The sequence below is a fragment of the Pseudomonas sp. B392_1p genome (assembly GCF_052245235.1).
Lineage (GTDB): Bacteria > Pseudomonadota > Gammaproteobacteria > Pseudomonadales > Pseudomonadaceae > Serpens > Serpens gallinarum.
The window spans coordinates 1-56,489 of the sequence record NZ_JBQPXM010000018.1; the positions used below are offsets into that span (position 1 = coordinate 1).

The 56,489-nt window shown below is 63.3% G+C and carries 53 protein-coding genes, 1 tRNA gene, 1 pseudogene and 2 riboswitches (1 of these 57 running past the window's edge); of the genes and pseudogenes, 29 read left to right on the top strand and 26 right to left on the bottom strand.

Going from position 1 to position 56,489, the window contains the following annotated elements; genetic code table 11:
* Positions 1-280: 280 nt before the first annotated feature.
* A complete protein-coding gene (locus tag ACTV8E_RS19535) occupies positions 281-1,471 on the bottom strand; it encodes a Bcr/CflA family multidrug efflux MFS transporter (RefSeq protein WP_443200554.1) in 1,191 nt (396 codons plus the stop codon).
* A gap of 157 nt (positions 1,472-1,628) precedes the next feature.
* Between ACTV8E_RS19535 and ACTV8E_RS19540 the strand changes: the two genes are divergently transcribed.
* Genes ACTV8E_RS19540 through cueR form a run of 3 tightly spaced genes read left to right on the top strand, consistent with a single transcriptional unit; the run spans position 1,629 to position 5,099 of the window.
* A complete protein-coding gene (locus ACTV8E_RS19540; protein ID WP_251834754.1) occupies positions 1,629-2,255 on the top strand; it encodes a TetR family transcriptional regulator in 627 nt (208 codons plus the stop codon).
* Between the two features lie 53 nt (positions 2,256-2,308).
* Positions 2,309-4,687, top strand: coding sequence for a heavy metal translocating P-type ATPase (locus tag ACTV8E_RS19545; protein ID WP_443200555.1), 2,379 nt, complete (start codon positions 2,309-2,311; stop codon positions 4,685-4,687).
* Between the two features lie 4 nt (positions 4,688-4,691).
* A complete protein-coding gene (gene cueR, locus ACTV8E_RS19550; protein WP_273536496.1) occupies positions 4,692-5,099 on the top strand; it encodes a Cu(I)-responsive transcriptional regulator in 408 nt (135 codons plus the stop codon).
* A 256-nt stretch (positions 5,100-5,355) separates the two neighbouring features.
* Here the strand turns inward: cueR and bfr are convergent, their stop codons facing one another.
* The 3 genes from bfr to ACTV8E_RS19565 form a co-directional block, all read right to left on the bottom strand.
* Entirely contained in the window at positions 5,356-5,820 is a 465-nt protein-coding gene (gene bfr / locus ACTV8E_RS19555) for a bacterioferritin (protein ID WP_443200556.1), read from the bottom strand.
* Positions 5,821-5,932: 112 nt separating this feature from the next.
* A complete protein-coding gene (locus tag ACTV8E_RS19560) occupies positions 5,933-6,820 on the bottom strand; it encodes a PA4780 family RIO1-like protein kinase (RefSeq protein ID WP_251834750.1) in 888 nt (295 codons plus the stop codon).
* Between the two features lie 619 nt (positions 6,821-7,439).
* Complete coding sequence (locus ACTV8E_RS19565) at positions 7,440-8,720, bottom strand: acetyl-CoA C-acetyltransferase (protein WP_443200557.1); 1,281 nt, start codon at positions 8,718-8,720, stop codon at positions 7,440-7,442.
* Between the two features lie 162 nt (positions 8,721-8,882).
* On the opposite strand from ACTV8E_RS19565, the gene ACTV8E_RS19570 reads away from it, so the two are divergent.
* Positions 8,883-10,232 (top strand): 3-oxoacyl-ACP reductase, encoded by a 1,350-nt coding sequence (locus tag ACTV8E_RS19570; RefSeq protein WP_443200558.1) that lies wholly within the window; start codon positions 8,883-8,885, stop codon positions 10,230-10,232.
* A gap of 102 nt (positions 10,233-10,334) precedes the next feature.
* Here ACTV8E_RS19570 and ACTV8E_RS19575 read toward each other — a convergent pair whose 3' ends face one another.
* Positions 10,335-11,360, bottom strand: a complete 1,026-nt coding sequence (locus ACTV8E_RS19575) for an AraC family transcriptional regulator (RefSeq protein WP_443200594.1) — start codon at positions 11,358-11,360, stop codon at positions 10,335-10,337.
* 192 nt (positions 11,361-11,552) lie between these two features.
* On the opposite strand from ACTV8E_RS19575, the gene ACTV8E_RS19580 reads away from it, so the two are divergent.
* From ACTV8E_RS19580 to ACTV8E_RS19610, 7 genes are all read left to right on the top strand, one after another.
* A complete protein-coding gene (locus ACTV8E_RS19580; protein ID WP_443200559.1) occupies positions 11,553-12,404 on the top strand; it encodes a MaoC family dehydratase in 852 nt (283 codons plus the stop codon).
* An 81-nt stretch (positions 12,405-12,485) separates the two neighbouring features.
* The gene (locus ACTV8E_RS19585) at positions 12,486-12,791 is read left to right on the top strand and encodes a MazG-like family protein (RefSeq protein WP_443200560.1); all 306 of its coding nucleotides are present in this window, start codon (positions 12,486-12,488) and stop codon (positions 12,789-12,791) included.
* A complete protein-coding gene (locus ACTV8E_RS19590) occupies positions 12,788-13,546 on the top strand; it encodes a methyltransferase domain-containing protein (RefSeq protein WP_443200561.1) in 759 nt (252 codons plus the stop codon). The genes ACTV8E_RS19585 and ACTV8E_RS19590 overlap by 4 nt, the downstream gene beginning before the upstream one ends.
* Positions 13,547-13,578: 32 nt before the next feature.
* Complete coding sequence (locus ACTV8E_RS19595; protein ID WP_443200562.1) at positions 13,579-14,223, top strand: DUF4136 domain-containing protein; 645 nt, start codon at positions 13,579-13,581, stop codon at positions 14,221-14,223.
* A gap of 32 nt (positions 14,224-14,255) precedes the next feature.
* Entirely contained in the window at positions 14,256-14,813 is a 558-nt protein-coding gene (locus ACTV8E_RS19600) for a DUF4136 domain-containing protein (RefSeq protein ID WP_251834743.1), read from the top strand.
* A 10-nt stretch (positions 14,814-14,823) separates the two neighbouring features.
* Complete coding sequence (locus ACTV8E_RS19605; RefSeq protein WP_251834742.1) at positions 14,824-15,195, top strand: DsrE family protein; 372 nt, start codon at positions 14,824-14,826, stop codon at positions 15,193-15,195.
* Positions 15,192-15,656, top strand: coding sequence for a glycine cleavage system protein H (locus tag ACTV8E_RS19610; RefSeq protein ID WP_443200563.1), 465 nt, complete (start codon positions 15,192-15,194; stop codon positions 15,654-15,656). Before ACTV8E_RS19605 ends, ACTV8E_RS19610 begins: the two co-directional genes overlap by 4 nt.
* Positions 15,657-15,681: 25 nt before the next feature.
* Here the strand turns inward: ACTV8E_RS19610 and ACTV8E_RS19615 are convergent.
* The 7 genes from ACTV8E_RS19615 to fdnG form a co-directional block, all read right to left on the bottom strand.
* Positions 15,682-15,777 (bottom strand) — tRNA-Sec (locus ACTV8E_RS19615).
* A 41-nt stretch (positions 15,778-15,818) separates the two neighbouring features.
* Entirely contained in the window at positions 15,819-17,735 is a 1,917-nt protein-coding gene (selB, locus tag ACTV8E_RS19620) for a selenocysteine-specific translation elongation factor (RefSeq protein WP_443200564.1), read from the bottom strand.
* Positions 17,732-19,138 carry an L-seryl-tRNA(Sec) selenium transferase gene (selA, locus tag ACTV8E_RS19625; protein WP_443200565.1) on the bottom strand — a complete coding sequence of 469 codons (1,407 nt, stop codon included), beginning with the start codon at positions 19,136-19,138 and terminating at the stop codon, positions 17,732-17,734. Before selA ends, selB begins: the two co-directional genes overlap by 4 nt.
* Positions 19,135-20,052 carry a formate dehydrogenase accessory protein FdhE gene (gene fdhE / locus ACTV8E_RS19630; protein WP_443200566.1) on the bottom strand — a complete coding sequence of 306 codons (918 nt, stop codon included), beginning with the start codon at positions 20,050-20,052 and terminating at the stop codon, positions 19,135-19,137. The genes selA and fdhE overlap by 4 nt, the downstream gene beginning before the upstream one ends.
* Before the next feature lie 102 nt (positions 20,053-20,154).
* Positions 20,155-20,820: a formate dehydrogenase subunit gamma gene (locus ACTV8E_RS19635; protein ID WP_251834737.1), complete on the bottom strand. Its 666-nt coding sequence runs from the start codon at positions 20,818-20,820 to the stop codon at positions 20,155-20,157.
* A gap of 56 nt (positions 20,821-20,876) precedes the next feature.
* On the bottom strand, positions 20,877-21,824 hold the full coding sequence (gene fdxH, locus ACTV8E_RS19640) for a formate dehydrogenase subunit beta (RefSeq protein ID WP_443200567.1): 948 nt from the start codon (positions 21,822-21,824) through the stop codon (positions 20,877-20,879).
* Between the two features lies 1 nt (position 21,825).
* Positions 21,826-24,900 (bottom strand): formate dehydrogenase-N subunit alpha, encoded by a 3,075-nt coding sequence (gene fdnG, locus ACTV8E_RS19645; protein ID WP_273536473.1) that lies wholly within the window; start codon positions 24,898-24,900, stop codon positions 21,826-21,828.
* A 189-nt stretch (positions 24,901-25,089) separates the two neighbouring features.
* Between fdnG and ACTV8E_RS19650 the strand changes: the two genes are divergently transcribed.
* From ACTV8E_RS19650 to ACTV8E_RS19685, 8 genes are all read left to right on the top strand, one after another.
* The gene (locus tag ACTV8E_RS19650) at positions 25,090-25,563 is read left to right on the top strand and encodes a DMT family transporter (protein WP_443200568.1); all 474 of its coding nucleotides are present in this window, start codon (positions 25,090-25,092) and stop codon (positions 25,561-25,563) included.
* A gap of 59 nt (positions 25,564-25,622) precedes the next feature.
* Positions 25,623-25,916 carry a hypothetical protein gene (locus ACTV8E_RS19655; RefSeq protein WP_273536470.1) on the top strand — a complete coding sequence of 98 codons (294 nt, stop codon included), beginning with the start codon at positions 25,623-25,625 and terminating at the stop codon, positions 25,914-25,916.
* A gap of 94 nt (positions 25,917-26,010) precedes the next feature.
* Positions 26,011-27,906 (top strand): 1-deoxy-D-xylulose-5-phosphate synthase, encoded by a 1,896-nt coding sequence (dxs, locus tag ACTV8E_RS19660; RefSeq protein WP_443200569.1) that lies wholly within the window; start codon positions 26,011-26,013, stop codon positions 27,904-27,906.
* 85 nt (positions 27,907-27,991) lie between these two features.
* Positions 27,992-28,209: riboswitch (cobalamin riboswitch) on the top strand.
* 100 nt (positions 28,210-28,309) lie between these two features.
* Positions 28,310-30,223, top strand: a complete 1,914-nt coding sequence (locus ACTV8E_RS19665) for a TonB-dependent receptor plug domain-containing protein (RefSeq protein WP_251834731.1) — start codon at positions 28,310-28,312, stop codon at positions 30,221-30,223.
* A 93-nt stretch (positions 30,224-30,316) separates the two neighbouring features.
* A complete protein-coding gene (locus ACTV8E_RS19670; protein ID WP_251834730.1) occupies positions 30,317-31,096 on the top strand; it encodes an ABC transporter substrate-binding protein in 780 nt (259 codons plus the stop codon).
* Positions 31,084-32,070, top strand: coding sequence for a FecCD family ABC transporter permease (locus ACTV8E_RS19675; RefSeq protein ID WP_251834729.1), 987 nt, complete (start codon positions 31,084-31,086; stop codon positions 32,068-32,070). Before ACTV8E_RS19670 ends, ACTV8E_RS19675 begins: the two co-directional genes overlap by 13 nt.
* Entirely contained in the window at positions 32,061-32,789 is a 729-nt protein-coding gene (locus tag ACTV8E_RS19680; protein WP_251834728.1) for an ABC transporter ATP-binding protein, read from the top strand. The genes ACTV8E_RS19675 and ACTV8E_RS19680 overlap by 10 nt, the downstream gene beginning before the upstream one ends.
* Positions 32,790-32,794: 5 nt before the next feature.
* The gene (locus ACTV8E_RS19685) at positions 32,795-33,331 is read left to right on the top strand and encodes an ATP:cob(I)alamin adenosyltransferase (RefSeq protein ID WP_273536465.1); all 537 of its coding nucleotides are present in this window, start codon (positions 32,795-32,797) and stop codon (positions 33,329-33,331) included.
* Here ACTV8E_RS19685 and ACTV8E_RS19690 read toward each other — a convergent pair.
* The 9 genes from ACTV8E_RS19690 to ACTV8E_RS19730 all read right to left on the bottom strand — a co-directional run bounded on the left by ACTV8E_RS19690 (position 33,313) and on the right by ACTV8E_RS19730 (position 39,642).
* Positions 33,313-33,720, bottom strand: a complete 408-nt coding sequence (locus ACTV8E_RS19690) for a hypothetical protein (protein ID WP_443200570.1) — start codon at positions 33,718-33,720, stop codon at positions 33,313-33,315. The two genes, ACTV8E_RS19685 and ACTV8E_RS19690, sit on opposite strands and share 19 nt — an antisense overlap.
* On the bottom strand, positions 33,717-34,334 hold the full coding sequence (ribA, locus tag ACTV8E_RS19695; protein ID WP_251834725.1) for a GTP cyclohydrolase II: 618 nt from the start codon (positions 34,332-34,334) through the stop codon (positions 33,717-33,719). Before ribA ends, ACTV8E_RS19690 begins: the two co-directional genes overlap by 4 nt.
* Positions 34,335-34,440: 106 nt before the next feature.
* Positions 34,441-35,085: a retropepsin-like aspartic protease family protein gene (locus tag ACTV8E_RS19700; RefSeq protein ID WP_443200571.1), complete on the bottom strand. Its 645-nt coding sequence runs from the start codon at positions 35,083-35,085 to the stop codon at positions 34,441-34,443.
* Between the two features lie 284 nt (positions 35,086-35,369).
* On the bottom strand, positions 35,370-35,888 hold the full coding sequence (locus tag ACTV8E_RS19705) for a phosphatidylglycerophosphatase A family protein (RefSeq protein WP_443200572.1): 519 nt from the start codon (positions 35,886-35,888) through the stop codon (positions 35,370-35,372).
* Entirely contained in the window at positions 35,881-36,849 is a 969-nt protein-coding gene (gene thiL / locus ACTV8E_RS19710) for a thiamine-phosphate kinase (protein WP_443200573.1), read from the bottom strand. Before thiL ends, ACTV8E_RS19705 begins: the two co-directional genes overlap by 8 nt.
* Before the next feature lie 12 nt (positions 36,850-36,861).
* Complete coding sequence (gene nusB / locus ACTV8E_RS19715) at positions 36,862-37,350, bottom strand: transcription antitermination factor NusB (protein ID WP_443200574.1); 489 nt, start codon at positions 37,348-37,350, stop codon at positions 36,862-36,864.
* Entirely contained in the window at positions 37,347-37,823 is a 477-nt protein-coding gene (ribH, locus tag ACTV8E_RS19720; protein WP_443200575.1) for a 6,7-dimethyl-8-ribityllumazine synthase, read from the bottom strand. The genes nusB and ribH overlap by 4 nt, the downstream gene beginning before the upstream one ends.
* A 60-nt stretch (positions 37,824-37,883) precedes the next feature.
* Positions 37,884-38,969: a bifunctional 3,4-dihydroxy-2-butanone-4-phosphate synthase/GTP cyclohydrolase II gene (gene ribBA, locus ACTV8E_RS19725; protein WP_443200576.1), complete on the bottom strand. Its 1,086-nt coding sequence runs from the start codon at positions 38,967-38,969 to the stop codon at positions 37,884-37,886.
* Between the two features lie 13 nt (positions 38,970-38,982).
* Positions 38,983-39,642 (bottom strand): riboflavin synthase, encoded by a 660-nt coding sequence (locus ACTV8E_RS19730; protein WP_443200577.1) that lies wholly within the window; start codon positions 39,640-39,642, stop codon positions 38,983-38,985.
* Positions 39,643-39,759: 117 nt separating this feature from the next.
* A riboswitch (FMN riboswitch) is annotated at positions 39,760-39,910 on the bottom strand.
* A gap of 338 nt (positions 39,911-40,248) precedes the next feature.
* Between ACTV8E_RS19730 and mdcA the strand changes: the two genes are divergently transcribed.
* The 9 genes and pseudogenes from mdcA (at position 40,249) to ACTV8E_RS19775 (ending at position 48,524) form a co-directional block, all read left to right on the top strand.
* Positions 40,249-41,925, top strand: a complete 1,677-nt coding sequence (mdcA, locus tag ACTV8E_RS19735; protein ID WP_443200578.1) for a malonate decarboxylase subunit alpha — start codon at positions 40,249-40,251, stop codon at positions 41,923-41,925.
* Positions 41,925-42,797 carry a triphosphoribosyl-dephospho-CoA synthase gene (locus ACTV8E_RS19740; RefSeq protein WP_443200579.1) on the top strand — a complete coding sequence of 291 codons (873 nt, stop codon included), beginning with the start codon at positions 41,925-41,927 and terminating at the stop codon, positions 42,795-42,797. Before mdcA ends, ACTV8E_RS19740 begins: the two co-directional genes overlap by 1 nt.
* A gap of 2 nt (positions 42,798-42,799) precedes the next feature.
* On the top strand, positions 42,800-43,099 hold the full coding sequence (locus ACTV8E_RS19745; RefSeq protein WP_443200580.1) for a malonate decarboxylase subunit delta: 300 nt from the start codon (positions 42,800-42,802) through the stop codon (positions 43,097-43,099).
* Positions 43,092-43,943, top strand: a complete 852-nt coding sequence (locus tag ACTV8E_RS19750) for a biotin-independent malonate decarboxylase subunit beta (RefSeq protein WP_443200581.1) — start codon at positions 43,092-43,094, stop codon at positions 43,941-43,943. The genes ACTV8E_RS19745 and ACTV8E_RS19750 overlap by 8 nt, the downstream gene beginning before the upstream one ends.
* A complete protein-coding gene (mdcE, locus tag ACTV8E_RS19755; RefSeq protein ID WP_443200582.1) occupies positions 43,940-44,725 on the top strand; it encodes a biotin-independent malonate decarboxylase subunit gamma in 786 nt (261 codons plus the stop codon). The genes ACTV8E_RS19750 and mdcE overlap by 4 nt, the downstream gene beginning before the upstream one ends.
* Positions 44,726-44,824: 99 nt before the next feature.
* Complete coding sequence (locus tag ACTV8E_RS19760; protein ID WP_443200583.1) at positions 44,825-45,445, top strand: malonate decarboxylase holo-ACP synthase; 621 nt, start codon at positions 44,825-44,827, stop codon at positions 45,443-45,445.
* Positions 45,442-46,377: a malonate decarboxylase subunit epsilon gene (gene mdcH / locus ACTV8E_RS19765; RefSeq protein ID WP_443200584.1), complete on the top strand. Its 936-nt coding sequence runs from the start codon at positions 45,442-45,444 to the stop codon at positions 46,375-46,377. The genes ACTV8E_RS19760 and mdcH overlap by 4 nt, the downstream gene beginning before the upstream one ends.
* A gap of 317 nt (positions 46,378-46,694) precedes the next feature.
* A pseudogene (locus ACTV8E_RS19770) lies at positions 46,695-47,669 on the top strand (methyl-accepting chemotaxis protein); the annotation flags it as partial.
* Between the two features lie 12 nt (positions 47,670-47,681).
* A complete protein-coding gene (locus ACTV8E_RS19775; RefSeq protein ID WP_443200595.1) occupies positions 47,682-48,524 on the top strand; it encodes a methyl-accepting chemotaxis protein in 843 nt (280 codons plus the stop codon).
* A gap of 789 nt (positions 48,525-49,313) precedes the next feature.
* Here ACTV8E_RS19775 and ACTV8E_RS19780 read toward each other — a convergent pair.
* From ACTV8E_RS19780 to ACTV8E_RS19800, 5 genes are all read right to left on the bottom strand, one after another.
* On the bottom strand, positions 49,314-50,630 hold the full coding sequence (locus tag ACTV8E_RS19780; protein ID WP_443200585.1) for a TRAP transporter large permease: 1,317 nt from the start codon (positions 50,628-50,630) through the stop codon (positions 49,314-49,316).
* Positions 50,627-51,193 carry a TRAP transporter small permease subunit gene (locus ACTV8E_RS19785; RefSeq protein ID WP_443200586.1) on the bottom strand — a complete coding sequence of 189 codons (567 nt, stop codon included), beginning with the start codon at positions 51,191-51,193 and terminating at the stop codon, positions 50,627-50,629. Before ACTV8E_RS19785 ends, ACTV8E_RS19780 begins: the two co-directional genes overlap by 4 nt.
* 91 nt (positions 51,194-51,284) lie before the next feature.
* A complete protein-coding gene (gene dctP / locus ACTV8E_RS19790; protein WP_443200587.1) occupies positions 51,285-52,277 on the bottom strand; it encodes a TRAP transporter substrate-binding protein DctP in 993 nt (330 codons plus the stop codon).
* A gap of 431 nt (positions 52,278-52,708) precedes the next feature.
* On the bottom strand, positions 52,709-53,674 hold the full coding sequence (locus tag ACTV8E_RS19795; RefSeq protein ID WP_443200588.1) for a LysR family transcriptional regulator: 966 nt from the start codon (positions 53,672-53,674) through the stop codon (positions 52,709-52,711).
* A 92-nt stretch (positions 53,675-53,766) separates the two neighbouring features.
* Positions 53,767-54,648: a 23S rRNA (adenine(2030)-N(6))-methyltransferase RlmJ gene (locus ACTV8E_RS19800; RefSeq protein ID WP_443200589.1), complete on the bottom strand. Its 882-nt coding sequence runs from the start codon at positions 54,646-54,648 to the stop codon at positions 53,767-53,769.
* 109 nt (positions 54,649-54,757) lie between these two features.
* Here ACTV8E_RS19800 and ACTV8E_RS19805 point away from each other — a divergent pair, with 109 nt between their 5' ends.
* Positions 54,758-56,489, top strand: the 5' portion of a protein-coding gene (locus ACTV8E_RS19805) for a methyl-accepting chemotaxis protein (protein ID WP_443200590.1). 254 nt of this gene lie beyond the right edge of the window; the window shows 1,732 of its 1,986 coding nt (coding positions 1-1,732); its start codon is at positions 54,758-54,760; the stop codon falls past the right edge of the window.

The following is a 56,489-nucleotide window of genomic DNA, read 5'->3' on the forward strand; positions in this document are numbered from 1 at the left end:
ATGGGGTGCTCCTTGCGGGTGGTGATGAATCGCTGTGTCGATTCGGAACCCGGAGCCAGGCGAATTCAGTGCCAGATTTAAATTTGCCTTAAATATCAGCGAGATATGCCAATCACCCAGCACCTCTCAAAACATTCAGGCCCGTTCTCTCGCAAGAAGCTGCGCACTGCAGGCAATCGCTTGCGCATCACCCTAAATGACAGCCCACCGAGGCAGCCCGCCCTAGACCGCTCGGGTTACCCCGAACGGCCAGGCAACAAGTGGCGCAACCGCCCGGCCGCTAGGGCAGCGTGCTCAGCGCCTGCCGCTCCAACTGGCCGCTGTACCAGGCCAGCAGCGCCGCCAGCGAGGCGCAGCCGGCAATCACCATTGCCATGGGCAGCACGCTGCCGTCGTGCAACACGCCAACCAGGGCCGAGGCCAGTCCCGCTACTGCAAATTGCAGACTGCCCATCAGGGCCGAAGCGCTGCCCGCCTGGTGCCCCTGACGAGCCATGGCGCAGGCCGCCGCATTCGGCGCAATACACCCGAGGCAGGCCATGCTGAGAAACAACGGAATCATCAGCAGCCACAGCGGCACCGCGTCCAAATTGGCCAGCGCGAGCAGTGACAAGGCGCACAGCAGATACAGCCCGCTCAAGCGGCGCAACCAGAACCCCGGTCCGCGAAAACGCATCAGCCAGGCATTGATCTGGGCAGCGATGATAAAACCCGCCGCGTTGGTGCCGAACAGCCAGCCATAGTGCTCGGCCGGAATGCCGTACAACTCGATGAATACAAAGGGCGAACCGGCGATATAGGCGAACATGCCGGCCATGGCCAGGCCCCCGGAGAGCCCGAAGGCGAGGAATTCATGATCCCCGAACAACCCTACGTAGCGCTTCAAGGTACCGCCCAGGGGCGCGCGGGGCAGTTGGGTCGGAAGGGTTTCCGGCAACCACAGGGCAATCCCCAGCCCCGCTAGGATACTGAACAGGGTGAGGCTGATGAAAATCGACCGCCAGCTGAACAACTCGAGCAACAGCCCACCGAGCATGGGGGCGAGAATCGGGGCCAGGCCCATGACCAACATCAGCTGGGAAAATACTTTGGCGGCATCCACCGGCTCGCACAGGTCACGCACCACCGCGCGTGAGACCACCATTCCCGCGCACCCACCGAGCGCCTGCACAAAGCGCGCAGCAATCAGCCATTCCAGGCTAGGCGCCAGGGCGCAGGCCGCAGACGCCAGGGTAAACAGGCTGACGCCGAACAACAGCGGCCCGCGGCGGCCAAAGCGGTCGGCCAATGGTCCGTAGATCAATTGCCCCAGAGCCAGGCCGATGAAGTACACGGCTAGTGACTGCTGGACATGCTCGACATCCGTCGCAAAATCACGGGCCAGCGCGGGGAAACTCGGCAAATAAAAATCAATGGCCAGCGGCCCGAACGCGGACAACGCGCCGAGCACCAAGAGCAAGCGTAAAGGCATGTGGGGGCGGATCTCCGAGCGAACCGGCAGCGAAGCGCTGTCAAAAAAGAGAACAAGCGGGCTGGCGACTTTCTTACATACATTGACGTTTGTAAATAGGGGGTCGACAATGCTTGCTCTATGACATCCCCTGGCCAGGTTTTCTCCAAATATATCTATGCGCCGCACCAAAGAAGATGCCGAAAAAACCCGCACCTCCATTCTTGCCGCAGCTGAAGTGCTGTTTATGGAGAAAGGGGTTGCTCATACCAGCCTGGAGCACATTGCCCGCGCCGCGGGAGTGACGCGGGGCGCGGTGTATTGGCACTTTGAAAACAAGGCGCACCTGTTTAACGACATGCTCAACCAGGTGCGTTTGCCGCCTGAGCAATTGGCGGAAAAGCTCAGCTCCGATCCGGAACTCTCCCTGCAGTCACTGTGCAACCTGTGCATTGCCGGGCTGAAGTTGCTGACCCAAAGCGAGCAAAAACGCCGCCTGCTGACCATTCTCATGCATCGCTGCGAATTCACCGAAGAGCTGCGCGAAGCGGAAGATCGCAACAACCTGTTCATCCAGCAGTTCATCGACATTTGCGAACGCCTGCTGACTGACTGCCAAACCCGCGGGCAATTGCACCCAGGTATCAGTGCCTTCCAAGCCTCGCGCGCCGTACATGGCATGCTGATCGGGCTGATCAGCGATTGGCTGCGCGCCCCCCACTTGTTCGACCCCGAGCGCGATGCCGCCCCCATGTTCGAGGCGCTGTTTCGCGGGCTGATTCGCGACCCACTGCCTAAAGCTTGACCTTGCCACGAGGTCAAGCTTGAGCATAGGGTGACCTTTCAGGAGGACACCTTATGTCGGCCACTGTCGATTTCCCCATCAACGGCATGACCTGTGCCAGCTGCGTCGGCCGCGTCGAACGCGCCTTGGAAAAAGTCCCCGGCGTGCAACACGTCCAGGTCAATTTGGCCAGCGAGCGCGCCCATGTCGAGGCTGAAGGTGTGGCTCTCGATCAGTTGATCGATGCCGTGGACCGCGCCGGCTACAGCGTACCCAGCCAACATGTCGAGCTGGCCATCGAAGGCATGACCTGCTCCAGCTGTGTCGGCCGCGTCGAACGCGCCCTGCTCAAGGCACCCGGTGTGCGCCGTGCCAGCGTCAACCTGGCCAGCGAGCGTGCCCACGTCGAATTGCTTGGTCAGCCCGATCCCGCTGCGCTGATTCAGGCGGTGAACAAGGCCGGCTACTGGGCCAACCTCATCGGCGAGCGCCAGCCGGCCACACACACTGCCGAACAGCGCTTGCGCCGCGAGCGCTGGACAGTAATCGCCGCCCTGGTCCTGGCCGCCCCGCTGGTGATCCCCATGTTCGGCGACCTGTTCGGCCAGCACTGGATGCTGCCGGCCTGGGCGCAGTTCCTGCTCGCCACCCCAGTGCAATTCATCCTCGGCGCACGCTTCTACAAGGCGGCCTACAAGGCGGTGCGCGCCGGTACCGGCAACATGGATCTGCTGGTTGCCCTGGGCACCAGCGCCGGCTACGGCCTGAGCCTCTATCAATGGTGGGCGACCCCGGCCGGACAGATGCCCCACCTGTACTTCGAAGCCTCGGCGGTGGTTATCGCCCTGGTGCTGCTGGGCAAATACCTGGAAAGCCGCGCCAAGCGCCAGACCAGCGCGGCGATTCGTGCGCTCGAGGCCCTGCGTCCGGAACGCGCCCTGCGCCTGGTGGAGGGCCGCGAGGAAAATGTCGCCATTGCGGCTCTGCGCCTGGGTGACATCGTGGTGGTCAAGCCCGGCGAACGCTTCCCGGTGGATGGCGAAGTAATTGACGGCGAAAGCCAGGCCGACGAGGCGCTGATTTCCGGCGAAAGCCTGCCCGTGGCCAAGCAGCCCGGCAGCCCGGTGACCGGTGGGGCCATCAACGGCGAAGGCCGGCTGATCGTGCGTACCACCGCCCTGGGCGGGGAAAGCGTGCTGGCGCGCATTATCCGCCTGGTGGAAGACGCCCAGGCGGCCAAGGCGCCCATTCAGAAACTGGTCGACCGGGTCAGTGAAGTGTTCGTCCCGGCGGTGCTGGTCATCGCCCTGTTCACCCTTGGCGGCTGGCTGCTGGCCGGCGCTGCGCTGGAAACCGCGCTGATCAACGCCGTGGCCGTGCTGGTCATTGCCTGCCCTTGCGCCCTGGGCCTGGCCACGCCTGCCGCGATCATGGCCGGCACCGGCGTGGCGGCGCGCCACGGCATTCTGATCAAGGACGCCGAAGCCCTGGAAGTCGCCCACGCCGTTACCTCAGTGGCCTTCGACAAGACCGGCACCCTGACCTCCGGCAAACCGCGCATCGTCCATCTGCATGCTGTCGATGGCGATGAAGCCTCGCTGTTGCGCCTGGCCGGCGCTCTGCAACGCGGCAGTGAACACCCGCTGGCCCGCGCCGTGCTGGATGACTGCGCCGAACGCCAATTGGTGGTACCCGAGGTCCAAAACAGCCAGGCCCTCAGCGGCCGCGGCATTGCCGGCGCATTGGAGGGCCGTCAATTGGCCCTGGGCAATCATCGTCTACTGGTGGAAAGCGGCCTGCAGCCAGGGGATTTAGCGCAGCGTGCAGCCGACTGGGAAGCCGAAGGGCGCACCCTGTCCTGGCTGATCGAAACCGCACCGAGCGCTCGCGTGATCGGCCTGTTCGCCTTTGGCGACACGCTCAAGGACGGCGCAGCCGAAGCTGTCGCCGCCTTGCATGAGCGCGGCATCCGCACTCATCTGATCAGCGGCGACAATCGCGGCAGCGCCAACGCCGTAGCCCAGCGCCTGGGCATCGACGATGTGCATGCCGAAGTGCTGCCGGCCGACAAGGCCGCCGAAGTGGGCCGGCTAAAAGAGGATGGTGGGGTCGTGGCGATGGTTGGCGACGGCATCAACGATGCGCCCGCACTGGCCGCCGCGGATGTCGGCATCGCCATGGGCGGCGGTACCGACGTGGCGATGCACGCCGCTGGCATTACTCTGATGCGCGGTGATCCACGCTTGGTGCCCGCCGCGCTGGAAATCAGCCGGCGCACCTATGCGAAGATCCGCCAGAACCTGTTCTGGGCGTTCATCTACAACCTGATCGGCATTCCGCTGGCTGCGCTGGGCTTCCTCAGTCCAGTGGTTGCTGGCGCGGCCATGGCGCTGTCCAGCGTCAGCGTGGTGAGCAACGCGCTGCTGCTGAAAACCTGGAAACCGAAGGAGTAGACCCATGAACATCGGTCAGGCAGCCAAACAGAGCGGTCTTTCCGCCAAGATGATCCGTTACTACGAATCCATCGGCCTGTTGATGCCGGCCGGGCGTGGCGACAATGGTTACCGCCGCTACAACGCCACTGACCTGCACCGCCTGGCCTTTATCAAGCGCGCCCGTGACCTGGGTTTTTCTCTGGAGGAAGTCGGCAAGCTGCTGACCCTCTGGCAGGACCGCCAGCGCGCCAGCGCCGACGTCAAGGCGCTGGCCAGTGCCCATGTCGCCGAGCTGAACCGCAAGATCGAGGAATTGACCAGCCTGCGCGACACCCTGCAAGAGCTGGTTGAGCATTGCCAAGGCGACGATCGACCGGATTGTCCGATTCTCAAGAGCCTGGAAACCGGAGGTTGCTGCAGCGGGCATTGACGGCAGCATAGTTCGCGTGGGATGGCATGGTTCGGTGCAGGCTCATGGTGGACGAGAAAGCGTCTTCCACGGGTTAATGCTTGCCCTTGGAGCCAGCGTACTGGCGAAGCTTCTAACTTCGGGTGATCGCGAGCAAGCTCGCTCCTGCATAAGCAGGTAGGGTGGATGTCGTTTTTTACATCCACCATGACCCCGCAGGGTGGGGATCAGAATAGCGCGATCCACCCCGCGAAAAATGCAGCGTAACCCATCGCCGTCAGAGCTGCGCCTGCAGGTAGTTCTGCAGGCCGATACGTCCGATCAAGCCGAGCTGCTGCTCCAGCCAGTACGCGTGGTCTTCTTCCGTGTCCTTGAGCTGGGCCTTGAGCATGTCGCGGCTGACATAGTCGCCGTGCTGTTCGCACAGCTCGATGCCTTTGGCCAGCGCCGCACGCACCTTGTATTCCAAAGCGAGATCGCTGCGCAGCATTTCTTCCACCGTCGCGCCAGGATTGATCGCATCGGGGACCATGTCCGGCGTGCTTTCCAGGAACAGGATACGTTTCAGCAACGCGTCGGCGTGCTGGGTTTCCTCTTCCATTTCATGATTGATGCGCTCGTAAAGCTTGCTGTAGCCGAAATCGTCGTACATCCGGGAATGCAGGAAATACTGATCCCGGGCCGCCAATTCGCCCTTTAGCAGGCTTTTCAGATAGTCGACGACCTGTGCGTGCCCCTGCATCTCAAACTCCTCGAACCGATACGAACTAACAAGCGACAAGCTTCGGCGCCACGACAGCGGCGGTCAAGTTTTCCCGCTGATTCAGGCGATTCGCCGCACCCGTGACGGATGTTTATTGCATCCAGGGCGGCGGCGGTTCCATATCGCGCGGTGCATCCTCGGCATTGAGCATCGCCTCACGGCGCGCCTGCTCGGCCAGAGTCGCCTTGATCTCGCGCATGACCGACTCGACATCAGCCTCTTCTTCCGGCTCTTCGAACTCGCCGGTGAGCACCGTGTCCGGCGTCAGCTCGCCGACCTCGTAGAGTGCCCACATTTCCTTGGCGTACTTGGTGTAGCGCAGCTCGGGCGCGAACTGACCAAAGTATTCAGCCATGTTGCGCACGTCACGCTCGAGCATGGCGAAGGCATGATTGTTGCCGGCGGCGTCCACGGCTTGGGGCAGATCGATGATCACCGGACCGTAGGGATCGAGCAGCACGTTGAACTCCGACAGGTCGCCGTGCACCAGGCCTTCGCAGAGCATCTTGACGATCTCGCCGATCATGAAGGCATGGAATTCGCGAGCGTCTTCGGGCAACAGATCGACGTCGTTGAGCCGCGGCGCGGCATCGCCGGCGCCGTCGGACACCAGTTCCATCAACAGCACGCCGTCTAGGAAGTCATAGGGTTTCGGAACGCGCACGCCGGCGCCGGCCAGCCTGAACAACGCGGCCACTTCAGCGTTTTGCCAGGATTCCTCCTGCTCCTTGCGACCGTATTTAGAGCCCTTGGCCATCGCGCGCATCGCTCGGCTGCTGCGTACCTTGCGGCCTTCCTGGTATTCGGCGGCCTGGCGGAAGCTACGCTGGTTAGCCTCCTTGTACACCTTGGCACAGCGCAACTCGGAGCCACAGCGCACCACATACACGGCGGCTTCTTTGCCGCTCATCAGCGGGCGTACTACCTCGTCGATCAGGCCATCCTCTTGCAGAGGGAGCAATCGTTTTGGGGTTTTCATCGGCGTTTCTGCACTTCCTTGCCAGGCAGTCAATCGGCGGCACGCAGAGTACGGCAAAGCAACGTTGGCCGCCATGCATGCGCATGGCATTCATCGCTCTGTTTACAAGACAGGCTCACCGAGAGCGTTATCAAGGCGCTGCGCTTACCCCCAGAATGGGTGGATGAACCTGTGCATAACCTGTAGAGCGAGAGTTCCAGGCCAGGCCTGACAAGCCTTAGGAAGTGGCGTTCATTTTTCAGTCAGTGGCAAATGGATCGTGCACAGATAATGTGCACGAGGCTGTGGACAATCTGTTCAACCCTGCCTGGACGCCAGCATTGACGCGCTCTGACGCCGTACGCTCAGTATTTGAGCAGCCCGGGCTATCAGGCCGACAGCGAATGTGCAGATTTATACAGCGGAGCGCTTGCCCACAGTAACCGGGGATGACCCTGTGGAAAAGCTGTTCAGACCACTCCCCGAGCGTGGCAGTCGCTGGCCTTGCCGCCGTCGAACAATTCTTGACCGGTTCTGGAAACTTAGCCACAGACGCTGGGCAACACCCTGTCCAAAGGCTGTGGGTAAGCGCAGCCAAACCACACAATCCGTGGCTTGGCGCGCAGCGTTCAGTTTTTGTTCAACGCTCCAGAATGGCCACCACGCCCTGCCCACCCGCCGCGCAGATGGAGATCAGCCCGCGCTTGCCCTCACCCGCCACGCTGAGCAGCTTGGCCAGGTTGGCAACAATACGACCGCCCGTAGCGGCAAAGGGGTGCCCAGCCGCCAGTGAGCTGCCCTTGACGTTGAGCTTGCTCCGATCAATGGCGCCCAGCGGCGCGTCCAGCCCCAGGCGCGCTTTACAGTAGTCCGCATCCTCCCAGGCCTTGAGCGTGCACAGCACCTGGGCGGCAAAGGCTTCATGGATTTCGTAGTAATCGAAGTCCTGCAGAGTAAGGCCGTTGCGCTCCAGCAAGCGGGGCACGGCATACACCGGCGCCATCAACAGTCCTTCCTGGCCATGCACGAAATCCACCGCCGCCGCTTCGCCATCCTTGAAATACGCCAGAATCGGCAAACCACGCGCCCTCGCCCAGTTCTCGCTGGCCAACAGCACCACAGACGCACCGTCGGTCAACGGGGTCGAGTTGGCGGCCGTCAGCGTGCCCCGGGCACTACGCTCGAACACCGGTTTTAGGGTGGCGAGCTTGTTGAGGTCGATATCGGGGCGCAGGTTCTGATCGCGACTGAGGCTGAGGAACGGACTGAGTAGATCGCTCTGCCAGCCCTCGGCATAGGCTGCGGCCAGTTTTTGATGGCTCTCGTAAGCCAACTGATCCTGTTCATCGCGAGGAATCTGCCACTGCTGGGCCATACGCTCGCAATGCTCACCCATGGACAGCCCGGTACGCGGTTCGCCATTGCGGGGAATGCTCGGGGCCAGATGACCAGGACGCACCTTGAGCAGGGCCCTGATCTTGTCGCCGGTGGATTTGGCCCGGTTGGCCGCCAGCAGAATCTTGCGCAAGCCTTCGTTGACGCCGATTGGCGCGTCGGATGTGGTATCCACGCCGCCCGCGATGCCACTCTCGATCTGCCCGAGGGCGATCTTGTTGGCCACCAGCAGCGCTGCTTCCAGGCCGGTGCCACAGGCCTGCTGCAGGTCATAGGCTGGGGTTTGCGCCGAGAGGCGCGAACCGAGTACGCATTCTCGTGTCAGGTTGAAGTCCCGTGAATGCTTGAGCACCGCACCGGCCACCACTTCACCAAGGCGCTCGCCGTGCAGGTTGAACCGCTCGATCAGGCCTTCCAGGGCCGCGGTGAGCATGTCCTGATTGCTGGTGGTGGCGTAGGCGGTATTGGAACGAGCGAACGGAATACGGTTGCCGCCGACGATGGCGACCCGGCGAAGCTGGGCCATACAGACTCCTGTGCGATAAACGTGCAATGAACATTGGCTACAGGCTAGCCTGCGCTACATCCCTGGCATTGGCCGCCTCGCCGTTTCCACGTTAATACCGGTCAATGCAAGGTGCCGCTCAGCGCGTAGAGTGTTTCGCCATTCGTCCTCAGGGAGACCATCATGTCTGACCGCTATATCGACTTTGCCAACTCCTCGCTCGGCCGCCAGGTGGTGCGCCGCGTCGGCCTGCCCGCGCCGCTGCGCCTGCAACGCTGGATAAGCGGGCAGTCACGCCCTGTAGACGGCGCCTTGCTGGTCGGCGGCGGACCGCTGCTGGCCCAGGCATTGCCGGCGCTGCAGCGTCTGGGCAATGAACTGTATGCCAGTGGCGAAGGCGTGGCTCTGCCAGCCTGGAATGCCGCGCTGACGTCCAAACTCAAGGCCCTGGTATTCGATGCCAGCGACCTGCAGCGTCCCGAGCAACTGATCGCGCTGCGCAATTTCTTCCAGCCTGCCCTCGGCCACCTAGACAGCTGCCCGCACATTGTCGTGCTCGGTCGCGCGCCCGAATCGCTCAGCGATCCGTTCGCCGCCAGCATCCAGCGCAGCCTGGAAGGATTTACCCGCTCGCTAGGCAAGGAAGTGCGCCGTGGCGGCACCGTGCAGTTGCTGTATGTCGGTGAAGGCGCCGAAGCGCAACTGGAAGGCGCGCTGCGCTTTTTCCTATCGCCCAAGAGCGCCTATGTATCGGGCCAGGTGCTGCGCCTCAGCCGAACCGCTGCCGAGGTCAAGGACTGGACACGTCCACTGGCCGGCAAGAAAGCTCTGGTCACGGGGGCGTCACGGGGCATCGGTGCCGCCATTGCCGAAACCCTCGCACGCGACGGCGCCGAAGTGACCCTGCTCGACGTACCCGCTGCCACTACCGCACTTGAAGCCGTGGCCGCGCGCCTGGGCGGGCATAGCCTGGCCCTGGACATCTGCGCCGAGGATGCCCCGCAACAGTTGGTGCAGGCGCTGTCCGGCGGCGTGGATATCGTCGTGCACAACGCCGGCATTACCCGTGACAAGACCTTGGCGAAGATGAGCGAGGCGCTGTGGAATTCGGTAATCGACGTCAACTTGCTGGCCCCGCAGCGCCTCACCCAGGCGCTGCTCGACGCCGGCACGCTGCGCAATGACGGCCGCGTGGTGCTGATCGCCTCGATCAGCGGCATCGCCGGTAACCTGGGGCAGACCAACTATGCGGTGAGCAAAGCCGGGCTGATCGGTTTGGCCCAGGCGTGGGCGCCGGTTCTGGGCGAGCGCGGCATTACCCTCAACGCCGTGGCGCCGGGCTTTATCGAAACGCAGATGACCGCTGCCATTCCGTTCACCATCCGCGAAGCCGGTCGGCGCATGAACTCCATGAGCCAGGGCGGTCTGCCTCAGGACGTCGCCGAAGCCGTGGCCTGGTTCGCCCAGCCGAGCAGTGGTGGGGTCAGTGGCCAAGTCTTGCGGGTGTGCGGGCAAAGTCTGCTGGGGGCGTGACTGTTGCAATCAGCGGCCTGCAATTGCAAGGCGATTCTTAGCATTGAATTCGCCCTGTTGCCGCCCGCTCGGGAAAGCAGGTGAGCGAAGCCTTGTACCGTGTCAGTCGACACTGACCGTGGGCGCCTTGGCCCTGTTTTGCCGACCCTTGCGACGAAACTCCACCGGCGTCTCGCCGATCCAGCGCTTGAAGGCACGATAGAAAGTGCTCGGCTCGGAGAATCCGGTGCGCTCGACGATCACCTCGATGCGTTCGTCGGTATTGAGCAGTAGTTCCTTGGCCAGGCGGCAGCGGTAGTCAGTGACCAGGTCATTGAAACGCACCCCCGCCATGGCCAGGCGTTCACGCAGTCGCCGCGAAGGCATGCTCAGGCGCAAGGCGACCTGCTCCAGGGTGGCGCCACCGTCCACTAGCAACACGGCGATCAGCTCACGCACCTGGCGTACCAGATCGAGGCGCTCCACTTCATGCAATTGCCGACGCGCCAGCGACTCATGCATGCGCAACAGCTCCGGCGCCGCATGGCGCGAGGGTTTTTCCAGAACGCCGGCGCTGAACACCAAGGCATAGCGTGGCGCATTCAGGCGCACCGGACAGCCGTAGACATCGTGGTAGCGCTCGGGCGTCGCGCCTTCGGCATGCATCAACTGGACTTCAAGAGGGGTGAATTCACCGTCGGTGAGCGCACTGAACAGACGAATCGCCGCGCCCATGAGCATTTCCGGAAAATGCCGCACGGCCCCAGCATCCATGCCCAGCACCAATGTGGCGCGCTCGCCGTCGAGCTCCAGGCTGCCGGCTAGCAGGTCGGATAACAGTCGCGTATAGCGCAAGGCATGGCGCAGGCCTTCACCGAAGGTGGCGCTGGACAGGAACAGGTATTCAAGCAGCAAGCCATGGAAGGCGGGTAAATACCCGGCCAGGTGCAGGCCGACATCCTGCTCTTCGCAAGCCTCGGCGCAGGCCTGCCAGAATTGCAGTTGCGCCGTATGGGGGAAACGGCTCGCCGGTAACGCGCCTTGCGGCAGGCCGACTCGCGTCAGAACCCGTTCGGGATCAACGCCACTGGCGCGCAACGCCTCGATTACCGGGCGCATCAGCGCCACATCGTCGGTCAGATCTTGCATCATTATTTTTAGTTTTTCTTGTTGAGCGTGGCGCAGTCATCTTAGTCAGCTTTAGGGGCGATACTCAAGAACGCCAGGCATTGAGGCAGGCAGAGCGATTGGCTGCTTTGTCATGGCCTCTCGTCGCGCGGCCAATGTACCCCGGCGCCGGGACGATAAATCTGTAGGTAATCGGAACAAGGGAGATAACCGATGCTGATCCAAGATCTGCCCCATCTGCCAGCCTTGCCCAGCCTGTTCGCCCGTGCCGTGCTGCGCCGTGGCACCCGAGGCGCGACGCTGCCCTTGCGGGGGCTGAGCTGTACGCTGATGGTCGACCCGCATAACCTGGCGCGCTATCGGCAGTTGTGCGGCTTCGCGGACGATGGACTGCTGCCCTCCACCTATCCGCATATCCTCGCTTTCGCCTTGCAAATGAAACTGCTCACGGCCGATGACTTCCCCTTTCCGCTGCTGGGCCTGGTGCATCTGGAAAATCGCATCAAGGTGCTGCGCCCGCTCGGCGGCCTCGGACCCTACCGGGTGAGCGTAACGTTGGACGCCCTCGCCCCCCATGACAAAGGCACCACCTTCGGCCTGATCACCCGCCTCGAAGACCAGCTCGGCCTGCTCTGGGAAGGCGACAGCCGCATGCTTTATCGCGGCCTGCACATCGACGGCCCGGCCGTGGAACGCACCGAACACGCATCGTTTCCGCTGGAAGAAATCGCCCGCTGGCGCGCGCCAGCGAATATTGGCCGCCAGTACGCGCGGGTCGCCGGCGATTACAACCCGATCCACATGAGCGCCATCAGCGCCAAGCTGTTCGGTTTTCCCCGTGCCATCGCCCACGGCCTGTGGAACAAGGGTCGCGCCCTGGCTGCCCTTGGTGATCGCTTGCCCAGGGCCGGTTATGACGTAGAAGCGCGCTTTCAGAAGCCGGTCCTGCTGCCCAGCGACGTGCGCCTGCTGGCCAGCCCGCCGGCCGACCATGGCCAGTTCAGCTTGCGTAGCACCCAGGACCTGCCGCATATGGCCGGCCAATGGAGTCTGTGGAAGTCATAGACCGCAGACTGACTGACAATGAGTTCGCCCCGGCGCGCCGAGATCCGGGATAATCCGCAGGTTCAGCCCTGCGGAGCCACCATGAACCTCGAAGCCCTCACCCAACGCCTGCACGCTATTCGCGATGCCAACGACTGGCGGCAGTTCCACAGCCCGAAAAACCTGACCATGGCCGCCAGCGTGGAGATGGCCGAGCTGGTGGAAATTTTCCAGTGGCTGAGCGAAGCGCAGTCCCGCCAATTGCCGGCCGACCAACTGGAACACGCCGGCCAGGAAATCGGCGACGTCGTGCTTTACCTGTTGCTGCTGTGTGCCGAGCTTGGACTGGACATGAACGCCGTGGTCAGCGCCAAGCTGGCCGACACCGAACGGCGCTACGCACGATGAACGACCGGCATTTCGATGAGCTAGCGGTGCGTTTCGCCGAAAAAATCTACGGTGGCGCCAAGGGCGCAATCCGCCTGGCCGTGCTGCAGGCGGACCTCAGCGAAATTCTGCCGCAACGCCCGCAACGCCCGCTACGCGTGCTGGATATCGGCGCCGGCCTGGGCCACATGTCGCTGTGGCTGGCTCAACAAGGCCACATCGTAACGCTCGCCGAGCCTGCCGCACCGATGCTTGAGGGTGCGCGCCAGCGCTTCGCCGAGGCCGGACAAACAGCCACCTTCATCCAGTCGCCTTGGCAGGAACTGGCCGAGCAGTTGCATGAGCCCTATGACCTGGTGCTCTGCCACGCCGTGCTGGAATGGCTGGCCGAACCGGCTGCCATCCTGCCGGTGCTGCACCGCCTGACGGCCACCCACGGCTGGCTGTCCCTGGCCTTCTACAACCAGGACGCCTTGATCTACCGCAACCTGCTCAAGGGACACTTTCGCAAACTGCGCAAACAAGAGTTTGCTGGGGAAAAACAAAGCCTGACGCCGCAACGCCCGCTTGATCCTCGCGAACTGGCGGCGCAACTCGCCGCTACCTGGACAGTTGAACACACCAGTGGCGTGCGGGTGTTTCACGACTACATGCCGATGGAATTCCAGACCAAGGCCGAGGGGGCCGCGCTGGTCGAAATGGAACTGGCCTATCGTCGCCACCCGGCCTTCGCCGGCCTGGGTCGCTATCTACACTGGATATGTCGGCCCCACTAACAAGCGTAAATACCCTCTGGCAGGAGCGTCACATGATCCGCCCCGCCCTTCTCACCCTCAGCTTCGTGCTGGCCGCTTGCCAGGGGAACAATCCCTACACGGCCAGCTCGGCTCCGCTGCCTCCGGCGCCGAATCTGGCCGCCACCGGCGTCGATGTCAGCGCCTACCCCGCCGCGCCCCGCGATTATGGCCGTTACCGCTCCTGGGCCTGGCAGCCAGGCCTACTTCCGGCGGGCACGACAGAGGCCAGCCCGGAGCAAGTCCAGTCAGCGATTGCCGCAGGGCTTGATCAGGTCGGCCTGCGTCCGGCACGGGACAACCGGACCGCCGATCTACTGGTCAGCGCCGACCTGCGAGTCGAGCGCCGTCTGCAACGACGCTATGACGACTACGGCTATGGCGGTTATGGTTATGGTTATGGTTACCATCCAGGGCTGTACCCCTACGGTTATCACTCGCCTCACCATTCTGGCTATGGCCTGGCCATGAGCGTACCGCTGGTGCGCACCTTCGAAACCGAAGTTCTGGTGGTGGATATTCAATTGCACGATGGACGCGACGGCCAGCCCGTCTGGAGCGGCAGCGCCGAAGCGGTACGCGGCAGTGATCGCCACACGCGCAGCGACAGCCTGCACGATGCCGTACGCCAGGCACTGGCAGGTTATCCGCCATACTGATCAGGCACCTCTCTCGTTTCGGAGAAGCCATCATGCCGTACCGACTCTTGCTGTTACCGCTGCTGCTGGTGCTCGCAGCCTGCCAGACGACCCGTCTGGAACGGGATTTTGACGCTAGCCGCGATTTCGCCGCCTACCGCAGCTGGAGCTGGCAGGAGCCGGCCGTGCAATACGTCCCGGCCGACCCGCGCTTGCACAGCGACCTGACCACCCAGCGCGTACGAGAAGCCGTAGCTGAGGAGCTCGACCAACGCGGCCTGCGCCCGGCCCAAAGCAACCCGGACCTCAAGGTGCAGGTCTGGATGCTGGTTGAGCAGCGCCAGGACCAAGTGACCACTGTCTACGGCGGTGGCGGTTACTGGGGCAACCCGTGGGGTTTCTGGGGCGCGCCGGGTTACGCCGAGACCAGCTCGTACAACTACCGTGTTGGCACCCTGCAAATCGACCTGTTCGACGGCCGTGACGGCAAGCTGGTATGGCGCGGCAGTGCCGAGCAGGTATTGCCGAGCCGTTCGCGAACCCCAACCGAGCGCCGTCTGGACATCTACGAAACGGTGACCAAGGTCCTCAGTCAGTACCCGCCCTATTGAGGTAATACGCATGGAAGCCCAATCGCAACAAGTGCTCATCCTGGTAGCCAGTGGCCCCAGTACGCCGGCGCGTTGCGCCGCACCGTTTCATATCGCCACGCTGCTGGCCTGCATGGACGCGCAAGTGACGTTGTTTCTAACCGGTGAAGCCGTGCGCCTGGCGCAACAGAATATTGCCAACACACTGCGGGCAACCGAGGACGGCGAGCCGCTGCTGCATTTCATCCGTCAAGCCAAGGACGCCGGAGCACGGCTGTTGATGTGCCGCCAGCCCGGCGTACCCCTGGATGAGTCCGCACTGATCGCCGAACTCGACGAAATTTCCAGCGGCGGCGAACTGGCGCAACTGATCCTGGAAGCCGAACGGGTGCTCACGCTATGAATCTGCATGGACTGGAGTTTCCCGATGCGCTGTTCTATGCCCCCGCCCATGGCCTGTGGCTGCGCGAGGAAACCGATGGCACAGTCACGCTGGGCCTGAATGCCTACGGCTGCGCCCTGTATGGCGAAATATTCGCCTTTACCCCCAAACGCATCGGCGCGCGCATCGAACGCGAGCGCAGCTTCGGCGTGGTGGAGTTCGCCAAAGCCGCCACTTCCGCCCGCAGCCCGCTGGCCGGCAAGCTGCGGGCGGTCAATACGCAATTGCTGGAACGCCCGGGCTTGATCAACCGCGACTGCTATGGCGAAGGCTGGATGATCCGCCTGCACCCAGACGATTGGCTGGCCGTGCGCCATGAATTCCCCCAGGGCGAATCGGCGCTGACGGCCCTGGCCGAACAGATGCGCCTGGATAATTTCGACCCGGAGGACCGCCATGTGCAGGCGTTGAAGTGGAAGTAGATCTGACAAGAAGATCAACAGGAAATGGCGGAAGGCAGTAGGAGTCGAACCTACCCGGGAGCGGCTGCCGCCCCCAACCGGGTTTGAAGCCCGGCCGCAGCACCGGCTGCGATTGCCTTCCAATAGTCGCGAATTCGGCCTCGAACGCGCCAGCCCTCAACCCTAGGTGCTTTCCGTGTCCTGCGCCAATGCGCTGTCGCTGCGCACCTTGCGTTCGTTGCCGAAGCGCCGAGTAAAGCCGATGCGGTCGAAGTGTTCCAGCAATTGAATGCTGCGTTTGCGCCCCAAGCCAACGCGGTCACGAAATGCCGCCGCACGAATCTCTCCAGTTTGCTGATGCAGGGCCAGCACATGCCCAGCCAGCTGGCGCAGCGTAGTTTCCGGGTAGAACAGATCCTTGACCACCTGCTGCACCAGCCCCAGGCGCGCCAGTTTGCGCAGCAGGTGGCGCATCACCGCTTCGTCTACTGCCGTTACCCGTGCCAGATCGCGCACCCAAGGCGGGTTGAAACCGCCCGCGACCAACGCTGGCCAGATGCGCGTTTTCAAGCGCTCTTCCGCCTCGCTCAAGCGCACCTGATGTTCGGGACGGTGCAGCCAGGGCCCGCTGGCCAAGATATGACCCGCAGCCATTTGCTGTTCCAGCAAGGCGATAAATACCGGGCGTTCCAACTGTGGCAACGCGTAGCGGCGCAGGCGATCGCGGTCGGGGCCGAGCTCATCCGGCTGCTGCTCGTGAAAACGTTGCAGGGCAGCAGTCAGGCTTTCACCCAGGGCCTGCCATTGTTCGCGGCTGAACACGCGCGGACCGAGCCGGGTGGTGATGTTGAGTACCTGCTCAGGCAACTGCCAGCTCGCCTGGGGGCGGTTGAACTGGCGTGCCAACACCTGTGGATCGAGACCATTAACGGCTTGGGCAAGCAATTCCGGCAGTGCCTGCTCCAGACCACCCTCACGTAAGGCGCGCATTTGCTGCAGTCGCGCCGCACTGCGCCGATAACGCGCTGGGGCAAAGGGATCGAGAACCTGTCCGCCGCCCAGCGTGCGCTGCGCCGACTGGTCACGCAGCACCAGACGGTCGCCATGCACGGCATGCACGGGAGCGTTAATAAGCAACTGGGCCAGCATGCGTTCACCTGGAGCCAGGCACTCACTTTCCAGCAAGGCAACACGACCGGTGACATCCTGGGCCGCGAGGTGTACGTGCACAGGCGTCCAATGGCGAAGCTCACGGGCTTCGCTTGGCAACAACTGCAGGTCGATATCGATGCGTGTGGTTGGCGCGTGCAACGGCGGCGCCAGCAGCCAGTCGCCGCGCTGGAAGCTGTCGACACTCAGACGTTCGCCAGCCAGATTGACGGCTACCCGCTGTCCGGCAAATGCCGCCCGCGCCTCGCGATTCTGCGCATGCAGACCACGTACCCGCACGCGCTGGCCGGCGGGACTGAGCACCAGCTCGTCACCAACCTGCACCTGTCCGGCAAAGGCCGTGCCTGTCACCACCACACCGGAACCGGTAACGCTGAAGACACGGTCGATGGCCAGACGGAAATACCCATCGCGACTGCGTGCTCGACACTCAGCGGCAGCGCTCACTAACGCGCCGCGCAGATCTTCGATACCTGCGCGGGTGATGCTGGACACCGGAAAGATCGGCGCTCCGGCCAATGGCCCATCGGCCAGCAGTTCGACAATCTGCTGGCTGACCTCGGCGAGACGCGCTCCCTCCACACGGTCGATCTTGGTCAACGCCACCAGAGCGCGGCGAATACCCAGCAGCTCGACGATGGCCAGGTGCTCGCGGGTCTGCGGCATCACACCGTCATCGGCGGCCACCACCAGCAGTACCAGGTCAATGCCGCTGGCGCCAGCCAGCATGTTGTGCACGAACCGCTCGTGCCCCGGCACATCGATAAAGCCGGTCAGGTTGCCTTCACCCAAGTCGGCGTACTGATAGCCGAGATCGATAGTAATGCCGCGTTCGCGCTCTTCGCGGCGGCGGTCACCCGCCTGGCCGGTCAACGCCTTGAGCAGTGCGGTCTTGCCGTGATCGATATGGCCGGCGGTGCCGACAATCATCCCAGCGCCTCGCGCAGTTGCGGTAATTGCTCGGTAAACGCGGCCTCATCATCGAGCTGGCGTAGGTCGAGCCACAGAGCGTCATCGTCGATCCGACCGAGCACCGGAATGGGCAGCTCACGCAGCGCCGTTTCCAGCTGGCGCAGGCTCCGTCCGCGCAGGCGTCTGGGCTGTTGCGGACGCAGGCACAGGGCCGCACTGGCCAGGCGCGCCACCGGTTGTGCGCCGCTGCCGATCATGCCCAGCGCATCGCTGGCCGTGACGCTCCAGCATTCATCCATCACCGCTGCCAGTTGCGGCGCCAGACGCTGGGCCTGGTGGCGGATCTCAGCCTGCGGACGCGTCAGCAGACGCAGACTGGACAGACGCTCGGCCAGGCGATCCGGGTCGCGGTACAGGTTGAGCACCGCTTCCAGGGCCGCGAGAGTCAGCTTGTCGACACGCAGGGCACGCTTGAGCGGGTTCTTCTTGATTCTCTGAATCAGCTCTTTGCGCCCGACGATCAATCCGGCCTGAGGCCCACCCAGCAGTTTGTCGCCACTGAAGGTGACGATATCGGCACCATCACGCAGCGCCTCCTGCACGGTCGGCTCCTTAGGCAACCCCCAGCAGCTCAAATCGACCAGGCTGCCGCTGCCCAGGTCCTCCAGTAGTGGTAGACCATGCTCATGAGCAATGGCCGCCAGTGCGGCGGTGGGCACGCTGGCGGTAAAGCCCTGCACGCTGTAATTGCTGGTGTGCACTCGCATCAGCAGTCCGCTACGGGGGCCGATCGCGTTTGCGTAGTCGTGGGCATGGGTGCGGTTGGTGGTGCCCACCTCATGCAATTTCACCCCGGCGCGGGCCATGATGTCGGGGATGCGAAAAGCGCCACCGATCTCGATCAGCTCGCCACGCGAAATAATGCCTTCCTTGCGCGCGCCCAGGCTGTTGAGCGCCAGCAGCACGGCAGCCGCATTGTTGTTGACCACGGTGACCGCCTCGGCACCGGTCAGCTCGCGAATCAACCCCTCGATCAGGTCGTCACGGTCCCCACGTTTACCCGTGGCCAAATCGAACTCCAGATTGAGCGGGTAACGCGCCGCCAAGCAGACCGCTTCGACCGCCTCTTCCGGCAGCAGCGCGCGGCCCAGGTTGGTATGCAACACCGTGCCGGTCAGGTTGAAGACGCGGCGTATCCGGCTGCGCTGCTGGTTGGCCAGCCGCTCGCCGGCGCGCCCGGCGAGGACTGCTTCACTGAGTTCCTGCGCTGTCAGTTGGCCGTTGCGAGTAGGCGTGCGCAGCTCATCAAGCAAGTCGCGCAAGGTAGCGAGCAGCGCCTCGCGCCCGTAACGCTGCTGCAGCGGCTGACAGGCCGGCGTGCGCAACAGACTGTCCACCGAGGGCAGCCGCGCGCTGGTCATGTATCACCCCCCGGCGCCAGCAGCAGATTAGGTGCACGGCGCTGGAAATCCTGTTCACTCAGCAGCAGATCGAGGTCAAGGGTGGCCAGGTCAGCGGAAAGACTTTCACCGTCCGGTTGCAAGTCCAGGTAGAGCAGCTTGAGGTACGTACGGCACTCCGGGCAGGCTTCGGCCTTGACCCCCTGGGGAGAATTTTCCAGGTGCAGGTAATCGATTTCCCGCGTGCTGCGGCAGTGACTGCATTTCAGTCGGGTGTAATGCCATTCGCAGGCGCACAGTGAGCACACCAGGTAGCGCAGGCCATTCATCGCGCCACGATGGCGGATCACGCCAGCCATCGGCAGTGCGCCGCAGCAGGGACACTGGCCCTGATCCTCGCGTTCGCGCAGGTCGGACAAGCCCAGCCCCAGTAGCCAATGACTCCAGGCAAGTTGCAGGGCAGCACCGAGGAACGGCACCAGTGCCGCCGGCAGGCTCGAGAACTGCCCCGTCAGCAAGGATAAGGCCCACACCTTGCGTTGGCCGGCATCAACGCTGCGCAGTTGCTCCAGCGCTAACGCCACCGAGGGCGTGACTGGCGCATCGAACGTCGCAAGCCATGCATCGAGCATCGGCAACCAATGACCTTCGCGCACTAACGTGTCTGCCGCCAGCGGCGGCATGCCATGGTTGATGCATTCACGGCTGCGGTGCTCATCCAGCGGTTCCAGAGTGGGTGGCAGGTCGAGCACCTGCTGCTGAGCCCGGCATACCGCCGCCAGCAGGTGCAGATAATCGGCCAGGGGGTGCTCTGCGGCGATCTGCTCCAGGCGCGCCGCACGCCGCGCAAACAGGTCGCGTGGCGGTAACTGGATGAAGGGTGGTTTGTTTGCCGCGGCTTCAATCTGCCCGGGCTCAAGAATGTTGCCTGCCACGCCCTGCTCCTTTTATAGAGTGTTCAGAGCAAGCGTAGTTGGCTTCGCCCGTATCGTGCGATACGGGCGTTTTTGTCTTCCCCCTTGTGAACTATGCCGCCTTTAACGATAAGGCTGTCGGCGGGGCGGTGTGCGTTCCAGATCGCTCTCAGACTCGCCATTGACCTGCCGGTACCAGGCCAGATGATGCTTGCGCGCCCAGGCACGGCTGACCCAGCCGTGGAACATGCCGTACATGGACCCTTTGACCCAGATTCCGGAATACACATGGACGATGATGCTGAGGATCAGCACGAAGGCGGCGAAGGCATGGAGCAAGCTGGCCCAGCGCGCCGCCGTTACCGGGAAATAGTCCCCGAAGAACTCCTGCCACATGAGGATGCCCGTTACCAGCAGGACCAGCAGGCACAGCAGCAAAACCCAGAACAAGACTTTCTGTCCGGCATTGTAGCGCCCCACTTCCGGCAGACGCTCCTCGCGGTTGGCGACAACATCGTTGATCTGTTTCAGCCATTGCCGATCATTGCGGTCGAGCAGGTTATGGCCGGCGAAGCGCACCGCCATAAACAGGAACAGGATGAACATCACCACACCGAAAATCGGATGCAAAATGCGCGTCCAGGTGCCGCCCCCGAACAGCCCCGACAGACCGAACAGCCAAGGGTGGAACAAGGCCAGACCGGACAGGCCCGCGCAGAGAAACAGAATCGCCACCAGCCAGTGGTTGGTCCGGTCCAACCGCGTGTAACGCAGGATTTCTTCTTTCATGGTTGCCTCCAGGGGCAATCGAACACCGGCGTGCCGGGCGGGCACGCCGGTGCGCGTCAGGCTTTCGGATCGCGCGGGTCAACCACATGCACGCTTGGATCGACCTGGTGCACCACCGTTTCGCCGCCGGGTCCATTGTCGTGATCGTGTTCGTCCTCTTTCACACGGTTCGGGCCGACCCCCACATAGTGGAAGAACCCACCGAGCACTGCCGCACCCATGGCCAGCAGCGCCAGCGGCTTGGTCACGCCCTTCCACAAACTCACCAGCGGACTGATCGTCGGCTCGTTGGGCAGGTTGCTGTACAGCATCGGCTGGTCGTTGTGATGCAGCACATACATGACGTGGGTGCCGCCAACGCCCTCCGGATCGTACAGACCGGCCTGGTCGAAACCCCGCGACTTGAGATCGGCGATGCGCCCGGCGGCGTGCTCCTTCATGTCCGCCTTGCTGCCGAACACAATGGCGCCGGTCGGGCAGGTCTTCACACAGGCCGGCTCCAGGCCGACGGAGACCCGATCAGAACACAGCGTGCATTTGTAGGCCTTGTTGTCCTTGGCCGAAATGCGCGGCACATCGAACGGGCAGCCGGTAATGCAGTAGCCACAGCCGATGCAGTTGTCCTGATTGAAATCGACGATGCCGTTGGCGTACTTGACGATTGCCCCAGGGCTCGGACACGCCTTCAGGCAACCGGGGTCGGCACAATGCATGCAGCCGTCCTTGCGGATCAGCCACTCGAGGTCGCCGCTATTGGGGTTTTCGTATTCGGCAAATTTCATCACCGTCCAGGAATCCGCCGTCAGGTCGATCGGGTTGTCGTAGGTTCCATGGTTGGTGCCGACTTCGTCGCGTATGTCGTTCCATTCCGAACAAGCGACCTGGCAGGCCTTGCAACCGATGCACTTGGAAACATCGATCAGTTTGGCCACCTCGCCAATCTCACGAATCGACGGCATTTGCGTGGTGGTGGCGGAGCGGGCAATTACGTCTTGGGTAGCCATGTCATGCCTTCTCCACGTTGACCAGGAACGATTTGAATTCCGGCGTCTGCGTATTGCCGTCGCCCACAAATGGGGTCAGGGTGTTGGTCATGTAGCCGTTTCTGGCCAGCCCCGAGAATCCCCAGTGCAGCGGAATGCCGACGTGGTGCACCGTGCGTCCGTCCACGGTCATGGGCCTGAGACGCTTGGTCACTACCGCAACCGCCTTGATGAAGCCTCGGTTGGACGACACCTTGACCCGTTCGCCGGCGGCGATGCCCAGCTCGTTGGCCAAAGCTTCGCCGATTTCGACAAACTGCTCGGGCTGAGTGATCGCATTCAGGCGACAGTGCTTGGTCCAGAAGTGGAAATGCTCGGTCAGTCGGTAAGTCGTTGCCGCATAGGGGAATTCCTCTGCGGTGCCGAACAATTCCATATCGTTCTTGAACACCCGCGCTGCTGGGTTGCTGGTGGCCTGCGGGTTGTCCGGATGCAGCGGGTTGCGCCCGATGGGTGTTTCGAACGGTTCATAATGCTCAGGGAATGGCCCCTCGGTCATCATGCCCAGGGCGAAGAAGCGCGCCACGCCTTCGGGGTTCATGATGAACGGGTTCATGCCCGCCTCCGGCGGCGAGTCGACTACGAAGTCGGGCACGTCGGTACCGGTCCACCTTCCACCGTCCCACCACACCAGACGTTTCTTCACCGGGTTCCACGGCTGACCCGCGGGATCGGCGGAGGCACGGTTGTATAGAATCCGCCGGTTGGCCGGCCAGGCCCATGCCCAGGCCAGGGTTTGCCCCATGCCGAACGGGTCGGCGTTGTCACGGCGCGCCATCTGGTTGCCTTGTTGAGTCCAGGCGCCGCAATAAATCCAGCAACCGCTGGAAGTCGAGCCATCGGCGCGCAACTGACCGAAACCAGCCAATTGTTCCCCCGCCTTGGCCAACACCGCGCCGCTGGCCGGGTCGACAAGGTCGCTTAGCGCACGGCCGCTGTACTCCCGGGCAATTTCTTCCGGGGTCGGCTCTTCCGGCTGCTTATAGGCCCATTCAAGGTTCAGCAGCGGCTCGGCATAAGCACCACCTTCCGCGCGATACAGCTCGCGTAGCCGATGGAACAGGCCACCCATGATCGCCACATCGGTTCGTGCCTGGCCGGGCGGCTCGGCGCTCTTCCAGTGCCACTGCAACCAGCGACCACTGTTGACCAACGAGCCGTCTTCCTCAGCAAAGCAGGAGGTGGGCAAGCGGAACACCGTGGTCTGGATGCTGGCGGTATCGACGTCGTTGTGCTCACCGGCATTGCGCCAGAACTCGGCGGTTTCGGTGTGCAGCGGGTCCATGATCACCAGGAATTTCAGCCGCGCCAGCGCGGCGCTGACCTTGGCCTTGTTGGGGAAGGAACCGATGGGGTTGAAGCCCTGACAGAAATAGCCGTTGACCTTGCCCTGGTACATCATGTCGAACACCTGAAGCACGTCGTAGCCGGGAATATCCAGCTTGGGCAACCAGTCATAACCCCAGTTATTTTCTGCCGTGGCGTTGGCCCCGTACCAGGCCTTCATCAGGCTGACGTGGAACTTCTCATAGTTCTGCCAGTAGGACAGCTGCCCGGGGCGCAACGGCTTGCTGGCCCGTTTCTCGATGTAGGCGGCGTAGTCCTGTTCCGAGTCGAGCGGCAAGGTCAGGTAGCCGGGCAACAGGTTCGACAGCAGACCCAGATCGGTCAGACCCTGGATGTTGGAATGTCCGCGCAGGGCGTTCATGCCACCCCCGGGCATGCCGATATTGCCGAGCAGCAATTGCACCATGGCGCCGCAGCGAATCATCTGTGAGCCCACCGAATGCTGGGTCCAGCCCAGGGCGTACATGATGGTCATCACCTTGCCTGGCGCCGAGGTTTCGGCTACAGCTTCCCAAACTTGGAGCAGCCGGTCCTTGGGTGTGCCACAGATGCTGCTGGCCATATCCGCCGTGTAGCGGCTGTAATGCTGCTTGAGCAGGTTGTATACACAGCGTGGATGGCTGAGCGTCGGATCGACCAGCGCGTAGCCGTCCTCGCCGGTTTCATAGAACCAGCTGCCCTTGTCCGGATAGGCGCGCGCTTCGGCGTCGTAGCCATTAAACAGGCCGTTAGCGAAGCTGTACTCCTCCTTCACGATGAACGGCAAGTCGGTGTAGTTGCGCACGTACTCGTGCTGAACCTTGTCATTCTCCAACAGGTAATTGATCAGCCCGCCGAGGAAGGCAATGTCGGTCCCGGTACGGATCGGCGCGTACATGTCAGCGACCGCGGCGGAACGGGTAAAGCGTGGATCGACCACGATCAGCCGGGCCTGGTTGTGGGCCTTGGCTTCGGTGACCCATTTGAAACCACAGGGGTGGGCTTCAGCAGCGTTGCCACCAATAATCATCACCAGGTCGGCATTCTTGATGTCGGTCCAGTGATTGGTCATGGCTCCTCGGCCAAACGTCGGGGCAAGACCTGCCACCGTCGGGCCGTGTCAGACACGTGCTTGGTTGTCGAACGCCAGCATGCCGAGGGAACGGACCACCTTGTGGGTCATGTAACCCGCTTCGCTGGAAGCAGCCGACGCGGCGAGAAAACCCGTACTCAACCAGCGGTTCACCGTCATGCCCTGGTCGTTCTTCTCGATGAAGTTGGCATCGCGGTCGTCTTTCATCAACCGGGCGATGCGGTCCAGCGCCTCGTCCCATTCGATGCGTTTCCACTCGTTGCTGCCAGCTTCACGCACTTCGGGATACTTGAGGCGATGGGGGCTGTGGACGAAATCCAGCAGACCCGCGCCTTTCGGGCAGAGCGTGCCACGGTTGACCGGATGGTCGGAGTCGCCCTCGATGTGAATGATTTCCTGCACGACGTTCTTGCCGCCACTGCCCTGGCTGTAGAGGATCAGGCCACAGCCGACCGAACAGTAGGGGCAGGTGTTGCGTGTCTCGCGGGTATTGGTCAGTTTGAAATGGCGGATCGACTCGGCGAAGGCCGGCGGAGGCGCCATGCCCAACGCCGCCATGCTCGACGCCCCAAGGCCCACTCCGCAGACCTTGAAGAATTGCCGACGGTTCATGTCCATCGAAGTTCTCCTGATTCAGGCTAGGCAGACCGTTTTGGCCTTGAGCGGCGCGACGGCCTCTGTGGCATGCGTGCGACTGACGTCACGCTGTGCCACTGCTTCTAACCCTAGTCAACGGGGTGAAATTGGCAATGTTTGCCCCCGCTGCTCTTAACATGCGGACCGTTTCCTTTCCCCGTCTGCGGCATAATGCCCGCCCCTCGTTGTCTGGAGTTCGCCATGCATCCCTGGTGGTTACTCGCCCTGCCTTTTATTGCGGGTTCGTTGATGCCCTTGCAGGCCGGAATCAATGGCCAGGTGGCCAGGCAGTTATCCAGCGTGATGACCGCAGCCCTGCTGTCTTTTAGCGTCGGCACCCTGGCCTTGCTCTGCATCGTGCTCATGCAACGGGGCATGCCCGGCCTCACCGCTTTACGCGAACTGAGCGGGTATCACTGGCTGGGTGGACTATTCGGCGCCGTGTTCATCGCCGTTGCCGCCTTCGCCGCGCCCCGCATTGGCGGGCTGGTGATGATGGTGCTGATCCTCGCCGGCCAACTGGGCATGGCGCTGCTGCTTGATCACTTCGGCTGGGTCGGCTATCGCGAGGCGCCAGTGAGCGCCGGCAAGCTTGGCGGCCTGGCGCTGATCGCCGCGGGCATCTGGTTGATTCAGCGCGGCTGAGCCTTGTGTAGCGAGGTGGTGCTAGACTGCGCCGCTTCAACTTAAGCAAGGCTCAGCGCATGCAGGCAGAAGGTTTTTTCGAAGGGCTCGGCGAAGTGCTGGGGACGATTCTGCGCGTGCTGATCGACAGCCTGTACGGAGTCTTTGCCTGGCTGGCCGGGGCCGGCGCCAGCTTTCTCAACGGCCTGTCGAAAGCCCTGGGCATGGACCCGTCACTGCTCAGCCTGGTGGCCGTGGCGATCGGCCTGCTGGTTCTCATTTCCGCATTCCGGGCGCTGTTTCGGCGCGCGCTATTTTCCGGAGTTTTGCTACTGTTGCTGGCCCTGTGGCTGTTCAGCCTGGTCATTCACTGAGCATCGCTTGCCCCTCTCTGAAGGGCCGCTTGGGTCGCCAAGCCCGCATCGGGTAAACTCCGCCGACTTTTACACCTATAAAACGATCAGTCTGATGCCCAAGACGTTCCATGAAATCCCCCGCCAGCGCCCTACCACGCCTCTGCTCGACCGCGCAGCGACGCCCGTCGAGTTGCGCCGCCTGGGCGAAGCGGAACTGGAGCAACTGGCCGATGAGTTACGCCAGGAGCTGCTCTACAGCGTCGGGCAGACCGGCGGACACTTCGGCGCCGGCCTCGGTGTGATCGAGCTGACCATCGCCCTGCACTACGTGTTCGACACCCCGGATGACCGCCTGGTGTGGGACGTTGGCCATCAGGCCTACCCGCACAAGATTCTTACCGGTCGCCGCCAGCGCATGGCCAGCCTGCGCCAGAAGGACGGCCTGGCCGCCTTCCCGCGCCGCACCGAGAGCGAGTACGACACCTTTGGTGTAGGCCACTCCAGCACCTCTATCGGCGCGGCACTCGGCATGGCCATCGCCGCCCGCCTGCAGGGCCAGAAGCGCAAGTCGATTGCCGTGATCGGCGATGGCGCACTGACTGCCGGCATGGCCTTCGAGGCGCTCAACCACGCCCCGGAAGTTGGCGCCGACATGCTCGTTGTGCTCAACGACAACGACATGTCGATCTCGCGCAACGTCGGCGGCATGTCCAACTACCTGGCCAAGATTCTTTCCAGCCGCACCTACGCCAGCATGCGCGAAGGCAGCAAGAAGGTGCTGTCGCGCCTGCCCGGCGCCTGGGAAATCGCCCGCCGCACCGAGGAGTATGCCAAGGGCATCCTGGTGCCTGGCACGCTGTTCGAGGAACTGGGCTGGAACTACATCGGCCCCATCGACGGCCACGACCTGCCCACCCTGGTCGCCACCCTGCGCAACATGCGAGACCTGTCCGGCCCGCAGTTCCTGCACGTGGTGACCAAGAAGGGCAAGGGCTTCGCCCCGGCCGAACTCGACCCCATCACCTGGCACGCGATCAACAAGCTGGAACCGGTGGATGCGCCCAAAACGCCCAAGGCGCCGTCTGGCCCGCGTTATTCGAACATCTTCGGTCAGTGGCTGTGCGACATGGCTGAGGCCGACCCGCGCCTGACCGGCATCACTCCCGCCATGAAGGAAGGCTCGGACCTGGTGGCCTTCAGCGAGCGCTTTCCGGAGCGCTACTTCGACGTCGCCATCGCCGAACAACATGCCGTAACCCTGGCCGCCGGCATGGCCTGCGAAGGCGCCAAGCCGGTGGTGGCGATCTACTCGACCTTTCTGCAGCGTGCCTACGACCAACTGATTCACGATGTGGCAGTGCAGAATCTCGACGTGCTGTTCGCCATCGACCGCGCCGGCCTGGTGGGCGAAGACGGCCCGACCCATGCCGGCAGCTTCGACCTGTCGTTCCTGCGCTGCATCCCCGGCATGCTGGTGATGACACCCAGCGACGAGAACGAGCTGCGCCGCATGCTGACCACCGGCTTCCTGTTCGACGGCCCTGCGGCCGTACGGTACCCGCGCGGCACTGGCCCCAACGCCACCTTGGAACCGGGCCTGCAGCCACTGGAAATCGGCAAGGGCGTGATTCGCCGCCAGGGCAATAAAGTTGCCCTGTTGGCGTTCGGCGTGCAACTGGCCGAAGCGCTCAAGGTCGGCGCAACGATGGATGCCACCGTGGTCGACATGCGCTTTGTCAAACCACTGGACCAAGCCCTGGTGCGCCAACTGGCCGACAGCCATGAGCTGCTGGTGACCATCGAGGAGAACAGCATCATGGGTGGCGCCGGCAGCGCGGTGAGCGAATTCCTCGCCAGCCAAAACCTGGTCATGCCTCTCCTCCACCTCGGCCTGCCGGACAGCTATGTCGAACATGCCAAGCCCAGCGTCATGCTCGCCGAGTGCGGGCTGGACGAAGCCGGCATCGAGGCGGCGGTGCGCGCGCGGTTGAGTCTGCTGCAAGCATGAAAAGCTGTGGGTGAAGGTGATTCCAACCTCACCTACAGGCCCGTTCATCCTTGTCTTTCCGCGCGCGACGCCGTAAGGTGCGCGCGTTTTACTTATCCGCCCAGGTGTGCGTGACCGCAAGGTGCGCATTAAACGGGAAGCCGGTGCGTTCGATCCGAACAATCCCGGCGCTGCCCCCGCAACGGTAATCGACCGCGATCCCCGAGATCGCCGTCCGCTCAAACGCCACTGTATTTGAAATATGGGAAGGCGAGCGCGATGAGAGTCGAGAGCCCGGAGACCGGCCAGAGCGGATTCGACTGGTGTTGCGGAGGGCAGCACCGTCAAGCGCTGTGCCTGCAATCCAGACTCCGTGCTTGTTCCTGCCCTCCTCAAAAGTGTTGTTCTTTTGAGGAATCTCCTGATGAAATTGTCCCGTTTGGCTCTGGCCGTGGCCCTTGCGCCGATTACGGCATTCGCCGCCAACGAAACTCCGCGCTTCGATGAACAACTGAAACTGCCTAATGTGGTGGTGACGGCGTCGCGTATGGCTGAAGCCGCCAGCGACAGCAGCGCGTCGATCAGTGTATTTACCCGTGCCGATATCGACCGCCTGCGCCCAGCCAGCGTGCCGGAACTGCTGACCCATGTACCCGGTGTCCAGGTGGCCAATTACGGCGGTCGTGGTGCCAACTATGGCCTGTACATCAGAGGCACAAGCACCGCACAGACTCTGGTTCTGATCGACGGCGTACGAGTCGGCTCGGCCACTATCGGCGGCGCCAGCCTGCAATTTTTGAGCGTTGATCAGATTGAGCGCGTCGAGGTCCTGCGTGGCTCGCGCTCGGCCATCTACGGTGCCGATGCCATGGGTGGCGTCGTGCAAATTTTCACCCGCCGCAGCCAAGGTGAAGGCCTCACCCCCTACGTTCGCCTGGCAGCCGGCACGGATAACGCGCGGGAGACCAGCCTGGGGCTGTCAGGTGGTAACGCGCTGACGCGCTTCAGCCTTAACGCGAGCCTGGAAGAGACCGACGGTTTCGATCGTACACACGCCTCCTTCCCCAGCGATGCGGATGATGATGGTTATCGCAACCGCTCCTTGTCCATGAGCCTGAGCCACCGTCTCAGCGACAAGGTAGAAGCCGGCTTAAACGTGCTGGATCAGCGCGGCAAGACCGAGATCGACAACCCGTTCGGGCGTTGGGACGACACCCTGTACGCCAGTTTCCCGGCCGAGCCCTATGATGAATTCACTATCAGCAGTACGTCTGTTTATCTCGATGCGCAGCTCACGAATGCCTGGAGCAGCCGCCTGGAATTGGGCCACAGCGAAGACAAACAGGAAAACTTCGACAAGTTGTTCCCCGGCAGCTCGGTGAACAACACCTACCGGGACTCCGCCAGTTGGTTGAATACCCTACACCTGGACGACGCCCACAGCCTGCTGATCGGGCTCGACTATCTAAATGACAAAGTCGGCAGCAGCAACGAATACGATCAGACCAGCCGCTGGAACCAGGCGGCCATCGTCCAACATCAGTTCCATGGCGAGACATTCTCCACTGAACTGGGGATGCGCCACGACCAGAATGAGCAGTTCGGCCATGAGAACACCTTCAACGCCGCGCTGAGCCTGCCGGTGAATGCCGACCACCAGGTGATTCTCTCTTACGCCGAAGGCTTCCGCGTTCCCACCTTTGCGGATCTGTATTGGCCCGATGAAGGCTGGACCAAAGGAAATCCCGACCTTGAGCCAGAGCGCTCAAAGAGCTATGAGCTGAAGTGGCGTGCGCGTCTGGCCGCTGAGACCCGCCTGGAGGCCTCCATCTACCGTACCGACTTCCGTGACCTGTTGGCTTATGTGAGCGACCCCATCACTTGGGTTGGCAGCACGCAAAACCTTGGTGTAGCTCGCATCAACGGTTTTGAAGCCCACCTTGAGCACGACCTGTTTGGCTGGCAGGCCAATTTAGGCGTCAGCATCATTGATCCACGCAACCGCGAAACCGGCGGCATCCTGCCCAACCGTGCCAAACGTACCCTGAGCCTGGATCTGGATCGCCACTTCGGAGCCGTGGGCGTCGGCGCCAGTTGGCGGGCCGTGAGCCGCAGCTTCAATGATGGCGCCAATACTCAGGAAATCGCCGGTCACGGCGTCCTCGACCTGCGCACCAGTTGGCAAGCCAGCGATGAACTGGGCTTCGACCTGAAGTTGGCCAACGTTCTGGACAAGGACTACAGCCGCCTGCTTTACAGCTACGAGGGCCAACAACGCGGCTATCAGGAAGCACCGTTCAGCGTGATGCTCGGCCTGACCTGGACACCCTCCCTGTAGCACCCCCTGCGGTTGCCGGCCAGCCGGCAACCCGCCATATTCCGCAAACGCCGCCGCTGTGGCGTTTTATCTGATCAGACGAGGCGATTTCTGGTGCTGCGTGTCCTGCTGATGCCCTTGCTCCTGTTGCTGGCCCTGCCCGGGCCAGCCCGGGCCGACAGTACGTCGGCGCAGCGCATCGTCTCACTCGATCTGTGCCTGGACTGGATGGTCGCCCATTACCTTCCGCCTGAACGCGTGGCCGCCCTGTCGCAGATGCAGAAGCGCTACCCCATCGACTGGATCGGCCCGCAATGGCCGAGTCATGACGGCAGCCTTGAACAGATCTACGCCCTGCAACCAGACTTGGTGGTGGTCGGGCAGTACGCCGGCACCTTGCTGCGCCAGCGCCTGCAAGCGCTGGGCAAGCGGGTAGAGATTTTCCCATTGCCGCAAAACCTGCAGGATGTGGCGAATTACGAAGTGCACTTCCTGCGAGCCGTGGGCCTTCCGGTATCCCTGGCCAGTCGCCCGCCGCTGGCCAGTTTCACGCCCACACGCGAGCAACGTCTGTTGCTGCTGGGCGCCAACGGCATCGGCACCGGGCGCGGCACGCTGGAAAACGAAATCCTCGAGCGCGCTGGCTGGACCAACTACCTGCGTGGCAACGGCTACCAGCGGCTGGATCTGGAGCAGGTCGTCGCCGATCCGCCGGATGCCATCCTCTGGGCTGCGCCGGAACACCGGGCGCTGGCCAACCAGTTCGCCGAACATGCGGCGCTCAAGCACGCCGTACCCGCCGAACGCTGGCTGACCACCGACTACTGGCGCTGGCAATGCCCCGGCCCCTGGACCTGGGATCTGATAGGACAACTGCACCAATGGCTCGACTGATCACCCCCCTCCTGGCCTTGCTGGCGCTTGTCCTGGCGCTGCTGTCGCTGAGCCTCGGCTCCACCCAGGTGGCGGTATTAACCGGGCTGCTCGATTGGCTCAGCGGCGGCAACGGCCCGGACGCCATTGTCATCGGTGAAATTCGCCTGCCGCGCACGCTGCTGGCCCTGGCGGTGGGCGCGGCGCTGGGGCTGAGCGGCGCAGCCTTGCAAGGCCTGTTGCGCAACCCACTGGCCGATCCGGGTCTGACCGGTGCCAGCCAGGGCGCTGCGCTGGGGGCAGCCGGAGTGTTCTATTTCGGTTTGCTGCCGTGGGCCGGAGCCTTTGCGCCGGCGCTGGCCGGGCTGTGCGGGGCCGGCATCGCCCTGACCCTCATGCTGGGCCTGGCCGGTTCCAGCGGGGCCGGCATGGTGATTCTCGCCGGTCTGGCCATCAGCACCCTGAGTGGAGCGCTGCTGGCCGCCGTGCTCAACTTCGCCCCCAATCCCTATGCCATGCAGGAACTGGTGTTCTGGCTGCTGGGTTCGGTGTCCGAGCGCGGACTGGAGCATCTGCTGCTGCTTGGCCCGGCGTTGTTGATCGGTTTTTTGCTGATCTGGGGCCAGCGCCGTCTGCTGCTGGGCCTGAGTCTGGGCGAACAAGTCGCCCAAAGCCTGGGGCTGGCCCACAAGCGCGGCAGCCGCCTGGTCGTGCTGGGCTGCGCGCTACTGGTCGGCGCTTCCGTGGCCGTGGCCGGCGGCATCGGTTTTGTCGGCCTACTGGTCCCGCACCTCATTCGTCCGCTGGTGCGTCACCGCCCCGACCGTTTGCTGATTCCCTCGGCGCTGGCCGGTGCCTGTCTCGTCTGCCTGGCCGATATGGCTGTACGCCTGTTGCCGGCCGGGCGTGAATTGAAACTGGGCGTGCTCACGGCGCTGATCGGTGCCCCGCTGTTTATCTGGCTGGTGTGGAAGGAGCGCAAGCAATGGATCTGATTCGCCTCGAACGCGTGAGCGTACCCGGCCGCCTCGAACCTGTGCGCTTCTCGCTCGCCGCCGGCGAGATGCTGGGCCTTATCGGCCCCAACGGCGCGGGAAAATCCACCCTGCTGAACGCGCTGGCGGGCATTCAGCCTCACACCGGCAGCCTGAGTTACTTCGGCTTCGACGCCGCTCACCTGAGCCCGAAGCAACGTGCCCAGCGCATCGGTTTTCTGCCGCAGAGCCATCACAGCGCCTGGTCCCTGAGCGTGGAGGATGTGGTCGCCTTGGGCCGCCTGCCATGGGGCGACGAAGACGCTGCGCTGATCACGTCTGCCATGCAACGTACCGGCGTGCTGGAGTGGCGCACACGCAAGGTTGCGGAACTCTCCGGTGGCGAACAGGCGCGCGTCTGGCTGGCTCGCGTCCTCGCCGGCCAACCCGTGTTACTGCTGGCCGACGAGCCGATCGCCAGTCTCGATTTGCGTCACCAGCGCAAGGTGATGGAGCTGCTGCGCGATCATGCGCACCAGGATCGCTCGGTCGTGCTGTCTATTCACGACCTGGGGCTGGCCGCGCGCTACTGCGACAAGCTGTGCCTGCTCGCTGAAGGACAGGTGCTGGCCTATGGAACCCCGCAAGAGGTGTTGACCGAGGCCCATATCACCGCTGCCTTCCAGGTGGATGTGCATATCGACCTCACCACCAATCCACCCATCATCCTGCCCAAGTGAGCACCATGCTGAAGCTGAGTAAGAACCTCGATGAGGTCTGTTATCCCTTTATTCAGGACGCCTCGTCATTGTGCGATTTCGAGGTCGTTACCGATGAACTATGCGCGCTGATTGGTGGGGTGCTCGCCTACCTGCCGGACGACATGCCCGACCTGCGTGCCGACCTCGAAAAGCTGCAACCGCTGGCGTTTCACGTCAACGGCTCGGTGCGCGGGCGCCTGGCGATCGAAGAAGATGACCTGAGCTGGCTAAGTGCGCGCATGGCGCACTATCGCGAAGAGGTGTCGGAGCGTTTGCAGGGGTTTGTCCTGCCCCGCGGGCACGCGCCGGTGCCGCAACTGCACCAGGCGCGCTCGGTGGCGAAGAAAGCCATCCGCGCCTTGGTGCGTGTGGATCAGGAAGGGATTGAAGTGCCGCTGGTGCTGCCGCGAATGTGCAACCTGATGTGCAATTTCTTCTTTGTGCTGACACTGGTGGTGAACCAGCGTCGCGGTTTTGAAGAGACGTACTTTGTCAGCAAGAGTTACGGCAAAAGCACCTGACGCGGAATGCGGTAAAGCGCAAAAATCATCACGCTGCCGAAGATCAGCAGCAGGCACGCAACGCCTTCCAGACCCGACAACGTACCGAGGGCGGCCATCCAGGCCGGCAGGCTGGCCCAATAGAGTCCTTTGCCCTGTGCTTGTTGCAGAGCGCCCCAGCGGGCCGATTCGTCGGCGTCCGTCTGGCCCATGGCCCAAAGCGCCCGTTTAAAGGCGGGGAAGAATTTCAGGGTGAGAAACAGGCTGAGCAGGCCGGCGATAAAAAACGCCATGGGCGGCAGGCCCCAATCCATGTCGACCTGCGCCAGCACCAGCCAGGGCAGCACGCACAGGGCCAAGCGGCCCCACCAGATCAGGTTCAATCGGCGACGGGCGTTGGCGCGATTCATGGCTGTTCGACTTCGTCCTGATGCAGGCTGCCGAGCATGTGCCCGAGCTTGCCGGCCTTAGTCGCCAGGTATTTGCGATTGTGTGGGTTGAGCCCGGTCTTCAGCGGCTTGCGCTCAGTGACGGGAATGCCGAAGCCTTCCAGCGCCTTGACCTTGCGCGGGTTGTTGGTCATCAGCTTGAGTTCACGGATGCCCAGGTGTGCGAGCATCGGCAGGCAGATGCCGTATTCACGCATGTCGGCAGGGAAGCCCAGGCGTTCGTTGGCTTCCACCGTATCGGCGCCGCCGTCCTGCAGTTCATAGGCACGGATCTTGTTCAAGAGGCCGATGCCACGGCCTTCCTGGCGCAGGTACAGCAGCACGCCACGACCTTCATCGGCGATGGCGCGCAACGCTGCTTCCAGTTGAAAGCCACAGTCGCAGCGCAGGCTGAACAGCGCATCGCCCGTCAGGCACTCGGAGTGCACCCGGCCCAGCACAGGCTGGCCATCGCCGACATCGCCCAGGCTCAGCACCACATGCTCTTTGCCGGTCGCCTCGTCGAGGAAACCGTGCATGGTGAATTCGGCAAAAGGCGTAGGCAGTTTGGATGCGGCGACGAAAACGACGGACACCGGAGAAACTCCAGAAAAAATAAAGCGCGGAGTATAACCGCAGTGAAGCGGCTTGCGGGCGTGGAAAGCCACGAACGGACTGACTGAAGAAGGTACGCGTGACGACCTACAACTTGGATTCCAGTACCAGTACGCCCTGCTCCTCGCGCCAACGTACACGGCTGAGAAAGCTCATGCCCAGCAGGGCTTCGGTCGGCGCATCGCCTTCCAAAATCACCGTATCCACACCGAGCACTTCCAGGCTACCGACCTTGACCCGGTCGACGCTGAGCTTCCAGCCCTTGGCCGTGCCACTGGCCGTACTGGCCAGCATCGGCCGTCCCTTGACCCGATAATCCAGCCCGAGGCGCTTGGCGTGCTGTTCATTGATCGCCAGCGACGTCGCCCCGGTGTCCACCAGAAACTGCATCGGATGGCCGTCCACCGAGCCGGCGACCCAGTAGTGCCCACCCAACCCTCGGGCAATGCTGATCTGCTGCTTGCTCGGCGCGCTGAAGCCCTCACTGTATTCTCGGCCCAACTCGAACCGACGCGTCTGGCCATCGATGCGCAACACCGCGCCGCGACTGTCGGCGCTGACCACTTCGACACCGCCCGGCCCTACCTGGCCAACCTTTACCAGCTTGCGCTGGCCGTCGACATTGAGCACGGCGGCATTGGGGAACAAACCGACCACCAGCACCTGCTCGGGCGCGGCCTGGGCCAGGGAAGCGGCCAGCAACAGGCTGACCAACGGAAGGAGACGACGCATCGGCACTGGCGGCTCGCTAAAAAGATACGGGCGATCAGAATAGCCATCGGCGCGCACGGCGAACCGTGGCCAGGTCACAGCTGAGGGAATTCCAGGGGGAGTGGAAACGGGATAAGCGGCCCATGACCTGATGTCAACGCCGCGGCTGCATCCAGCCTGACCGCCGCCCGGTGGATCGATAAAGCGTGATCCACCCATGAAAGCGCGACACGTTTTTCGTCGCCGGCAGGGTGGATGTCGCTTTTTACATCCACCACAGCACCACTCAGTGGATCGTGATTCACCTACGAAAAGAGCTGAGTGCCGCCGTTAAGCCAGGCCCAGATGATGCCCTGCATGGCCATCCAGGCGAACACACCGGCCAGCACGTCGTCGAGCATGATGCCGACGCCGCCATGCACATTGCGGTCGACCCAGCGGATCGGCCAGGGCTTGAGGATGTCGAAGAAGCGGAACACCAGGAACCCGACCAGCAACCACTGCCAGCCCTCGGGCACCAGCCACAGGGTGATCCACATGCCGACCATCTCGTCCCAGACGATGCCTTCGTGGTCGTGCACGCGCAGGTCGTTGGCGACCTTGCCGCACAGCCAGAAGCCGAACAGCATGGTCACGCCGAGCATCAGCCAATAGCCCCAGTCCGGCAGCATCTGCCAGAGCGGGATAAACGGCAGCGCCACCAGCGAGCCCCAGGTGCCCGGCGCCTTGGGCAGGGTGCCGGAGCCAAAGCCGAAGGCCAGGAAATGCCAAGGATTGCGCCACACCGAAGGCGGTACGGGTTCGGAACCAGAGAGCTCAGTCACGGGAAGGCCCAAAATGTTGATAACCACGTTCGGGCAGCGAAAGTTCGCCTCCCTGTTCATCGTACAGGTGCACGCCCTCACCTATCGCTACCCGGCCGATGACCGCCACGTCCGGCCAGTGCGCTTGCACGTCGGCCAGATGCCGCTCCGGCAGCGTGAACGCCAGCCGGTAGTCATCGCCGCCAGACAACGCACACTGCTCGGCCGCTTGGCGTCCCCCAAGGCTCAGCAATGCCTCGGAGAGTGGCAAACGCGTCCGGTCGATATGCAACGCGACCTGTGACGTCTTGGCGATATGCCCGCAATCCGCCAACAAGCCATCGGATATATCCAGCGCCGCGCTGGCCTTGCCGCGCAGCAGCAGGCCCAACTCAAGCTGCGGTTGCGGCGACCAGTACCGCGCCAGCAAGGGCTTGGCGATAGACGCCGCTGCGACTCGCTCGCCCAGCACCAGCGGCAACGCGCCGGCTGCATCACCCAGGCTGCCGCCCACACACAACAGCTCGCCGGGTTGCGCGCCGGCACGAGTCAGCGCCGAACCACGCGGTACCCGGCCGAACACCGTCATGCCCAGGCTCAACGGCCCGCGCGTGGTATCACCGCCCACCAGGCGCAAAGCGCACGCCTGCGCCATGTGATTCAGGCCACAGGCGAACGCCTGCAGCCACGCCTCGTCAGCCGCGGGCAGGGTCAGGGATAAGGTAAACGCAAGGGGGGTGGCGCCCATGGCAGCCAGATCACTGGTCGACACTGCCAGGGCACGCTGGCCCAGCAGAAAGGGATCGCACGGATCAGGAAAGTGCACGCCGGCCACCAAGGTGTCAGTGGACACCGCCAAGTGTTCGCCGGACGGCACGTCAAGCAAGGCGCAATCGTCGCCGATGCCCAGCGCCACGCCCTCGCCGCCTTGCGCACAGGGCGCGGCGGCGAAGAAGCGGCGGATCAGCTCGAACTCACCCATGTGGGCGGATCATCAGCGCTTGTTGCTGCGCACTTCGGCGGTGCGCAGCGTGGGCGCCAGCTTGTCCAGCACGCCGTTGACGAACTTATGCCCGTCAGTGGCACCATAGGTCTTGGCCAGCTCGATCCCTTCGTTGATCACCACGCGATACGGTACATCGACGCGGTAACTCAGCTCGTAGGTGGACAGTCGCAGGATGGCCAGTTCGACCGGGTCGAGCTCCTCCAGCGGGCGGTCCAGGTGCGGTTCGATATGCCCGTCGACCTCGGTCTTGTTGCGCGCCACGCCAGTGAGCAGTTCATGGAAATACGCCCCGTCGACGCCGGCGAAATCGTTGTCGACGCGAAACTGCGCCTCGATTTCGTTCAGACTCTGGCCAGCCATGTGCCACTGATACAGCGCTTGCATGGCCAGGCTACGCGCCACTCGGCGCGTCGCGATCTTGCCCTTGGCCGGCTTGGCCGGCTGGGCATCGGGACTGTCGTCGCGATTCAGGCTCACTTGACCTCCAGGGCGGTCAGCAGGCTGACCATTTCCAGGGCGGACAATGCAGCCTCGGCGCCCTTGTTGCCGGCCTTGGTGCCGGAGCGCTCGATGGCCTGCTCGATGGAATCTACAGTCAGCACGCCGAAGGAAACCGGCACGCCGTATTCCATGGACACCTGGGCCAGGCCCTTGGTGCATTCACCGGCGACGTATTCGAAGTGCGGCGTGCCGCCACGAATGACCGCGCCGAGGGCGATGATCGCCGCGTACTCGTCCATCTGGGCGACTTTCTGTGCCACCAGCGGGATTTCGAAGGCACCCGGCGCGCGGATGATGGTGATGTCGTCTTCGCTCACACCATGGCGAACCAAGGCGTCAACAGCGCCGCTCACAAGGCTTTCGACAACAAAGCTGTTGAAGCGGCCGACCACCAGGGCAAATTTTCCTTGGGGGGCGATGAAGGTACCTTCGATGGTCTTCAGGGTCATGGACTGGCTTCTCTTCTCTTAAAGAACGAAGGCGCCGCGTTCCGGCGGCGCCTCTGGGCATTATTCAGCGGGCAGGTATTCTACAACTTCCAGGTCGAAACCGGATATCGCGTTGAACTTCATGGGCGAGCTCATCAAACGCATCTTGCGCACGCCCAGATCACGCAGGATCTGCGAGCCCGCACCCACCGTGCTGTAGATCGCCGGCGTCGGGGCCGGGGTCTGCTGGCGGTTGAGCTGGGCGAGCAGTTCGGGACCGGTCAGCGGTTTGCCGAGCAGCAGCACCACCCCGCTGCCGGCCTTGGCCACCTCAGCCATGGCCGCGCGCAGGCTCCAGCGTCCCGGCACGTTGACCAGCAGCAGGTCGCGCAGCGGCTCCATGTTGTGCACGCGCACCAGCGTCGGCTCCTCGGGACTGATCTCGCCCAGGGTCAGCGCCATGTGCACGTTGTCTTCGACGCTGTCGCGGTAGGTGACGAGGTTGAACTGCCCCAGTTCGGTATCCAGCGGCTGCTCGGACACGCGCTGCACCGTACGCTCGTTGACCATGCGGTAATGAATCAACTCGGCGATGGTGCCGATCTTGATGCCATGCTGCTCGGCGAAGGCTTCAAGCTCCGGACGACGGGCCATGGTGCCGTCGTCGTTCATGATTTCGCAGATCACGCCGCTGGCATCGAAACCGGCCATGCGCGACAGGTCACAGGCCGCCTCGGTGTGGCCGGCACGCGACAGCACGCCGCCGGGCTGGGCCATCAGCGGGAAAATGTGCCCCGGGCTGACGATATCCTCGGCCTTGGCGCCCTTGGCCACGGCCACTTGCACGGTGCGCGCACGGTCGGCGGCGGAAATGCCGGTGGTCACGCCTTCGGCGGCTTCGATGGATACGGTGAAGTTGGTGCCGAAGCCGGAGCCGTTACGCTGCGACATCAGCGGCAGATCGAGGGCTTCGCAGCGCTCGCGGCTCATCGGCAGGCAGATCAGACCCCGGGCGAAACGCGCCATGAAATTGATGTGCTCGGCCTTGCAGCATTCGGCGGCCATGATCAGGTCGCCTTCGTTCTCGCGGTCTTCGTCATCCATGAGGATGACCATCTTGCCCTGGCGGATGTCTTCGACCAGCTCTTCGATAGTGTTGAGTGCCATGCTGGCAAATTCCTTACTTGAGGTAGCCGTGTTCGGCCAGGAAACCTTCGGTGATGCCGGATGCCGTGGGCTCGGCGGCTTTGTCGCCGAGCAGCAGACGCTCGATATAACGCGCCAGCATGTCGACTTCCAGGTTGACCCGCCGCCCGGGGCGGTAGTCGGCCATGATGGTTTCCACCAGGGTGTGCGGCACGATGGTCAGCTCGAACTCGGCGCCATTGACCGCGTTCACCGTCAGGCTGGTGCCGTCCACGGTGATTGAGCCCTTGTGGGCGATGTACTTGGCCAGTTCGCGCGGCGCGCGAATCTTGAATTGCACGGCGCGGGCATTGTCCTCGCGGGACACCACCTCGCCGACGCCATCGACATGACCACTGACCAGATGGCCGCCCAGGCGGCTGGTCGGTGTCAGGGCCTTTTCCAGGTTGACCGGGCTGCCGGTTTTCAGGTCGATGAAGCCGGTGCGCGCCAGCGTTTCGCGGCTGACGTCGGCCCAGAAGCCGTCGCCGGGCAGTTCCACGGCGGTCAGGCACACGCCGTTGACGGCGATGCTGTCGCCGAGCTTGACGTCGCCCAGGTCCAGCTTGCCGGTGGCCACGTAGACGCGCACATCTCCACCCTTGGGCGTGATCGCGCGAATGCTGCCGATGGCTTCGATTATTCCTGTGAACATGGAGCCTCCGTGACGAGGCAGGTGAAGCGATGCATATGACGAACTCCTGTTTGTAAAAACAGGGCACTGCAGATCGAAAGGGATTGGACCGACGCACGAACGGCGCCCGTCGAGGCATCCCGCTCTCTCTCATCCGGACTATACCGTCGGCTCCGGGATCGCACCGGATCTGCTGACCTTGCTCGGGTGGTCCCCTGACAAGCGCTCGCGGGCTAGGCCATCAGCCATCACCGCCGGTGGGGAATCACACCCCGCCCTGAGAACGTTGCGCGCCACCTTGGTCGAATGGCGCACGCCGGCGTTTTAACACAAAAGCCCGCGGCGTGCAGCCGCAGGAGCGCTATGGAGGCGTGGCGCGAATATCTGTTTTTGGGGGTCCACCGCACTGCGCGTGAGGATTCGCCCCCTATCTAGCCACCCAGACACGCTAATCCATACTCTCGTTTCCGCCTCGCGGGATCTCCAAGTGGGCTTCTCAAAGCGGCTGGCTTGGTGCTGACAACGTAACAGTTACTCCAAGCGTAACTATTGCCTCCCCTGCTTGATTGATGACCAGCGGGGCACTGCCTACTGTGAGTCCACTAAGCGGAAACCTGTGGAGTCATTATGACAACAACAATATCCCCACCGCCGCAATGGTCGCGTCGTCGCGCAGAAAAAGCCCGCCGTCTCGATCAGGTGCGTAGCCTCGCCGATGGGGTGGTCCTGCCTAGCGACAAGATCGTCGCGGCGCTCGAAGCTCTGATCGCGCCAGGCGATCGCGTGGTGCTCGAAGGCAACAACCAGAAGCAGGCTGATTTTCTGTCCCGGTCGCTGGCCAAGGTCGATCCCGGCAAACTGCATGACCTGCACATGATCATGCCCAGCGTCAGCCGCGCCGAGCACCTGGACCTGTTCGAGCGGCAGATCGCGCGCAAGCTCGACTTCTCCTTCGCCGGCCCGCAGAGCCTGCGCATCAGCCAGCTGCTGGAAGATGGCCTGCTGGAAGTCGGCGCCATCCACACCTACATCGAACTCTATTCGCGCCTGTTGGTGGACCTGATCCCCAACGTCGCGCTGGTGGCCGGCTTCACCGCCGACCGCGAAGGCAATATCTACACCGGTCCCAGCACCGAAGACACCCCGGCGCTGGTCGAGCCCACCGCCTTTTCCGACGGCATCGTCATCGTTCAGGTCAACGAAATCGTCGATGACCCGCGCGACCTGCCGCGCGTGGACATCCCGGCGAGCTGGGTGGATTTTGTGGTGCAGGCCGACAAGCCGTTCTACATCGAGCCGCTGTTCACCCGCGACCCGCGCCACATCAAGCCGGTGCACGTGCTGATGGCGATGATGGCGATCCGCGGCATTTACGAAAAACACAACGTGCAGTCGCTCAACCACGGCATCGGCTTCAACACCGCGGCCATCGAGCTGATCCTGCCGACCTACGGTGAAGCACTGGGCCTGAAGGGCAAGATCTGCCGCAACTGGACGCTCAACCCACACCCGACGCTGATCCCGGCGATCGAGACCGGTTGGGTCGAGAGCGTGCACTGCTTCGGCACCGAGCTGGGCATGGAGAACTACATCGCCCAACGCCCGGACGTGTTCTTCACCGGCCGCGACGGATCGATGCGCTCCAACCGCATGATGTGCCAACTGGCCGGGCAATACGCGGTGGACCTGTTCATCGGCGCCACCCTGCAGGTGGACGGCGACGGACATTCCTCGACCGTCACCCGTGGCCGGCTGGCCGGTTTCGGCGGAGCGCCGAACATGGGCCACGACCCGCGCGGTCGCCGCCATCCGACGCCGGCCTGGCTGGACATGGCCAGCCCCGGCGGCGAAGGCCCGGTCACCATGCTCGAGCGCGGCAAGAAGCTCGTGGTACAGATGGTCGAGACCTTCCAGGAAGGCGGCAAACCCACCTTCGTCGAGCAACTCGATGCGGTCGAGGTGGCGAAGAAGAGCGGCATGCCGCTGGCACCGATCATGATCTACGGCGACGACGTTACTCACCTGCTCACCGAGGAAGGCATCGCCTACCTGTACAAGGCCCGTTCGCTGGAAGAACGCCAGGCAATGATCGCCGCGGTGGCGGGCGTTACCCGCATCGGCCTGCGCCACAACCCCAAGGACACCGAGCGCATGCGCCGCGAAGGGCTGATCGCGCTGCCGGAAGACCTCGGCATTCGCCGCACTGACGCCACCCGCGAGCTGCTGGCGGCCAAGAGCATTGCCGAGCTGGTCGACTGGTCCGGCGGTCTCTACAACCCGCCTGCCAAGTTCAGGAGCTGGTGATGAGCGCCCTCATTGCAAGGCAGGTACAGCCATCACTGGCTGAACGCCTGGCGGACGTGGCGGTGCAGGCGCTGATCGACGAGGCGGACCTGTCGCCCAAGCCGGGGCTGGTAGACCGGCGCGGCAACGGTTCGCACGACGACCTGCACCTGGACCTGATGCACGCCTCGGCCAACGCGCTGTGGCCGACCTTCAAGGCGATGGCCGAGGCCGCGCTGATCGCCGGTGAGGTCAGCCAGTCGCTGCGTGAAGCCCTCGGCCAGTTGGGCCGCGATGGCGAGGTCGCGATGCTGCGTGTCACCGGCGGGGTCAACACCCACCGTGGCGCGATCTGGGCGCTGGGCCTGCTCTGCGCGGCGGCGGCACTGCACGCCGGTAGCGCCGCGCCCCGACATATCGCCGCAACGGCTGCGGCGCTGGCTCGGCTGGACGATCCCGGCGCACCCGCCAACCCCGACAGTCATGGCGCGCGGGCGTGCCGCACCTATGGCGTACTGGGCGCTCGCGAACAGGCACAGCACGGCTTTCCGGCCGTTATCGAACAGGGCTTGCCGCAACTCGTGGCCAGCCGTCGTGACGGCGAGCAGAACGCTCAGCTCGATGCGCTGCTAGCCATCATGAGCCAGTTGACCGACACCTGCGTGCTGCACCGTGCCGGCCTCGAAGGCCTGACTCGCATGCAGGCCGGTGCCTGCGCCGTGCTCGCAGCCGGTGGTGCTGGGAGTCTTGCCGGCCGTCGGCAGTTGCTGGAGCTGGACCGCGACATGCTAGCGCTGCGCGCCTCGCCCGGCGGCGCCGCTGACCTGCTGGCCGCCACTCTTTTCCTCGACCGCCTGGCACCCGCCGCATCGGCGCCGATTGGGAGCAATTGATCATGGAAACCCTGTCTTTCGAATTTCCCGCCGGGCAACCCGCCCGCGGCAAAGCTCTGGTCGGCGTGGTCGGCTCGGGTGATCTGGAAGTGCTGTTGGAGCCCGGCCAGGCCGGCAAGTTGGCAATCCAGGTGGTCACTTCGGTCAACGGCGCCGAGCAGCGTTGGCAGCAGCTGTTCGAGCGGATGTTCCGTGAGCACACGCCGCCAGCGCTGAACATCGATATTCACGACTTCGGTGCGACCCCCGGCGTGGTACGCCTGCGTCTGGAACAAGGGCTTGAGGAGGTTGGCCATGACTGACATTGCACGTCTGCTGCAGTCACGCAGCTTCGTCGAACTCGGCGCTCGCCAGCGTGCCCGTGCACTGCTGGATGACGGCAGCTTCCGCGAATTGCTCGACCCGTTCGACCGCGTCACCTCGCCCTGGCTGGGCAAGCAAGGCATCGTCACTCAGGCCGACGACGGCGTAGTGGTGGCCAAGGGCACCATCGATGGCCAACCCGCGGTGATCGCCGCCATCGAAGGCGCCTTCCAGGGCGGCAGCATGGGCGAGGTCGGCGGCGCGAAGATCGCCGGTGCGCTGGAACTCGCCGCCGAGGACAACCGCAACGGCATCCCCACCCGCGCCGTGCTGCTGCTGGAGACCGGCGGTGTGCGCCTGCAGGAAGCCAACCTGGGCCTGGCGGCCATCGCCGAGATCCAGGCGGCCATCGTCGAACTGCGCGACCACCAGCCGGTGATCGGCGTGGTCGCCGGCTCGGTCGGCTGCTTCGGCGGCATGGGGATTGCCGCCGGACTATGCAGCTATCTCCTGGTCACTCGCGAGGCGCGTCTGGGCCTGAACGGACCACAAGTGATCGAGCAAGAAGCCGGCATCGAGGAATACGACGCCAGCGACCGGCCGTTCATCTGGAGCCTGACTGGCGGCGAGCAGCGCCATGCCAGCGGCCTGGCGGACAGCTACGTCGCCGACGATACCGATGCCATCCGTAATGAACTGCATCGGCTGTTCACCCAAGGCAAGCCGGCGCAGCCGCGTAGCCGCCGCCATGCCTGGTTCCTGCAACGCCTGGCTGACGCCGACACTCGCACGCAGCCCGATGCCGCGGCGGTACGTGCCCTCTATCAAGGAGATGCCCAATGAGCCGTGGACTGAATTGGTTGCAAGCCCTGGCCGGCGGCCAGGCCCTGGCCGGCTATCCGGCCTCGGTAAAGGTTATCGACGGCTCGCTCGGTGGGCGTGCCGCGCGCTATATCGCCGTGGTGCCGGATGCCGAGAATCCATATCCGCGGGCGCGCAATGGTGAAGTCGGCCTGCTCGAAGGCTGGGGCCTGGGCAAGGCGGTGGATGAGGTGATCGAAGCCGACCGCGAGACGCGCGACAAACGCGCGCTGGTTGCCGTGGTCGACGTGCCGAGCCAAGCCTATGGCCGGCGCGAGGAAGCCCTGGGTATTCATCAGGCGCTGGCCGGCGCGGTGGACGGCTATGCCCGAGCTCGTCTGGCCGGCCACCCGGTCGTCGCGCTGCTGGTGGGCAAGGCCATGTCCGGCGCCTTCCTTGCCCATGGCTACCAGGCCCAGCGGATCATCGCCCTGCGCGATCCGGGCGTGATGGTGCATGCCATGGGCAAGGCCGCCGCCGCGCGCATCACCCTGCGCAGCGTCGAGGAACTGGAGGCGTTGGCCGAGTCGGTGCCGCCGATGGCCTATGACATCGACAACTACGCGACCCTCGGGCTGCTCTGGCAAACCCTCTCAGTGGAAAACATCGAGCAGCCGGCCGGTGAAGACTTGGCCCGCGTGCGTGACTGCCTGCAACAGGCCATCGCCGACATCGGCGCCAGCACTGACCTGCGTGGCCGCCTCGGCGCGCCGAATCGCGAGGCGTCATTGCGGGTGCGGGAGATGCTCCGAGCCCAGTGGTGATTGAAACTCGCCCCTTCCCGTCAAGGAGAGCGGCGGGAAGGGGCCAATAGCGAGCCCCCAAGCTTCACCTCCACAACAACAATCACGAGGAGGCTGCAGATGAACGACACTCCACGCCCCCACGACCTGCTCTGGGGTATGACCCCGACGCAGTTGCCCACTGACGCGCCGGCCTGGGCGCGGCAGGCATTGGCCGCTGGCCAGCCGGTGGTGGTGCGCCGCGCGCTCGTCGCGCCGGGTCAGGTTGCGGTCGGCGTGCGCGGCACCCGCCGCGATCAGCGTTATGCCACGGTGATGAGCGTGAGTCGGATAGTGCGTTGCATGAGTCCCGAGCAGCTGGTCGCGCAGGTTACCGCTGGTGATTTGCCGGCCTTTAGGGCACTTGCCGTGCTCAAGCCGGTGTTCGACGGTCTGGAGCGCCCCTGGGGCGTCACCGGTTCGGTCGGTTTCCAGTTGGCCACAGGTGTTGCCGTGGCGCGTGTCGAGAGCGATCTCGACCTGCTGCTGCGCACGCCCTACGAGCTGCCACGCACCGAAGCGCGCGAACTGCAGCAGCTGCTGGACACTTCGCCCTGCCGCGTAGACCTGCAGTTGGAAACCCCGGCCGGTGCCGTCGCCCTGCGCGAGTGGGCCGGCGGCTCGCCCCGTATCCTGCTCAAGTGCGCCACAGGTGCTCGGCTGATCGAGAACCCCTGGGCTCCCGGGGAGATGGCGGCATGAGTAGCCTGTTCGCCTTTCCCGGCCAGGGGGCGCAAAAGCCCGGCATGCTGCATCGCCTGCCGGATGAGCCGGAGATCGCCGCTACCCTGATCGAGGCCAGCGAGGTGCTTGGCGAGGACGCACTGGCCCTGGATTCGGCTGAAGCGCTCGCCTCGACCCGCGCCGTGCAGCTCTGCCTGCTGATCGCCGGGGTGGCTGGGGCGCGTTTGCTGATGCGTGAAGGCCTGCACCCCGACTATGTCGCCGGGCTTTCCATCGGTGCCTATGCCGCCGCGGTTACCGCCGGGGCGCTGGACTATGCCGATGCCCTGCGCCTGGTGGCGCTGCGCGGCGAACTGATGCAGAACGCCTATCCCCAGGGCTATGGCATGACGGCCATTCTCGGCCTCGATCTCGGGCAGGTTGAGGGCCTGCTGGCGCAGGCCCACGGCCCGCACACACCGGTGCATCTGGCCAACATCAACGCCGACAACCAGATCGTCATCGCCGGCAGCGATGCGGCCATGGCGGCGGTCGCGCAGCATGCAAAAGCCTTGGGCGCATCTTGTGCCAGGCGCCTGGCGGTGAGCGTGCCATCGCACAGCGCGCTGCTGGAAACGCCCGCCGCGCAACTGGCCGAGGCGTTCGCACCCGTTACCCTGCGTGCGCCGCGCCTGCGTTATCTCAGCAGCACCACGGCACGGCCCATCACCGACCCCGAGCGGCTGCGCGATGACCTGGCCTTCAATATGTGCCGCGTCGTGGATTGGCACGCCACGCTGCGCACCGCTTACGAACGTGGCGTGCGCCTGCACATCGAACTGCCGCCGGGCTCGGTCCTGACCGGGCTGGCGCGACGGGTAATCGAGCAAGGCACGCTGGTCGCTTTCGATGGCGCCCGGCTCGATACGTTGGACGCCTTGCTGCGTCGGGAGGTAGGTCGAGCCGAGTAGCACAGCAGGAGGGAGGGTCGCGGTGCCGCCTTCCGCCCTACCCGAAATGGGTGCCCTGCAGGTGTGCCTTACCGAGGCGTTCAACACCCCATTGGGCAGCTGTTTCGGCCCGTGTTCGAAGATGCGCGGACTGCTGACTGATGCCTCAGCAGTTCCGCTGATACTCAACGTAACCCGCAGCGCGCCTCTATGGGCGCGTTCGCGCTTCTCAGGATTACCGAACAATGAATATTCTCAAGGTCAGCCACAAACTGGCTCTAGGTTTTGCAGCCATTCTTACGCTGACAGTGGCCGTAGCTTTAATCGGTATCTACGGCATGGATGCATTGATCTCACGCAGCGATAAGGCGCAGGATGCCGCCATTCTGCTGGATGAGGCCAATCAGATCCGCTACGCGCAGGTCAGCTTCGAAACCCGAGGCGACAAGCAGTATGTGGAGGCGGTGGACCAGTCGGTGGCTCGGATCGTCCAGCTCGTAGAGGAGCAGAAGGCCGCCTTCGTCGACCCAGAGGATCTGCAGCGGCTGGATGTCATTGCCAGTGAGGCACAGCGTTACCAGCAGCACTTCCAGGAGCTGGCCGCACTTTGGCAGCTCAAGGTGACCACGCGCAGCGGCTGGGTGAACGCCGGCAATACCTCCGATGCATTGATCGCGGAACTGGAAGAACGCTGGGCGGGCACTGCGGATGATCCAATTGTTCACACCAGCCGTAAAGCCGCCACCATCGGCCTGCTCGCCGGCGAGGTGTCCAAGCACAACCGGCTGGTGCGCTTCATGGTACGCGGTTACCTGATGACCGAAACCGAGCAATCCCTGCAGCAGTTGCAGCAACAGTTCAAGAGGCTTCAGGCCGCCGTCGACAAGCTCGACAGGCACCTGGCTGGCGCTTCGGCGGAACTTCTGCAGCCCTTGCATGGGTCCGTCGGCACCTACATCAGCCAATTCGCCAAGCTGCCACCGATCGTGGCCTCCCAGGTGCAAGCGCGGCAGGAAATGCAGCGCATTTTCGACAATATCTATCGCAACACTAACGAAATTGTGCAGTCCCAGACAGAAAAGCGCAGCGCTGAAGCAGGAGGAAGACAAGCATTGCTGTTGGGGATCACATTGCTGGCAGTGGCGCTTGGGTTGATCATCAGCTGGCTGATCGTGCGGCAGATTACCAGCCCGCTGGCTCAGGCCGTGCGCGTCGCCGAGCGCATCGGTGCGGGCGATATGACGGAACAGCCGCGCCAGCAGCGTGGCGACGAATTCGGGCAGTTGCTCGATGCGCTGGACCTTACGCGCGGCAATCTGCGCGATATGCTCGCCCAGGTGGCCGGCATTACCAGCCAGCTGGCCTCGGCCGCCGAGCAGCTCTCCACAGTGACCGAACAGACCAGCGCGGGTATCCAGAGCCAACGCAAGGAGACCGATCAGGTCGCCACCGCCATGCACGAGATGGCCGCGACGGTGCAGGAAGTGGCGCGCAATGCCGATGAGGCGTCGAGCGCCGCTCAGCATGCCGAGCGCCAGGCAGCCAAGGGCAATGTCGTGGTGGAGCGGGCGCTGGCCCAGATCGACAGCCTGTCTTCGCAAGTTGGCCTGTCCGCCGAAGCCATGGATCAGCTCAACAAGGAAGCCGCCGGTATCAGTACCGTGCTCACCGTAATCCATGGCATCGCTGAGCAGACCAACCTGCTGGCGCTGAATGCGGCGATCGAAGCGGCCAGGGCGGGTGAAGCCGGTCGCGGTTTCGCCGTGGTGGCCGATGAGGTGCGCGGTCTGGCGCAGCGAACGCAGGAATCGACGGCGCAAATCGAAGGGCTTATCGACACGTTGCAGCAAGGCGCACTGAATGCTTCGTCGATGATGGACAGCAGCCGTGGCCTGGCCGCCGAGACCGTGTCGCTGGCCCGTGACGTCGGTGAAGAACTGCAGGCGATCACGCGCAGCATCTCCACCATCCAAACGATGAATTTGCAAATCGCCACGGCCTCGGAGGAACAGAGCTCGGTGGCCGAGGACATCAACCGTAGCGTGCTCAACGTGCGTGACGTAGCTGACCAGTCGGCAGCTGCAGCGGAGCAGACCGCTGCTTCGACGGTGCAACTGGCAAGGCTGGGCAACGAATTGCAAGGCCTGGCTGCACGTTTTCGAGTCTGACTCGCTTCAATCGGTGTTTCAGCGTGAGGGTCGCTCCTGGGCCTTGAGACACACCGCGCCGATGTGCTGCTGCAGGCGACACCTTCGCCTGCAGCGGAATGAACGTGTCCTGCGCTTAGACGGCGAATCTGCCCGAGCCGCCAGCGCGATCCTCGCGGCGAAGCAGGCCCTTTCCCGGTATGCCGTGCCCTGGCAATCGTTCGCAGCGAACTGCCCAGGTTCGCCCCGCGTGACCGGCAGCGCCGCGTTCGAGCGCGTGCCACTGACATCGCGTAACCCACGCCGGCTACTCTCGACATGCTGCTGCGCATATTCCAGCCTTTTCGCCAGGTCACACGCGAACTTTGCGCCCTGATGTGCATATGCGCTGTCGGGTCGACGTGCAATTTACACACATCTCGCCACGGGAACTTGGCCTGGCTTGAACAGGGCGAAGCTGCGACGTGGGTGAGGCCAAGGACAGGCGCCGCGTCTTCGCTGCTTGAGCCTGCCCGCCGATTCACAACTGAATAGGTCGCACCTGCGGCACTTACGAGCGTGGCATGCGCCAGCCGCTCGACGTGCTGAAGGTTGGTTCGTTGCCCCAGGTGGCTACATTCGATAGCACTCGCCTTGAAATCTGGTGCGCTGTTGCGCAGAGAGCGACCGTTCCTGATCGGCTGATGACGCCATTCAAGAGCGCCCGGTCTCGCGAGCTATGTGGCTTAAGCCATTCATGGCGTATCGCGAGGCAAAAAAAAGCGGGCTTCCGAGGAAGCCCGCCACATGGTCAACCGCCTACATCTCATCCTAGATGGCAGGGCCCATTACATAGTCCGGCAGGGACGTCGCGATCTGCGGAAACACGCACATGATTACGATGGCCAACACCATCACCAATGCATAAGGCAGAGCGCCCCAGAGGATTTCCTTGGTCGGGACCTGCGGCGTGATGCCTTTGATCACGAACAGGTTCAGCCCCACCGGCGGTGTGATCAGACCGATCTCCATGTTGATGGTGAGGATCACCGCGAACCAGTAGGGGTCGAAACCCGCCTGAACCACGATGGGGTACAGCAGCGGTGCGGACATCACGATCACCGCGACTGGCGGCAGGAACAGGCCGGCCACCAGCAGGAACACGTTGATCACTCCCATCAGCACCCAGCGGTTAACTTCCAGCGCGGCGATCACTTCGGCCACCGATTGGGTGATGTACAGCGAAGACAGCGCGAAGGCGAACAGCTCGGCCGAGGCCAGGATCATCATGATCATGACGCTTTCGCGCATACCGGAACCGAAGATGCCACTGAAGGAGCGCAGCTTGTACAGCCGGTACACCACCATCACCACAATCAGGGTCAGCATGGCGCCGGCACCGGCCGCTTCCGAAGGCGTCGCCACGCCGCCGTAGAGCACGTAGAGTACTGCCACGATGATCAGCATCAGCGGCAGTACTCGCGGCAGCACGGCCAGCTTGTCGCGCAGGGTGTAGGCCAATCCGCTGGTGTCGAAGCGGAAGCCCTTGCGGCGTGCGTCGATCAGCGCCCAGGCCATGAACATGGCGGTCAGCATCAGACCCGGGATCACGCCGGCGAGAAACAGACGGCCGATGGACGTTTCCGTGGCGATGCCGTAGACGATCATGGTCACCGACGGCGGCAGCAGGATGCCCAGGGTGCCGCCGGCGGCGATCGAACCGGTGGCCACTGAAGCCGGATAGCCGCGGTTCATCATTTCCGGGATGCCCAACTTGCCGATGGCCGCGCATGTCGCCGGGCTGGAGCCGGTCATCCCGGAAAAAACGGCGCAGGCGCCGATATTGGACAGCACCAGGCCGCCGGGGACCTTGTATAGCCAGCGATCAAGGGCTCGGTATAAGTCGGCCCCAGCCGGGCTTCCGGCGACGATGGCGCCCATTAGAACGAACATCGGGATCGAGACGAAGGCCAGGTTGCCGATGCCGGCAAACATCGTCTCAGCGACGATGCCGATGACTTCGAAGCCCATCGCCATGAACAGCCCGCCCATAGCCGCCAGGCCAAGAGCAAAGGCGATCGGCATGCCGGTGGCGAGGAACAGGAACAGCGTAGCGATCAGAATCATCCCAGACATCGAGGTGGTCATTTCGCATCTCCCAAGGGCTGGTGGTGGCCGGTTACCGGAGCGGCTTGCTCGGAGGGCGTTGGCGCCTGCTCCTCGAGTAGCTGCGGATTCAACAGTTTCACGATCTCGACCAGGTACTGCAGGCAGAGCAGGATGAACCCGACGAGCATGGGTGTGGCGGGAATCCACAGCGGAATGGCGGCGATGGTCGGGGTGGTCCAACCGCCTTCCCAGGCCTCAAACACGTAGATGGCGCTGGCTACGGCCATCAGGCCGCAAAACGCCAGACCCAGCACGGAGCCAACGCATTGCAAGCGGCGGCGGTTGGCGGATGAGAGTATCAGCTCGAGCACATCGACCCCCACGTGGCCCTTCTTCATCAGCACATAGGGCGCACCGATGAAGATCGCCGCGGTGGCGGTGAACACCACGAATTCGGTCTGCCAGATGGTCGGAGACCGGAACAGGTAGCGCATGAGGATCATCTGGCACATGACAGTCATGGCGGCGATCAGCAGCAGCGCAGCCGCGGCCCCGCCCGTCTTCGATAATGCCTCGACGGCAAGGATTAAGCGTCTGGACATGGGTACTCCTAGAAGGGTTCGGCTCCGCCGGCATTGCGCTGCGGATCGGCACGTTCAGATGGCCGCTGCAAGCAGCGGCCATGGCTGGGCATCACTGAACGGCTAGAGCCTTGTCCAGCAGGTCCTTGCCACCTTTCACCTTTTCAGCGAAATATTTGTAGGAGGATTCGCGGGCGACTTCCATCCAGGCGTCGTGCTCTTCCTTGCTCAGGCTGACCACTTTCACGCCGGCTTTGGTGAAGGTTTCGTTCATGCGCTGTTCGCCCTTCGGGCCTTCCTGAGCGAAGTAGGCCTCGGCTTTGGCTGCAGCGGCCAGCATAACTTCCTTTTGCTCAGGCGTGAGGCGCTCGAAGGTGCGCTTGGAGATCAACACCGGCTCGTACATGAACCAGATGGCATGTTCGCCGGGTGCGGTCAGGCATTTCACCTGCTCATACAGACGGTACGAGACGAAGCTGTCATTGGAGGTGTTGGCGGCGTCCAGCACGCCGGTCTGCATGCCTGTATAGATCTCCGACGACGGCATCGACGAAATCGAAGCACCGGCGGCGGCGAGCATGTTTTCAAAGGCCGGGCCGGCGGCGCGAATCACCTGACCCTTGATGGTTTCCGGCGCGGTGATGCAGTGTTCTTTCGAAGCGAACCCGCCGGCAAGCCAAGCATTGGCGAGAACGATGGCGCCGTTCTTTTCCGCCAGGGCATGGATCTCCTTCATGAAATCGGACTGATTCAGACGCTGGGCGTGCTCGTAGTTGCGCACCAGACCGGGCATCAACGTGGCGGAGAATTGCGGCACGCGGCCGGAGGCGTAGTCCAGTGGCAGGGCGGTCATGTCGAGTTGGCCGCGGGTCATCGCGCCCCATTGCTCGTTGGCCTTGTACAGCGAGGAGGCGGGGAAGATCTGGATCTTCAGGCCGACATCGGCGGCGGCGACTTCACGGGCAATGATCTGCACCATCTCGTCACGCGGGTCGCCCTGATTGCCGGGAAACTGGTGGGAGGCGCGCAAGACGGTCTCAGCGAAACTCGGAATGCTGGCAGCCAGCATTGCAGCCGCAACCGAGGTACGGAATAGGGCTTTCATTGGCATTTTTCTCCTGGCAGAACCGCGCTGCGGCTCATAATTATTTTTATAACGGCACAGAATTTCTTGTCGTTGTCGCGGGACATGCCCGAGCCAAGGACTTCAACCTAGCGCGTGCAGTAAGGCGGATCAATAACGAGCCACACCCCATCGTTACGGCAAGAGTAATGATTGCAATGAGCCCATCCTTGCTTCTTCGGATGGGTGCTAGCTGAACCGGGGGCGCAGCCGCGTTTCTGGTACAGCGCCAGACCATACACGAAGAGTCGCCGTTGACGGTACGAGGCGAACCGGGGTGGGGAAGAGATTGCAGCGGACCGCAGCACCGAAGGTGCAATACCAGTAGCGCTCAGGCCAGGACGGCGATCAATGTGAACGCTGAGCCCCTGCGGCTGACCTGGGGTCGTGCAGTCGCTAGAACACGACCGGTGCTAGGGAAAAGGCGTCGCCGTTTCCACCTTACTGCCCGGGGACCCGCTCCGCTCCAGCACACGGCGCGCATACATGCGGCATTCCGCGAGGAGCGCGAGCAGGTTGGGGTCGCGCTCCTTGGCCTTGAGGAACACTACGCCGATGTGCTGCTGCAGGTGATATCGCGCCTGCAACGGAATGAGCTTGACCCCCGATTCGTAGACCATTGCTACCCGACTTGGCAGAAGGGCGTAGCCAACGCCGGAATTGACCATGCTCAGCAAGGTGAAGATATCGTTCACCTGCATCGCCACCTTGGGCTCGAAGCCTGCCAGCTCGAACACACGGTTGCCGTCCTGATGGGTGGCGAAACCCTGCGTCAGGGTGATAAAGGTGGCATCGCGCAGGTCGCTGAGATCGACATCGTCCTGCTGGGCAAAAGGTGACTCAGCCGGAACGGCGAGGAAAATGTCATCGGAGAACAGCGACACCTGCTCGCAGCCCTGATCGATGACGCTCTCATTGAGTGAGACCAGGATCGCGTCCAGCTCCATGTTCTTCAGTTTGTAGAGCAAGTCGACGTTGGAGCCGAGGATCAGGTCGATATTGAGTTCGCTGCGGCGCAGTTTCAGCCCCATGATCAGCTGCGGCACAGTCTTAATGGTCAGCGAGTAGAGCGCGCCGAGCTTGAAGCGCTCTGCCGAGAAACCAGCCGCCTCACGGGTATGGCGCACCGTCTCGAGCACGTCCTTGACTATGTGCAAGGCCCGCTCCTCCAGCACGTATGCACTATCCAGAGGAACCAGGTTGCGCCCCTCGTGCTTGAACAGCGGGCAACGCAGAGCGCTTTCCAGTGAATGAATGGCTCGATGCACACTGACATTGCTGGTCTTCAGCTCGGCAGCCGCTTTGCTCAGGGTGCCACTGCGCATAAAGGCCAGAAATACCTCTAGTTTCTTAAGGGTTAGTTCTTCGTCGATCTGCATGACGCTCGCTCGGTTAACGGCACATAGGATGTGCGATTGTCGCGTAAAGCCTGAACATGGCGGATTGATGAAGCCTGGCCCACCCTCACGGCTCAGCGCACCTTCTTGTCTTTCACCGCCGGCTTGGCGTTGACCGCACCCTCTTCAACCAGCCAGTCCAGCTTCCAGCCGCCGTGGCTTTGCGCAAGGGTCTGGGCCAGCCAGGGCAGCAGTTCGCGCAGCTCGTCTTCCAGGCCCCACGGCGGGTTGCTGATGGCCAGGCCGGAGCCGTTCAGGCGCGTGGCATCGTCCGGGTTGTGCACGTACAGCTCGGCGCGCAGCAGTTTTGGGGCGCTGCTTTTGCTGAGCTTTTGATAGAAGCGCTTGAGCTGGCGTTCATCCTTGATCGGATACCAGATCACCACGATGGCCTGGCGCATACGCCCGTGGGCTTCGTCGAGGGCCTGCACGCAGCGCTCCAGCTCGTCGGGCTGTTCGAACGGCGGGTCGATCAACAGCAGTACGCGTTTTTCCTGAGTGGGCAGCAGGGCGCGTGGCACCAGCCAGCCTTCACCACGGTGCACGGCCACGCGCCGGTCGCCGCGCATGTTGTCCTTGAGCAGCTCACCGTCTTCAGGATGCTTTTCGTTGAGGTGCAGGCGGTCCTGTTCGCGTGTCAGTACACGCGCCAGTTCCGGTGAACCGGGGTAGTGGCGCAGCTCGCCGTCCGGGTTCATGGCGCGAATCACACCCAGGTAATCGTCCAGCAGCGCCGGCGCCCTCTCGTTCGACCAAACACGGCCGATACCTTCTAGATATTCACCGGTACGGCTGGCCTGGTCGCCACCCAGGTCGTAAAGGCCCACCCCGGCGTGAGTGTCCAGGTAGGCAAAAGGCGCGGGCTTGCGCGCCAGCAAGGCGATCAAGCGCGCCAGGGTGAGATGTTTGAAGACGTCGGCATGGTTGCCAGCATGGTAGGCGTGACGGTAATTCATGTGGGAAGGCTCCTGCGATGCCGTAGTCTAACAGGCCACACCTGTGCGCCCAGCCTCCTGCCATGCGTTGGCGATTACAGAAAAGGGAGTTTGTTGCATGGTGTCGTTAATGAGGCAGTGGCCGCTGCGGGTGACCTTGACCGCTCTGGTCATCACCCTCGCCGCCCTGTTGCTGGGTGTGATGCTCTGGCACTTGGTGTTTGTCTACCAGCCGAATATCCGCACCGCACAGGCCTATAGCCAAGCCAACCGAATGAGCGACCTGCTCATCGAGGCCGCTGCCGAGTACGCCCAAGAGCGCGGGATGACTGCGACTCATCTCAGCCTGCTGGCTATTGGATCAAGCGACGCCGAGATGGTGGAGCACATCCACACCACCCGCCGTCTGGGCGACGAGCTTTTGGAGCTCGCGCTTGCTCAAGGCGAACAGTTGATTGCTGTCAACCAAATGGCCGAGCCTGTACGGACCCATCTTTTATCGGTGCAATCCGCGTGGGAGCGTGTCCAGCTTGCCCGCCAGCGGGTCGATCGCAGCAGCCAGGCTCTTGCCGATATCCAGTCGGTCTACTGGCTGCGGTCGCTCAATACCTTGATCGAGCGAATAACCGTCTTGCGCAGACTGGCGTTTTTACCCACCACAGCGCTGGAAAGCGCCGCATACAAAAATATCGACCTCAAGCAGGCCATCTGGCTTGCATCCGAATATGCCGACCGCGAACGCGCCTTGCTGGCCATTGCCCTTGCCGAGCGCACTCCCCTGTCGGCGTTGAGAGCCAGAGAGCTGATGGAATACCGCGGCATCGTCGACAGGCAACTGACCTACCTGCGCGAGGCGGGTCTGCCGGTATTGCAGATGACCCAGACAGCCGGAGTGGATGAGGCCTGGGAGCACCTGCAACGGGAGTTCGTGCTGCGTTTTGGTGCAGTTCGCGCCAACGTTTATGCCGCTACCGCGCAGGGCAATTATCCGCTCACCGAGCGCCAATGGCTGCAGGCCGCAACCCGCGGGATCGACAGCCTGCAAGCTTTCGGCGAGGTGATCAATGCCAGCGCCGCTGAGGATTCCGCCGCCGCGAGCCGTTCGGCGCAACTCAATTATCAGCTTTCCATTGCCATGCTGATCGGCATACTGCTCATCAGCGCCGCCCTGGTTTTGTTGGTCAAGCGCATCTGCCTGCGCCTGCACCAGGCAGCGGTGCGCATTCAGTCCGCAGAGCGCAGCAATGATCTTTTCCTGAGACTCGACGCCACCGGGTGCGATGAACTGGCAACCCTGGGCCGTGCCTACAACGCGCTGCACGACCGTCTCGTCGTCCTCATTCAAGCCGCCCACGATGCCACGGTGGAGATCGGCAACGCGTCCGAACGGATCGGTGCGGAGTCGACGCAAATCGAACAGCGCATCGACCAGCAGCACGCTTCGCTCATTCAGCTGGCAACCGCACTGACCCAGATTGACGCACTGGAAAGGGAATTATTCGGCCATACCCTCGAGACCGCCGCTGCTGCCAAACGCACCGAGCGTGATGCGCTAGAGGGCATACAGCGCGTAGACCAGACGCTCGCGGGTATCGAGTCGCTGAATTTGGAATCTGACCGGGCGGCCGAGGCGGTTTATCACCTGCAAGCCGATTGCCGCGAAATTGGCCGTCTGCTGGAAGCCATGGTCGAGAGTGGGTGTGTAACGGAGGCGAGTGTACAGGGCCCAGACTCTTCCACTGCCCGTGCCGAGGGCATGCGCAGCCTAATCTCGCGAATGCAGCAGCATGTATTGCAACTGGCCAGGGCCATTGCCACGAACCAGCACGCTACCGACATCCACCTTGAACACATCCGCACCG

Bases quoted from the DNA above. Each gene is read 5' to 3' on its own strand.
- selA (WP_443200565.1), bottom strand. From the start codon at position 19,138: ATGACCAGCGCGCGGCTGCCCTCGGTGGACAGTCTGTTGCGCACGCCG.
- mdcA (WP_443200578.1), top strand. From the start codon at position 40,249: ATGACAACAACAATATCCCCACCGCCGCAATGGTCGCGTCGTCGCGCA.
- ACTV8E_RS19655 (WP_273536470.1), top strand. From the start codon at position 25,623: ATGCAGGCAGAAGGTTTTTTCGAAGGGCTCGGCGAAGTGCTGGGGACG.
- ACTV8E_RS19535 (WP_443200554.1), bottom strand. From the start codon at position 1,471: ATGCCTTTACGCTTGCTCTTGGTGCTCGGCGCGTTGTCCGCGTTCGGG.
- ACTV8E_RS19675 (WP_251834729.1), top strand. From the start codon at position 31,084: ATGGCTCGACTGATCACCCCCCTCCTGGCCTTGCTGGCGCTTGTCCTG.
- ACTV8E_RS19595 (WP_443200562.1), top strand. From the start codon at position 13,579: ATGATCCGCCCCGCCCTTCTCACCCTCAGCTTCGTGCTGGCCGCTTGC.
- ACTV8E_RS19590 (WP_443200561.1), top strand. From the start codon at position 12,788: ATGAACGACCGGCATTTCGATGAGCTAGCGGTGCGTTTCGCCGAAAAA.
- dctP (WP_443200587.1), bottom strand. From the start codon at position 52,277: ATGAAAGCCCTATTCCGTACCTCGGTTGCGGCTGCAATGCTGGCTGCC.
- ACTV8E_RS19680 (WP_251834728.1), top strand. From the start codon at position 32,061: ATGGATCTGATTCGCCTCGAACGCGTGAGCGTACCCGGCCGCCTCGAA.
- ACTV8E_RS19580 (WP_443200559.1), top strand. From the start codon at position 11,553: ATGCTGATCCAAGATCTGCCCCATCTGCCAGCCTTGCCCAGCCTGTTC.
- ACTV8E_RS19760 (WP_443200583.1), top strand. From the start codon at position 44,825: ATGAACGACACTCCACGCCCCCACGACCTGCTCTGGGGTATGACCCCG.
- ACTV8E_RS19750 (WP_443200581.1), top strand. From the start codon at position 43,092: ATGACTGACATTGCACGTCTGCTGCAGTCACGCAGCTTCGTCGAACTC.
- ribH (WP_443200575.1), bottom strand. From the start codon at position 37,823: ATGACCCTGAAGACCATCGAAGGTACCTTCATCGCCCCCCAAGGAAAA.
- ACTV8E_RS19780 (WP_443200585.1), bottom strand. From the start codon at position 50,630: ATGACCACCTCGATGTCTGGGATGATTCTGATCGCTACGCTGTTCCTG.
- ACTV8E_RS19800 (WP_443200589.1), bottom strand. From the start codon at position 54,648: ATGAATTACCGTCACGCCTACCATGCTGGCAACCATGCCGACGTCTTC.
- fdxH (WP_443200567.1), bottom strand. From the start codon at position 21,824: ATGGCTACCCAAGACGTAATTGCCCGCTCCGCCACCACCACGCAAATG.
- mdcE (WP_443200582.1), top strand. From the start codon at position 43,940: ATGAGCCGTGGACTGAATTGGTTGCAAGCCCTGGCCGGCGGCCAGGCC.
- ACTV8E_RS19775 (WP_443200595.1), top strand. From the start codon at position 47,682: ATGCTCGCCCAGGTGGCCGGCATTACCAGCCAGCTGGCCTCGGCCGCC.
- ACTV8E_RS19565 (WP_443200557.1), bottom strand. From the start codon at position 8,720: ATGGCCCAGCTTCGCCGGGTCGCCATCGTCGGCGGCAACCGTATTCCG.
- ACTV8E_RS19635 (WP_251834737.1), bottom strand. From the start codon at position 20,820: ATGAAAGAAGAAATCCTGCGTTACACGCGGTTGGACCGGACCAACCAC.
- ACTV8E_RS19650 (WP_443200568.1), top strand. From the start codon at position 25,090: ATGCCCGCCCCTCGTTGTCTGGAGTTCGCCATGCATCCCTGGTGGTTA.
- ACTV8E_RS19795 (WP_443200588.1), bottom strand. From the start codon at position 53,674: ATGCAGATCGACGAAGAACTAACCCTTAAGAAACTAGAGGTATTTCTG.
- ACTV8E_RS19740 (WP_443200579.1), top strand. From the start codon at position 41,925: ATGAGCGCCCTCATTGCAAGGCAGGTACAGCCATCACTGGCTGAACGC.
- thiL (WP_443200573.1), bottom strand. From the start codon at position 36,849: ATGGGTGAGTTCGAGCTGATCCGCCGCTTCTTCGCCGCCGCGCCCTGT.
- ACTV8E_RS19600 (WP_251834743.1), top strand. From the start codon at position 14,256: ATGCCGTACCGACTCTTGCTGTTACCGCTGCTGCTGGTGCTCGCAGCC.
- ACTV8E_RS19685 (WP_273536465.1), top strand. From the start codon at position 32,795: ATGCTGAAGCTGAGTAAGAACCTCGATGAGGTCTGTTATCCCTTTATT.
- dxs (WP_443200569.1), top strand. From the start codon at position 26,011: ATGCCCAAGACGTTCCATGAAATCCCCCGCCAGCGCCCTACCACGCCT.
- ACTV8E_RS19730 (WP_443200577.1), bottom strand. From the start codon at position 39,642: ATGTTCACAGGAATAATCGAAGCCATCGGCAGCATTCGCGCGATCACG.
- selB (WP_443200564.1), bottom strand. From the start codon at position 17,735: ATGATTGTCGGCACCGCCGGCCATATCGATCACGGCAAGACCGCACTG.
- ACTV8E_RS19560 (WP_251834750.1), bottom strand. From the start codon at position 6,820: ATGAAAACCCCAAAACGATTGCTCCCTCTGCAAGAGGATGGCCTGATC.
- ACTV8E_RS19540 (WP_251834754.1), top strand. From the start codon at position 1,629: ATGCGCCGCACCAAAGAAGATGCCGAAAAAACCCGCACCTCCATTCTT.
- ACTV8E_RS19700 (WP_443200571.1), bottom strand. From the start codon at position 35,085: ATGCGTCGTCTCCTTCCGTTGGTCAGCCTGTTGCTGGCCGCTTCCCTG.
- mdcH (WP_443200584.1), top strand. From the start codon at position 45,442: ATGAGTAGCCTGTTCGCCTTTCCCGGCCAGGGGGCGCAAAAGCCCGGC.
- ACTV8E_RS19745 (WP_443200580.1), top strand. From the start codon at position 42,800: ATGGAAACCCTGTCTTTCGAATTTCCCGCCGGGCAACCCGCCCGCGGC.
- bfr (WP_443200556.1), bottom strand. From the start codon at position 5,820: ATGCAGGGGCACGCACAGGTCGTCGACTATCTGAAAAGCCTGCTAAAG.
- ACTV8E_RS19610 (WP_443200563.1), top strand. From the start codon at position 15,192: ATGAATCTGCATGGACTGGAGTTTCCCGATGCGCTGTTCTATGCCCCC.
- ACTV8E_RS19575 (WP_443200594.1), bottom strand. From the start codon at position 11,360: ATGCAAGATCTGACCGACGATGTGGCGCTGATGCGCCCGGTAATCGAG.
- ACTV8E_RS19545 (WP_443200555.1), top strand. From the start codon at position 2,309: ATGTCGGCCACTGTCGATTTCCCCATCAACGGCATGACCTGTGCCAGC.
- ribBA (WP_443200576.1), bottom strand. From the start codon at position 38,969: ATGGCACTCAACACTATCGAAGAGCTGGTCGAAGACATCCGCCAGGGC.
- ACTV8E_RS19585 (WP_443200560.1), top strand. From the start codon at position 12,486: ATGAACCTCGAAGCCCTCACCCAACGCCTGCACGCTATTCGCGATGCC.
- ACTV8E_RS19570 (WP_443200558.1), top strand. From the start codon at position 8,883: ATGTCTGACCGCTATATCGACTTTGCCAACTCCTCGCTCGGCCGCCAG.
- ACTV8E_RS19605 (WP_251834742.1), top strand. From the start codon at position 14,824: ATGGAAGCCCAATCGCAACAAGTGCTCATCCTGGTAGCCAGTGGCCCC.
- ACTV8E_RS19785 (WP_443200586.1), bottom strand. From the start codon at position 51,193: ATGTCCAGACGCTTAATCCTTGCCGTCGAGGCATTATCGAAGACGGGC.
- ACTV8E_RS19690 (WP_443200570.1), bottom strand. From the start codon at position 33,720: ATGAATCGCGCCAACGCCCGTCGCCGATTGAACCTGATCTGGTGGGGC.
- ACTV8E_RS19665 (WP_251834731.1), top strand. From the start codon at position 28,310: ATGAAATTGTCCCGTTTGGCTCTGGCCGTGGCCCTTGCGCCGATTACG.
- cueR (WP_273536496.1), top strand. From the start codon at position 4,692: ATGAACATCGGTCAGGCAGCCAAACAGAGCGGTCTTTCCGCCAAGATG.